General features: G+C 74.2%; 49 protein-coding genes, 3 tRNA genes, 1 other RNA gene and 1 riboswitch. Of the genes, 26 read left to right on the forward strand and 27 right to left on the reverse strand.

Annotation, left to right across the window (positions count from 1 at the left end; genetic code table 11):
* The first annotated feature begins 126 nt into the window (after positions 1-126).
* From MF406_RS02550 to MF406_RS02560, 3 genes are all read left to right on the forward strand, one after another.
* On the forward strand, positions 127-747 hold the full coding sequence (locus MF406_RS02550; RefSeq protein WP_242897659.1) for a TetR/AcrR family transcriptional regulator: 621 nt from the start codon (positions 127-129) through the stop codon (positions 745-747).
* A 164-nt stretch (positions 748-911) separates the two neighbouring features.
* On the forward strand, positions 912-3,563 hold the full coding sequence (locus MF406_RS02555) for an MMPL family transporter (RefSeq protein WP_242896459.1): 2,652 nt from the start codon (positions 912-914) through the stop codon (positions 3,561-3,563).
* 61 nt (positions 3,564-3,624) lie between these two features.
* On the forward strand, positions 3,625-4,263 hold the full coding sequence (locus tag MF406_RS02560) for a molybdenum cofactor biosynthesis protein B (protein WP_371744579.1): 639 nt from the start codon (positions 3,625-3,627) through the stop codon (positions 4,261-4,263).
* A gap of 147 nt (positions 4,264-4,410) precedes the next feature.
* On the opposite strand, the gene MF406_RS02565 is transcribed toward MF406_RS02560, so the two are convergent.
* A complete protein-coding gene (locus tag MF406_RS02565; RefSeq protein WP_242896460.1) occupies positions 4,411-5,232 on the reverse strand; it encodes an aminotransferase class IV family protein in 822 nt (273 codons plus the stop codon).
* Between the two features lie 25 nt (positions 5,233-5,257).
* On the opposite strand from MF406_RS02565, the gene MF406_RS02570 reads away from it, so the two are divergent.
* Positions 5,258-5,629, forward strand: a complete 372-nt coding sequence (locus tag MF406_RS02570) for a MerR family transcriptional regulator (RefSeq protein WP_242896461.1) — start codon at positions 5,258-5,260, stop codon at positions 5,627-5,629.
* A gap of 25 nt (positions 5,630-5,654) precedes the next feature.
* Here the strand turns inward: MF406_RS02570 and MF406_RS02575 are convergent, their stop codons facing one another.
* The 4 genes from MF406_RS02575 to MF406_RS02590 are packed head-to-tail and all read right to left on the reverse strand — an operon-like array spanning position 5,655 to position 9,640.
* On the reverse strand, positions 5,655-6,350 hold the full coding sequence (locus tag MF406_RS02575; RefSeq protein ID WP_242896462.1) for a molybdenum cofactor guanylyltransferase: 696 nt from the start codon (positions 6,348-6,350) through the stop codon (positions 5,655-5,657).
* A complete protein-coding gene (gene moaC / locus MF406_RS02580; protein ID WP_242897661.1) occupies positions 6,350-6,823 on the reverse strand; it encodes a cyclic pyranopterin monophosphate synthase MoaC in 474 nt (157 codons plus the stop codon). Before moaC ends, MF406_RS02575 begins: the two co-directional genes overlap by 1 nt.
* Positions 6,824-6,828: 5 nt before the next feature.
* Positions 6,829-8,160 (reverse strand): gephyrin-like molybdotransferase Glp, encoded by a 1,332-nt coding sequence (glp, locus tag MF406_RS02585; RefSeq protein ID WP_242896463.1) that lies wholly within the window; start codon positions 8,158-8,160, stop codon positions 6,829-6,831.
* A 49-nt stretch (positions 8,161-8,209) separates the two neighbouring features.
* Entirely contained in the window at positions 8,210-9,640 is a 1,431-nt protein-coding gene (locus tag MF406_RS02590) for a ThiF family adenylyltransferase (RefSeq protein WP_242896464.1), read from the reverse strand.
* Positions 9,641-9,778: 138 nt separating this feature from the next.
* Here MF406_RS02590 and MF406_RS02595 point away from each other — a divergent pair, with 138 nt between their 5' ends.
* From MF406_RS02595 to MF406_RS02605, 3 genes are all read left to right on the forward strand, one after another.
* Positions 9,779-10,480 (forward strand): MgtC/SapB family protein, encoded by a 702-nt coding sequence (locus tag MF406_RS02595; protein WP_242897662.1) that lies wholly within the window; start codon positions 9,779-9,781, stop codon positions 10,478-10,480.
* Between the two features lie 222 nt (positions 10,481-10,702).
* Positions 10,703-11,179: a MarR family winged helix-turn-helix transcriptional regulator gene (locus MF406_RS02600; protein WP_242896465.1), complete on the forward strand. Its 477-nt coding sequence runs from the start codon at positions 10,703-10,705 to the stop codon at positions 11,177-11,179.
* A complete protein-coding gene (locus tag MF406_RS02605) occupies positions 11,176-13,113 on the forward strand; it encodes an MDR family MFS transporter (protein WP_242896466.1) in 1,938 nt (645 codons plus the stop codon). The genes MF406_RS02600 and MF406_RS02605 overlap by 4 nt, the downstream gene beginning before the upstream one ends.
* Positions 13,114-13,164: 51 nt before the next feature.
* On the opposite strand, the gene MF406_RS02610 is transcribed toward MF406_RS02605, so the two are convergent.
* Positions 13,165-14,169 carry an alpha/beta hydrolase gene (locus MF406_RS02610; RefSeq protein WP_242896467.1) on the reverse strand — a complete coding sequence of 335 codons (1,005 nt, stop codon included), beginning with the start codon at positions 14,167-14,169 and terminating at the stop codon, positions 13,165-13,167.
* 276 nt (positions 14,170-14,445) lie between these two features.
* Here MF406_RS02610 and MF406_RS02615 point away from each other — a divergent pair, with 276 nt between their 5' ends.
* Positions 14,446-15,711, forward strand: a complete 1,266-nt coding sequence (locus MF406_RS02615; RefSeq protein ID WP_242896468.1) for an O-succinylhomoserine sulfhydrylase — start codon at positions 14,446-14,448, stop codon at positions 15,709-15,711.
* Here MF406_RS02615 and upp read toward each other — a convergent pair.
* Positions 15,693-16,331 (reverse strand): uracil phosphoribosyltransferase, encoded by a 639-nt coding sequence (gene upp / locus MF406_RS02620; RefSeq protein ID WP_242896469.1) that lies wholly within the window; start codon positions 16,329-16,331, stop codon positions 15,693-15,695. The two genes, MF406_RS02615 and upp, sit on opposite strands and share 19 nt — an antisense overlap.
* 226 nt (positions 16,332-16,557) lie before the next feature.
* On the opposite strand from upp, the gene tadA reads away from it, so the two are divergent.
* Together tadA and MF406_RS02630 are read left to right on the forward strand one after the other, a co-directional pair.
* On the forward strand, positions 16,558-16,995 hold the full coding sequence (gene tadA, locus MF406_RS02625; RefSeq protein ID WP_242897663.1) for a tRNA adenosine(34) deaminase TadA: 438 nt from the start codon (positions 16,558-16,560) through the stop codon (positions 16,993-16,995).
* Positions 16,992-17,258 carry an acylphosphatase gene (locus tag MF406_RS02630; protein WP_242896470.1) on the forward strand — a complete coding sequence of 89 codons (267 nt, stop codon included), beginning with the start codon at positions 16,992-16,994 and terminating at the stop codon, positions 17,256-17,258. Before tadA ends, MF406_RS02630 begins: the two co-directional genes overlap by 4 nt.
* Positions 17,259-17,323: 65 nt before the next feature.
* On the opposite strand, the gene MF406_RS02635 is transcribed toward MF406_RS02630, so the two are convergent.
* Positions 17,324-18,226: an NAD-dependent protein deacetylase gene (locus MF406_RS02635; RefSeq protein WP_242896471.1), complete on the reverse strand. Its 903-nt coding sequence runs from the start codon at positions 18,224-18,226 to the stop codon at positions 17,324-17,326.
* A 174-nt stretch (positions 18,227-18,400) separates the two neighbouring features.
* Between MF406_RS02635 and MF406_RS02640 the strand changes: the two genes are divergently transcribed.
* Positions 18,401-18,486 (forward strand) — tRNA-Ser (locus tag MF406_RS02640).
* A 155-nt stretch (positions 18,487-18,641) separates the two neighbouring features.
* Here the strand turns inward: MF406_RS02640 and MF406_RS02645 are convergent.
* Both MF406_RS02645 and MF406_RS02650 read right to left on the reverse strand, forming a co-directional pair.
* Positions 18,642-18,950, reverse strand: coding sequence for a DUF1778 domain-containing protein (locus MF406_RS02645; protein ID WP_242896472.1), 309 nt, complete (start codon positions 18,948-18,950; stop codon positions 18,642-18,644).
* Between the two features lie 80 nt (positions 18,951-19,030).
* Positions 19,031-19,543, reverse strand: a complete 513-nt coding sequence (locus MF406_RS02650; protein ID WP_242896473.1) for a GNAT family N-acetyltransferase — start codon at positions 19,541-19,543, stop codon at positions 19,031-19,033.
* Positions 19,544-19,626: 83 nt separating this feature from the next.
* On the opposite strand from MF406_RS02650, the gene MF406_RS02655 reads away from it, so the two are divergent.
* On the forward strand, positions 19,627-20,577 hold the full coding sequence (locus MF406_RS02655) for an ImmA/IrrE family metallo-endopeptidase (protein ID WP_242896474.1): 951 nt from the start codon (positions 19,627-19,629) through the stop codon (positions 20,575-20,577).
* Between the two features lie 1,613 nt (positions 20,578-22,190).
* Here MF406_RS02655 and MF406_RS02660 read toward each other — a convergent pair.
* Both MF406_RS02660 and MF406_RS02665 read right to left on the reverse strand, forming a co-directional pair.
* Positions 22,191-23,255, reverse strand: coding sequence for an ImmA/IrrE family metallo-endopeptidase (locus tag MF406_RS02660; RefSeq protein WP_256463926.1), 1,065 nt, complete (start codon positions 23,253-23,255; stop codon positions 22,191-22,193).
* Positions 23,252-23,881, reverse strand: a complete 630-nt coding sequence (locus tag MF406_RS02665) for a hypothetical protein (protein WP_242896476.1) — start codon at positions 23,879-23,881, stop codon at positions 23,252-23,254. The genes MF406_RS02660 and MF406_RS02665 overlap by 4 nt, the downstream gene beginning before the upstream one ends.
* A gap of 388 nt (positions 23,882-24,269) precedes the next feature.
* Between MF406_RS02665 and MF406_RS02670 the strand changes: the two genes are divergently transcribed.
* The gene (locus MF406_RS02670; RefSeq protein WP_242896477.1) at positions 24,270-24,731 is read left to right on the forward strand and encodes a VOC family protein; all 462 of its coding nucleotides are present in this window, start codon (positions 24,270-24,272) and stop codon (positions 24,729-24,731) included.
* Between the two features lie 36 nt (positions 24,732-24,767).
* On the opposite strand, the gene MF406_RS02675 is transcribed toward MF406_RS02670, so the two are convergent.
* Positions 24,768-25,595, reverse strand: coding sequence for an HAD family hydrolase (locus MF406_RS02675; protein WP_242896478.1), 828 nt, complete (start codon positions 25,593-25,595; stop codon positions 24,768-24,770).
* Positions 25,596-25,814: 219 nt separating this feature from the next.
* On the opposite strand from MF406_RS02675, the gene MF406_RS02680 reads away from it, so the two are divergent.
* The 3 genes from MF406_RS02680 to MF406_RS02690 all read left to right on the forward strand — a co-directional run bounded on the left by MF406_RS02680 (position 25,815) and on the right by MF406_RS02690 (position 28,555).
* Positions 25,815-26,828: a zinc-binding alcohol dehydrogenase gene (locus MF406_RS02680; protein ID WP_242896479.1), complete on the forward strand. Its 1,014-nt coding sequence runs from the start codon at positions 25,815-25,817 to the stop codon at positions 26,826-26,828.
* A 102-nt stretch (positions 26,829-26,930) separates the two neighbouring features.
* Positions 26,931-27,308, forward strand: a complete 378-nt coding sequence (locus MF406_RS02685; RefSeq protein WP_242896480.1) for a 6-carboxytetrahydropterin synthase — start codon at positions 26,931-26,933, stop codon at positions 27,306-27,308.
* Positions 27,305-28,555 carry a glycosyltransferase family 4 protein gene (locus MF406_RS02690; protein ID WP_242896481.1) on the forward strand — a complete coding sequence of 417 codons (1,251 nt, stop codon included), beginning with the start codon at positions 27,305-27,307 and terminating at the stop codon, positions 28,553-28,555. Before MF406_RS02685 ends, MF406_RS02690 begins: the two co-directional genes overlap by 4 nt.
* Here MF406_RS02690 and ribA read toward each other — a convergent pair.
* The 9 genes from ribA to MF406_RS02735 all read right to left on the reverse strand — a co-directional run bounded on the left by ribA (position 28,533) and on the right by MF406_RS02735 (position 37,656).
* Entirely contained in the window at positions 28,533-29,897 is a 1,365-nt protein-coding gene (gene ribA, locus MF406_RS02695) for a GTP cyclohydrolase II (protein ID WP_242896482.1), read from the reverse strand. The genes MF406_RS02690 and ribA overlap by 23 nt on opposite strands.
* Positions 29,898-30,001: 104 nt before the next feature.
* The gene (locus MF406_RS02700) at positions 30,002-31,003 is read right to left on the reverse strand and encodes a bile acid:sodium symporter family protein (RefSeq protein WP_242896483.1); all 1,002 of its coding nucleotides are present in this window, start codon (positions 31,001-31,003) and stop codon (positions 30,002-30,004) included.
* A 216-nt stretch (positions 31,004-31,219) separates the two neighbouring features.
* Positions 31,220-31,954: a glutamine amidotransferase gene (locus MF406_RS02705; protein ID WP_242896484.1), complete on the reverse strand. Its 735-nt coding sequence runs from the start codon at positions 31,952-31,954 to the stop codon at positions 31,220-31,222.
* A 58-nt stretch (positions 31,955-32,012) separates the two neighbouring features.
* Positions 32,013-32,621, reverse strand: coding sequence for a LytR C-terminal domain-containing protein (locus MF406_RS02710; protein ID WP_242896485.1), 609 nt, complete (start codon positions 32,619-32,621; stop codon positions 32,013-32,015).
* Positions 32,622-32,640: 19 nt separating this feature from the next.
* The gene (locus tag MF406_RS02715; RefSeq protein WP_242896486.1) at positions 32,641-32,964 is read right to left on the reverse strand and encodes a type II toxin-antitoxin system VapB family antitoxin; all 324 of its coding nucleotides are present in this window, start codon (positions 32,962-32,964) and stop codon (positions 32,641-32,643) included.
* A 272-nt stretch (positions 32,965-33,236) separates the two neighbouring features.
* Entirely contained in the window at positions 33,237-34,106 is an 870-nt protein-coding gene (locus MF406_RS02720; protein ID WP_242896487.1) for a C40 family peptidase, read from the reverse strand.
* Between the two features lie 56 nt (positions 34,107-34,162).
* A riboswitch (cyclic di-AMP (ydaO/yuaA leader) is annotated at positions 34,163-34,358 on the reverse strand.
* Between the two features lie 122 nt (positions 34,359-34,480).
* Complete coding sequence (locus tag MF406_RS02725; RefSeq protein ID WP_242896488.1) at positions 34,481-35,695, reverse strand: M23 family metallopeptidase; 1,215 nt, start codon at positions 35,693-35,695, stop codon at positions 34,481-34,483.
* Positions 35,696-37,126: 1,431 nt separating this feature from the next.
* Positions 37,127-37,360, reverse strand: coding sequence for a hypothetical protein (locus tag MF406_RS02730; protein WP_242896489.1), 234 nt, complete (start codon positions 37,358-37,360; stop codon positions 37,127-37,129).
* 211 nt (positions 37,361-37,571) lie between these two features.
* A tRNA-Ser gene (locus MF406_RS02735) sits at positions 37,572-37,656 on the reverse strand.
* A gap of 343 nt (positions 37,657-37,999) precedes the next feature.
* Between MF406_RS02735 and ffs the strand changes: the two genes are divergently transcribed.
* The 6 genes from ffs (at position 38,000) to MF406_RS02765 (ending at position 44,953) form a co-directional block, all read left to right on the forward strand.
* Positions 38,000-38,096: signal recognition particle sRNA small type (gene ffs / locus MF406_RS02740), an RNA gene on the forward strand.
* Positions 38,097-38,160: 64 nt separating this feature from the next.
* On the forward strand, positions 38,161-40,740 hold the full coding sequence (locus tag MF406_RS02745; protein ID WP_242896490.1) for a DNA polymerase III subunit gamma and tau: 2,580 nt from the start codon (positions 38,161-38,163) through the stop codon (positions 40,738-40,740).
* Between the two features lie 10 nt (positions 40,741-40,750).
* The gene (gene recR / locus MF406_RS02750) at positions 40,751-41,350 is read left to right on the forward strand and encodes a recombination mediator RecR (protein WP_242896491.1); all 600 of its coding nucleotides are present in this window, start codon (positions 40,751-40,753) and stop codon (positions 41,348-41,350) included.
* Between the two features lie 200 nt (positions 41,351-41,550).
* Positions 41,551-42,342 carry a TSUP family transporter gene (locus tag MF406_RS02755; protein WP_242896492.1) on the forward strand — a complete coding sequence of 264 codons (792 nt, stop codon included), beginning with the start codon at positions 41,551-41,553 and terminating at the stop codon, positions 42,340-42,342.
* Positions 42,343-42,527: 185 nt separating this feature from the next.
* The gene (locus MF406_RS02760; RefSeq protein WP_242896493.1) at positions 42,528-43,805 is read left to right on the forward strand and encodes an aspartate kinase; all 1,278 of its coding nucleotides are present in this window, start codon (positions 42,528-42,530) and stop codon (positions 43,803-43,805) included.
* Complete coding sequence (locus MF406_RS02765) at positions 43,802-44,953, forward strand: aspartate-semialdehyde dehydrogenase (protein WP_256463927.1); 1,152 nt, start codon at positions 43,802-43,804, stop codon at positions 44,951-44,953. The genes MF406_RS02760 and MF406_RS02765 overlap by 4 nt, the downstream gene beginning before the upstream one ends.
* Positions 44,954-45,040: 87 nt before the next feature.
* Here the strand turns inward: MF406_RS02765 and MF406_RS02770 are convergent, their stop codons facing one another.
* The 3 genes from MF406_RS02770 to MF406_RS02780 all read right to left on the reverse strand — a co-directional run bounded on the left by MF406_RS02770 (position 45,041) and on the right by MF406_RS02780 (position 48,485).
* The gene (locus tag MF406_RS02770) at positions 45,041-46,954 is read right to left on the reverse strand and encodes a S9 family peptidase (protein WP_242896494.1); all 1,914 of its coding nucleotides are present in this window, start codon (positions 46,952-46,954) and stop codon (positions 45,041-45,043) included.
* A gap of 180 nt (positions 46,955-47,134) precedes the next feature.
* Positions 47,135-47,851 carry an SOS response-associated peptidase gene (locus MF406_RS02775; RefSeq protein WP_242896495.1) on the reverse strand — a complete coding sequence of 239 codons (717 nt, stop codon included), beginning with the start codon at positions 47,849-47,851 and terminating at the stop codon, positions 47,135-47,137.
* A 148-nt stretch (positions 47,852-47,999) separates the two neighbouring features.
* Positions 48,000-48,485 (reverse strand): NUDIX domain-containing protein, encoded by a 486-nt coding sequence (locus tag MF406_RS02780; RefSeq protein WP_242896496.1) that lies wholly within the window; start codon positions 48,483-48,485, stop codon positions 48,000-48,002.
* Positions 48,486-48,582: 97 nt separating this feature from the next.
* Here MF406_RS02780 and MF406_RS02785 point away from each other — a divergent pair, with 97 nt between their 5' ends.
* Complete coding sequence (locus MF406_RS02785) at positions 48,583-49,986, forward strand: 3' terminal RNA ribose 2'-O-methyltransferase Hen1 (RefSeq protein WP_371744581.1); 1,404 nt, start codon at positions 48,583-48,585, stop codon at positions 49,984-49,986.
* Positions 49,983-52,484, forward strand: a complete 2,502-nt coding sequence (locus MF406_RS02790) for a polynucleotide kinase-phosphatase (RefSeq protein WP_242896498.1) — start codon at positions 49,983-49,985, stop codon at positions 52,482-52,484. The genes MF406_RS02785 and MF406_RS02790 overlap by 4 nt, the downstream gene beginning before the upstream one ends.
* A gap of 226 nt (positions 52,485-52,710) precedes the next feature.
* Here MF406_RS02790 and MF406_RS02795 read toward each other — a convergent pair whose 3' ends face one another.
* Positions 52,711-52,962 (reverse strand): addiction module protein, encoded by a 252-nt coding sequence (locus MF406_RS02795; protein ID WP_242896499.1) that lies wholly within the window; start codon positions 52,960-52,962, stop codon positions 52,711-52,713.
* A gap of 236 nt (positions 52,963-53,198) precedes the next feature.
* Between MF406_RS02795 and MF406_RS02800 the strand changes: the two genes are divergently transcribed.
* Positions 53,199-53,927, forward strand: coding sequence for an ABC transporter ATP-binding protein (locus MF406_RS02800; protein WP_242896500.1), 729 nt, complete (start codon positions 53,199-53,201; stop codon positions 53,925-53,927).
* Positions 53,924-55,711, forward strand: coding sequence for an FtsX-like permease family protein (locus MF406_RS02805; RefSeq protein WP_242896501.1), 1,788 nt, complete (start codon positions 53,924-53,926; stop codon positions 55,709-55,711). The genes MF406_RS02800 and MF406_RS02805 overlap by 4 nt, the downstream gene beginning before the upstream one ends.
* A gap of 277 nt (positions 55,712-55,988) precedes the next feature.
* Here the strand turns inward: MF406_RS02805 and MF406_RS02810 are convergent.
* A tRNA-Pro gene (locus MF406_RS02810) sits at positions 55,989-56,062 on the reverse strand.
* Between the last annotated feature and the right edge of the window lie 148 nt (positions 56,063-56,210).

Here is a 56,210-nt window from a genome sequence, read left to right on the forward strand (position 1 = left end):
GGCTCGCCGTGGGTGGTCCTGGTCCAGGCGATCGCGACCGGCCCGCCCAGGCCGGCACGTGCCGGACCTCACACTGGCCAAAACATGCACCGAGTGCAGGTTTGGTCCTACCGTCTTCGGGTGAGCATGACGACCGGCCGGCGGGAGCAGAACAAGGCCCGGACCCGCGCTGACCTCCTCGAGGCCCTCCGGGCGCAGGTGGCCGCGACGGGCCTGGCCGGCGTCACCGCCGAGGCGGTCGCCGAACGCGCCGGGGTCTCCCGGCGCACCTTCTTCAACTACTTCAGCAGCCTCGACGACGCCCTCGCCGGGGTCATCTCCCCGTCGCTGGACGAGATCGGTGCCGTGTTCCGGTCCCGGCCTGCCGCCGAGCAGCCGCTCGACGCGATCGTCGCCGCCCTGCGGCAGCGCCCGCTCGACCCCGACGCCCTGGCGTGGATTCACACCATCGGCTCGGCGGAGCGGGCCCGGCAGGGGGTGAGCCCGCTCGCCGACCGTGTGTGGGCGCACCACCAGGGCTGGCTGGCGGGGCTGCTCGCCGAGCGCCTCGGCGCCGACGACCCCCTGCGCACCGGCACGCTCGCCTCGACCGTGATGAGCATCTTCTCGGTGGTCCAGGACCAGTGGCTGGACGAGACGGGCGGGCCGGTGGACGAAGCCGCCGCTGCCCGGTTCAACCAGCTCCTGCTCACCGGCCTGGCCCACGCCAGGTCGGCCTGGACCGAGGCCAGGCCCAGCAGCGCCTGAGCCCGGCCGGGGCCGACGGCGCGCGCCGCACGAGCCCGCGCCCGCGAGGAACGCCAGCCGCGCGCACCCCGCCCCAGCACGGCGCACCATCACCTCGCACCGCCCCGCACCAGCTCCACGAAACCGACCCGACGGGCACCGTGCCCGTCACCGAGAGGACGACCATGGCTTCGTTCCTGTACCGGCTCGGGCGCTCGTGCGCCCGCCACCCCTGGCGCTCCGTCGTCGCCTGGCTCCTGGTCATCGCCGCCGTCACCGGCGCGGCGCTCAGCCTGTCGAAGCCGCTCACCAGCGAGTTCACCATCCCCGGCAGCAGGTTCGAGCAGGTCCTGGAGGACCTCAAGCAGGAGATCCCGGACGCGGCCGGGGCGACCGGCACCGTCGTCTTCTCCAGCGACGACGGCTTCACCGCCGAGGAGAAGGCCGCCGTCGCCGCCACCGAGGAAGAGTGGAAGCAGGTCGAGGGCGTCGCCGACGTCGTCGACCCGTTCGCCGCCCAGCAGCAGCTGGCCGACCAGGCCGCCCAGCTCGAGTCCGGCCGGGCCGAGCTGGAGTCCGGCCGGGCCCAGCTCGAGGAGGGCCGCAGCCAGCTCGAGGCCGGCCAGGCCGAGCTCGACGCCGCCCGCGAGCAGCTCCAGGCCCAGGCCGCCCAGCTCGAGGCGGGCCGGGCCGCGATGCCGCCGCAGGCGCTCGCCCAGGCCGAGCAGCAGCTCGCCGCCGGCCAGGCCCAGCTCGACGCCGGGCAGGCCGAGCTCGACGCGAACGCCGAGGACCTCGCGGCCGCCGAGACCGAGCTGGCCGACGGGCAGCGGCAGCTCGAGGTCGGCGGGCGGCTCGCCGAGCTCACCGAGGACACCCGGTTCGTCTCCGAGGACGGCACCGTCGCGCTCGCCCAGGTGCGGTTCGTCGGCGAGGCCGTCGACCTCGACCCCGCGGTGGGGGAGGAGCTGCAGGAGATCGGCGCCGACCTGCCCGACAGCGGCGTCGACGTCGACTACAGCCAGGAGATCGTCCGGGACATCTCCAGCATCATCGGCCCCGGTGAGGTTCTCGGCCTGGTCGTGGCCGCCGTCGTGCTGCTCGTCATGCTCGGCGGGCTGCTCGCCGCCGGGATGCCGATGGTGATGGCGCTGGTCGGGGTGGCCGTCGGCGTCGGCGGCGCGATGGCGCTCAGCGGCACCATCGAGATGAACAGCACGACGCCGGCACTCGCGCTGATGCTCGGCCTCGCCGTCGGCATCGACTACTCGCTCTTCCTGATCAACCGGCACCGGACCCAGCTGCGCGGCGGCATGGCGACGACCGACTCCATCGCGCTGGCGACCGGCACCTCCGGCAACGCCGTCACCTTCGCCGGGCTGACCGTGATCATCGCGCTCGCGGCGCTGGTGGTCACCGGCATCCCGTTCCTCGCCGTCATGGGGCTCGCGGCGGCGGCCACCGTCCTGATCGCCGTCCTCGTCGCGCTCACGCTCACCCCGGCCGTCCTCTCCCTGCTCGGGGAGCGGGTGCTCGGGCGGCGCGGCCGCCGCGCCGTGCGTGACCGTGCGAACGCCACGGAGGGCGCGCAGGCCCCCGCCGAGCACGCTCCCGATGGCGCGCACGCTCACGACGGCGCCCACGCCGCCGACGGCGCGCGCGTCGCCCGTCGCGGTGGCTGGGCCGGGCTCGCCCAGCGCCATCCGGTGCTCTCGATCCTGGGCGTCGTCGCCGTCGGGGCGGTCATGGCCTACCCGGCCACGGACCTGCGCCTCGGCCTGCCCGACGGCTCCTCCGAGCCGGCGGGCTCCACGGCCTACCGCACCTACGACCTCACCCGCGAGCACTTCGGCGCCGGGATGAACGGCCCGCTGATCGCCGTCGCCACCCTCGACGAGCCGATCGCCGAGGGCGAGACGGACCAGCTCGCCGCCCAGGCCGACCTCGCCGAGGCCCTCGCGGAGGTGCCCGGCGCGCTCACCGTGGTCCCGGCCGGGGTGAGCGAGGACCGCTCGACGCTCGCGTTCCAGATCGTCCCCGAGGACGGCCCCGCCGAGGAGTCCACCGTGGACCTCGTCCACGCGCTCGACGAGGCGGCGCCGCAGATCGGCGCCGAGCACGACGCCGAGCTCGGGTTCACCGGGCAGACGGTGGCGAACATCGACATCTCCGAGCGGCTCGGCGACGCCCTGCCGGTCTACCTGCTCGTCGTCGTCGGGCTCTCCCTCGTCCTGCTCCTCCTCGTCTTCCGGTCCCTGCTCGTGCCGCTGCTCGCCACCGCCGGGTTCCTGCTGTCGGTCGCGGCGGCGTTCGGGGCCGTCGTCGCGGTCTACCAGTGGGGCGAGCTCGGCTGGCTGTTCAGCGTCCACGAGCCGGGGCCGGTGCTCAGCTTCCTGCCGATCCTGCTCATCGGCGTGCTGTTCGGGCTGGCGATGGACTACCAGGTCTTCCTCGTCTCGGCGGTGCGGGAGGCGCACGTGCACGGCTCGCCCGCCCGGGCCGCCGTCCTGGAGGGCTTCAACCTCAACGCCCGGGTGGTCACGGCCGCGGCCATCATCATGGTCTCGGTCTTCGGCGGGTTCGTCTTCGCCGAGCTGACCATGATCCGGCCCATCGGGTTCGGCCTGGCGATCGGCGTGCTCATTGACGCGTTCCTCGTCCGGATGACCCTGACCCCGGCCGTGCTCAGCCTGCTCGGGGAGCGGGCCTGGTACCTGCCGCGGTGGCTCGACCGGGTGCTGCCCGCCGTCGACGTCGAGGGTTCGCGGCTGGGGCGGGACGGGGCGGCGGGCGGGCCGCTCGGCGCCGGCAACGAGCCGGCGCGCGCGTCCGGGTAATCGGCCGTCCGAGCCGCCGCGGCCGCTGCCGCCTCGCCCGGCCCGCGCTACCGTCAGCTCCGTGACGGACCAGGACTGGGGTGGCGGGGTGGGTGGCCCGTCGGGCGCCGGCGGTGGGCCCGGCCCGTCGTCCGGCGGGTCCGGCGCGATCGGCACGGAGACCGCCGGGCCCGGCGCGGTGTCCGGCGGCCCCGGCCCGGCGCCCGGCGGGCCCCGCCCCGTGCCCGGCGCCGTCATCACCGTCTCGGACCGGTGCGCCCGCGGGGAGGCGGTGGACCGGTCCGGTCCCCTCGCCGCCGCCCTGCTCGCCGACGCCGGGGTACGGGCCGACGTCGTGATCGTCCCCGACGGCGTAGCCAGCGTGCGACGGGCGGTGCGGGCGGCGCTCGACGGCGGCGCCCGGGTGGTGCTGACCACCGGCGGGACCGGCGTCGGGCCGCGCGACCGCACGCCCGAGGCCACCGCGCCGCTGCTGGTGCGGGAGCTGCCCGGGCTGGCCGAGGCGGTCCGGGCCCGGGGCGCCGCCGACCTCCCCGCGGCGGTCCTCTCCCGCGGCCTGGCCGGCATCGCCGAGGGGCGCGACGGCGAGGCGCTCGTGGTCAACGCCCCCGGCTCGCCGGGCGGGGTCCGGGACGCCGTCGCCGTGCTCGGCCCGCTCGTGCCGCACGTGCTCGACCAGCTCGCCGGCGGCGCGCACTGAGGGCTGCCGGGGGTTGCGCACCGAGCGAGGTGCTGCCGGAGCTGTGCACCCACCGAGGCTGCCTGGGTCGCGACGCACCGAGCGCGCCCCGGCGTCGCGACCGGGCCGGAGCGTGACGGTGTTCCCAGGGCAGCGCAGGGGCGTCGGTCAGCTCGTCGAGAGAGCCTGGACGCGCATGATCGGCTCGGTCTCGTAGGCCCGATGGAGGAGTCGGACGATCTCACTGCCGTCGCCCAACCGGTGCTCACCGATGCGAGCGACCGGGACGGCCGGAGTCCAGGAGTTCAGCACCACCGCGGCGAGCCGCTCGGTGAGGTCCTCGGGCCGGACCGGCCGGGTCCGCTGCGCGACCCCGAGGGCGTGCAGGCGCCGGCTGAGGATCTGCATGGTCACTCCGGGCAGCACCGCGGCCTTGGGCCAGATGACCGAGTTGCCGTCCCAGAAGGCCAGGTTCCAGATCGTTGCCTCGCTCAACCGACCGCTGCGGTCGACGAAGGCGGCGTCGTCGAACCCGCGGGCGTGGGCCCGGCGCAGGTAGAGCGTCTTCGACACCTCACCGACGTGCTTGACGGTCGGTAGGTGGCGCTCGTGCTCGACGAGGTCGAGCGACAGCGGACCGAGGGGAGGATCGGCCGGATCGGTGACCTTGACCAGGACGTCGAGCTCCGCTCCGCCGTCGGGGGCCACGAATTCCCCCGGGCGCGAGGTGATGAAGCAGGTGAGCGAGACGTCAGCCGGAGCCGCCGAGAGCGCGGCGAGGAGGTGCTCCCGGAGCCGTTCCTCGGGTAGGTGCGCTCCGAAGAGCTCGTGGCTGGCGCTGCGCAGCCGGGCCAGGTGCAGGTCGAGGCCGCGGACCGCCCGGTCCCGGACCTGCATCGCGGTGAAGTGGGCGAAGCCGGCGAACGCCAGCGGGGCGAGGTCCTCGGTGCTGGCGGGCCTACCGTTGAGGTGAGTGATCGAGACTGCCATGCCTGGAACGTAGGAGCTGACACCAGTGTCAAGAGCAAGCGGCACGGATCGGCTGCTGCGCGTCGGTGAGCTCGCCGCCCTGACCGGGGTGAGCGCGCGGCTCCTGCGCTACTACGACAACCAGGGCCTGCTCGCCGCCGAGCGTTCCCCCACCGGTCAGCGGCTCTTTCACCCCGCCGCCGCCGAGCAGGTCCGCTACATCCGCTCCCTCCTGGAGGCGGGGCTACCGACCCGCGTGATCGGCGAGCTCATCGACTGCATCTACGAGCCCGGCCGGATCGAGCCCTGTGCAGTGCCGACGCTCGTCGAGCACCTGAACGAGCACGACCAGCGGATCGCGGGCATGCTCAGCACCCGCGCCGCTCTCCAGGGCCTGATCGACTCCTCGAGCCGCTGACCGCCCCCGCCGATCGCGGAACCTGCTACCTCGATCCTTCGCCCGGGCCACCGGCCGGCCGACCGCCAGCCTCCCGGCCACCGGCAGGTGGGGCACCGGCCGGCGGACCGCTGGCTGAAAGATCGGCCAGCGCGGCCAGGTCTGACCAGGTGTCCACGTCGGTGGCCTCGGCCGCGACCGCCGGCACCCCGGCCAGCCGCAGCCCGGCGACCAGCGCCCGGACCGGGACCCCCCGCCCGCCCCGCGGCTGCCCGGCGAGCCGCCCCACCAGTGCCGTGCGCCGGTAGGCAGCGGTGAGCCACTGCGGCACGCCGGCCGGGTCAAGGAGGCACGCGCCGTCGACGTCGCGGTCGGCGTGGGCCGCCGCGAGCAGCCGGGGCACCGCCGTCGCCGCCCGCGGCACGTCGCAGGACAGCACGAGCACGAGCGGCGCGGGGGCGCCGTCGTTCAGGACCGCGAGCCCGGCGGCGACCCCGGCCACCGGCCCGCCGAGCGGGGGGTTCTCCAGGGTGCGGGCCACCCCGTCCGGCACGGCCACCTCGGCGGGGGCGACGACGACGACCCGGCGGGCGCCGGCGGTCCCGGCGAGGACGTGGTCGAGCAGGCGCCGGCCGGCCAGCCGCAGGTCCGGCTTGCTGGCGCCGTCGAGCCGGCGGCCGGTGCCGCCGGCCAGCACGACGGCGTCGAAACCAGCGGCGTCCGCGGGTCCTGGCCCGGCCATCAGGCGTCCGGCCGCCGCCAGTCCCCGGAGCGGCCGCCGGACTTGGCCACCACCTTCACCCCGGTGATCTCCGCGGACCGGTCCACCCCCTTGACCATGTCCACCACGGCCAGCGCCGCCACCGACACCGCGGTCAGCGCCTCCATCTCCACCCCGGTGCGGTCGGCGGTCCGGACGGTGGCGGTGATCAGCACGCGGTCGTCGGCGAGCTCGAGGTCCACCGCCGCGCCGTGGATCCCGATCGTGTGCGCCAGCGGCAAGAGCTCGGGGGTGCGCTTGGCGGCGGCGATGCCGGCGACCCGCGCGACGGCGAGCACGTCACCCTTGGGCACGGTGCCCGCGCGCAGGGCGGCCAGCACCTGCGGGGAGCAGCGCACCTCCCCGGTGGCCACGGCCTGCCGCACGGTGGGCTGCTTGGCGGTGACGTCGACCATCCGGGCGTGCCCGGCGTCGTCCAGGTGGGTCAGGCACAGCTCGTTCACGGGACCATCATGACCTGCACCGGCGCGCCGGCCGGCACCTGCTCCACCTCGGCCCCGACGACGGCGAGCGCGTCCGCCCGGGCCAGGGAGGCGACCAGGTGCGAGCCGGAGCCGCCGGCCGCGGCCGGGCGGACCAGCACCGCACCGTCGGCGGTGCGCCCGCCGAGGACGACGGGCAGGTACTGGCGCCGGCCGGGCGGGCAGCGCCAGCCGACCTCGGCGACGCCGGGCACCGTGGTCGCGGTGCCAGACGCATCTGGGCCGGCAGCGGTCGCCGGGCCGGCGGCGGTGGCCGGGCCGGTGGCGGTGGCCGGGCCGGCGGCGGCGTGCCCGGCGAGCACCCGCAGCGCCGGCGCGGCGAAGACCAGGAAGCTGACGAAGACGCTCACCGGGTTGCCGGGCAGGCAGAAGACCGGCACCGCACCGCCGTGGCCGCGGCGCAGCACGCCGAAGCCCTGCGGCTTGCCCGGCTGCATCGCGACGGCGGTGAAGGTGACCTCCCCGAGCGGGCCGAGGACCTCCTTGACGACGTCGTAGGCGCCGGCACTCACCCCGCCGGTGGTCACCACGGCGTCGACGGCGTCCAGGCCGGCGGCCAGGGCGACGCGCAGCGCGTCGGGCTCGTCCGCCACGGCGCCGAGCGGGACCGGCTCGGCGCCGGCCGCGGCGACCAGGCCCGTGACCAGGGTGGAGTTGGAGTCCGGGATCTGCCCGGGGCCGAGCGGCGCGCCGGGCGGGCGCAGCTCGGCGCCGGTGGCGAGCACCCCCACCCGGACCCGGGGGTGCACCGGCAGGTGGCCGTGGCCGGTGGCGGCGGCCGCGGAGAGGTCACGCGCCCGGAGCGCCGTGCCGGCGGCGAGGACCGGGTCGCCGGGGCGGACGTCCTCCCCGGCGCGGCGCAGGTGAGCGCCCGCCGCGACGGCCGCCCGGACCTGCACGACCGTCGGCAGCGTTGTCCCCGGTCCGGGCCCGGCCGGCTGGTCGGTCTGCTCGACCGGCACGACGGCGTCCGCCCCCGCCGGCACCGGCGCACCGGTCATGATCCGGATCGCCGTCCCGGGGGCCACCGGGTCGCGGGCGGCGGCGCCGGCCGGCAGGTCGCCCACCACCCGCAGGTGCACCGGCGCGTCGGGGGTGGCACCGGCGACGTCGCCCGCCCGGACGGCGTACCCGTCCATCGCCGAGTTGTCGAACGGCGGCACGGCCAGGGCGGCGGGGACGTCCTCGGCGAGGACGGTGCCGAGGGCCTCGGCCAGCGGCACCGGCCGCGGCGGGAGCGGGGCGACGGCGGCCAGCACCCGCGCCAGGTGCTCCTCGACGGTGATCATCCGGCTCCGCTCATGGCTGATCCTCGGGCTCCGCTCGTGCTCGGGCCGGTCAGTAGGTGGGCAGGGTGGGGTCGACGTCGGCCGCCCAGGCGAGGACGCCGCCGGTGACGTTCACGGCATGGGCGCCGGCGCCGGCGAGCGCCCGGACCGCCTGGGCCGAGCGCTGCCCGCTCCGGCAGTGCACGAGGAGGTCGCGGGGGCCACCGGCGGGGCGGTCGAGCCCGAGCCGGTGGACGGCGGCCTCGGGGTCGGCGAGCACCTCGCCGAGGGGGATGGTGACCGACCCGGGGATGGCGACGATGGTCCGCTCGGCCGGCTCGCGGACGTCGAGCAGGACGAAGTCGTCGGTGCCGGCCGTCCGGGCGGTGAGCCGCCGGGCGAGGGTGCTGGCGGTGACGGCGGGCAGGGCGTCGTCGGTACCGGCGGCGCCCGCGGCGGCCGCGGCGGCCGGGCCCGCTGTCCGCATGCCGACGGGCTCGGCGGCCCCCGCATCACCGGAGCCTCCGGCCGGCCCGGCCCCCGCGCCGGTCGAGGGGCCGACGGGCACCGCGCACCGCGCCGCGACGCTGCCGGGCGGGCTGCCGGTGGGGTCGTACCCGAGCTCGGCGGGGGTCCGGGGCGGCCGGGCACCGGCGCGCGGCCGCAGCGGCAGCTCGCGCGAGCGGGCGGCGAGGACGTCCAGGACGAGGACGCGGCCCAGGAGCGGGTCCCCGGTGCCGGTGATGAACTTGACCGCCTCGGCGGCCATGACCGCGCCGACCTGCCCGCACATCGCCCCGAGCACCCCGGCCTGCCCGCACGAGGGCGTGCTGCCGGGCGGCGGCGGGGTGGGGAAGAGGTCGCGCAGGGTCACGGCGGCAGGGACGGCGTCGGGCTCGCGGTCGCCGTTCCTGCCGCGGTCGCCCTCGTCGTCCCCGTCGCCGTCGCCGTCGCCGTCGTCGGCGGCCCGGGGCCGGGACCAGAACACCGCGACCTGGGCGTCGAACCGCAGGATCGAGGCCCACACCAGCGGGATGCCGAGCTCGGCGCACACGTCGCTGACCAGGTAGCGGGTGGGGAAGTTGTCGGTGCCGTCCAGGACGACGTCGTAGCCGGCGAGAAGCTCGTGGGCGTTGGCCGCGTCCAGCCGCAGCCGGTGGCGGGTCACCGCCACGTCCGGGTTGAGGGCCGCGACGCGCTCGGCGGCGGAGTCCACCTTGGGCCGGCCGACGTCGGCCATGGTGTGGATGACCTGCCGCTGCAGGTTGGAGGGGTCCACCACGTCGTCGTCGACGATGCCCAGGTGCCCGACGCCGGCCGCGGCGAGGTAGAGCAGGGCGGGGGAGCCGAGGCCGCCGGCGCCCAGGACGAGGACGCGGGCGGCGAGCAGGCGGCGCTGCCCCTCCCGGCCGAGCTGGTCCAGGAGGAGGTGGCGCGAGTACCGGTGCACCTGCTCGGCGGTGAGCTCGGGCCCGGGCGCGACGACGGGGGCGAGGGCCATGGGCACACTGTAGGCGGCGCCGGCCCGGCGGATCCGCGACCACGGCGCCGGCCGGGCAGGCACCCCCTGCAACGGGCCGGTCCCGCCGCCCGCGGGCCGCGTAGGGTCTGTCCGGTGCCACCGTTCGTCACCGACACGATGCTGACCGAGCTGTCCCTGCTCCTGGTCGCGTTCGTGCTGTCCGCCCTCATCGGGATCGAGCGGCAGGTGCGCCAGAAGGCGGCGGGCTTCCGCACGCACGTGCTGGTGGGCACCGGGTCCGCCGCGTTCACGCTGGTCTCCGCCTTCGGCTTCACCGCCGTGCTCGGCGAGGACGTGGTGCTGGACCCGTCGCGGATCGCGGCGCAGATCGTCACCGGGATCGGCTTCCTCGGCGCCGGGGTGATCTTCACCCGCCGTGACGTCGTCCGCGGCCTGACGACGGCGGCGACCATCTGGGTCTCGGCCGCCGTCGGCATGGCCGCCGGTTCCGGCATGGTGGCCCTCGCCGTGGCGCTGACCGCCCTGCACCTGTTCACCCTCGTCGCGCTCGCGCCGCTCGTGCGCCGCATCCCCACCGCGGACCGCAACCGGGTGCTGCGCGTCGCCTACCCCGACGGGCACGGCATCCTGCGGCAGGTGCTCGAGACGGCCACCGCGATGGGTTTCACCGCCTCGGTCATCGGGACCAGCCGGGAGCCGGCCGGGGAGGGCGCCATGGTGGTGATGGACATCCGGTTCCGCGGCCGGCCGCCGCTGCGCGACCTGGTGCCGGCCATCGGGGAGGTCGACGGCGTCCGCTCCGTCCGGATCCGGGCGAGCGACGGCGACGACGGTCGGGACGACGACGACCAGGACTGAGACCCGGGCCGGGGTCGAGTGACATCGGTGTGCGGCCGGGCCCGACGACGTGGTGCCCGGCCCGACCCGACGACGTGGTGCCCGGCCCGGCCCGACGACATGGTGCCCGGCCGCTGCCCGGCCCGCCGCCGTCGTCGTCGGGACCTTCGTCCCTGGCGCCGTGACCGAGAAGACAGCCGCCGAAGATTACATGCGTGCTGCACGTAACCTACGATTGCCCGTATGCCAGAACTGTCCGCCGAGCACATGCGTGCCTCCGCACGGGTGGTCGAGCAGGTGTCCCTCATCGGCCGCCGCAGCCGGATCATCTCCGCCGAGGTCGCCCACCAGGTCGGGCTCCAGCCGGCCCAGGTCGGCGTCCTCCTGAAGACCGCCCGGGTGGGGGAGATGCGGGTGGCCGACCTCGCCGAGCAGATGCTCGTCGACCCCTCCGTGATCAGCCGTCAGATCAGCTATCTGGAGAACGCCGGGCTGCTGGTGCGGCGCCCGGACCCGGAGGACCGCCGCGCCAGCCTCGTCTCGGTCAGCGACGCCGGCCGGGCGCTCGCCGAGCGGGTCCACGGCTTGCACGGGGAGGCGATCTCGGCGACGCTCAGTGACTGGACCGTCGAGGAGATCGACGAGGTCGGCGCCGCGCTCGAACGGCTCAACACCGCGACCGAGCAGGCGCACCGGCGCCCGGCGGAGGTGACCGCGTGAAGCGCGAGCGCGACCTGACCAGCAAGCGCGTCTACGCCGGCATGAGCCCGGAGCAGGCGCGGGCGGCCGACGCCGAGCACCAGCAGATCCTCAAGGTCCTCACCGGGCTGCTGCTCACGCTCTTCGTCGCGATGGTCGCCAACACCATCGTCGGCAACGCCCTGCCGGTGATCGTCGCCGAGATCGGCGGCACCCAGCAGCAGTACACCTGGATCATCACCGCCGCCATCCTCGCCTCGACGGCCGTGACGCCGATCGCCGGGAAGCTCGCCGACCTGACCGACAAGAAGAAGCTCCTCCTCTTCGCGATGGGCCTCTTCACCCTCGGCAGCCTGCTGTCCGGGGCGGCGACGTCGGCCGCGATGCTCATCGGCGTCCGGGTCCTGCAGGGACTGGGCATGGGCGCGCTCCAGGTCCTCGTGCAGATCATCATCGCCACGATCATCCCGCCGCGGCAGCGCGGCCGGTACAACGGCTACATGGGCGCGGTCATCGCCGTCGCCACCGTGTCCGGCCCGCTCCTCGGCGGCATCATCGTCGACGTCCCGTGGCTGGGCTGGCGCTGGTGCTACTGGAGCGCCGTCCCGTTCATGGTCTTCGCCATGTACGTCACCTGGCGCAACCTGAAGGTCCCCGCCGGCGGGCGCCCGGGCGCGAAGGTCGACTGGCTCGGCGCGGCGCTCATCTCGATCGCGGCGACCGTCCTGCTGGTGTGGGTCTCCTTCGCCGACCACGAGTTCCCGTGGGGCTCGTGGCAGACCGCCGTCATGCTCGGCGTCGTCGTCCTCGCGGCGGTGCTGTTCGTCCTCGTCGAGCGGCGGGCCGAGGAGCCGGTCGTGCCGATCAGCATCATCACCGAGCGCACCACCGTCCTCGCGATCATCGCGAGCCTCGCCGTCGGCACCGTGATGTTCGGCGCCAACGTCTTCCTCGGCCAGTACTTCCAGATCGGCCGCGGGTACAGCCCGACGGTCTCCGGCTGGCTGGGCCTGCCCCTCATGCTCGGCCTGCTGATCTCCTCCACCCTCGCCGGCCGCCTCGTCACCGCGACCGGGCGGTGGAAGCCGTACGTCGTCGGCGGCTCCGCCCTGCTCGCCGTCGGCATCGGGCTAATGGCCACGGTGGGGGCGACGACGTCCCTGGTCCTCATCGGTGTCTACCTCTTCGTCGCCGGCATCGGCCTCGGCGCCTCGATGCAGAACCTCGTCCTCGCGGTGCAGAACACCGTGCCGGTCAGCGACGTCGGCGCGGCGACGTCGACCGTGACGTTCTTCCGCACCCTCGGCGGCGCGACCGGCATCCAGGTGCTCGGCGCCCTGTACGCCCTGCGGGTTACCGACCTCGCCCGGGACCGGCTCGCCGCGCAGGGCCTGGACACCTCGGCGATTGACGCCTCGACCTCCTCCCTCGACCTCAGCCAGGTGCCCGAGCCGGTGGCCGGCATCATCACGACGGCGTACGGGGACGGTATCGGCATCGTCTTCACCATCGCTGCCGCGGCGGCGGTGCTCGGGCTCGTGGCCGTGAGCTTCATGCGCGGCACGGAGCTGCGCAACACCTGGGACGTGCCCGCCGACAGCCGCAGGGTCATCGAGTCCGACGCCGGCCCGGGCACGGTCGCGGCGCCCGGCGACGTCACCCCGGCGACCACCGCCGCCGTCGACCAGGACGGCGGCCGGCCCGCCGACGAGGCCGCCGGGCGTGGCGGCGGAGCGGGCGCTACCGCCGTCACCGCCAGCGGATCCGGCTCGGTCGATGGCGTCCGGGACGCTGACGGCGCCGCCGACAGCAGCACCACTCGGCCTGCCCGCGGGCCCGACGAGGGTCGGGCCGACCCCGGCACTACCCGGCCCGCCCCCGAGCGCGACGGCGACCGGGCCGACGGCACGGGAGCGGCACCGGAGGGCTGGCCGTCCACGCGGCGCGAGGGCTGACCGGGCGGCGAACCACGCGGATCACCAACGGGCGAGCGGGCGGGGCGAGGTCTAGCGAGCCCGCTCCTGAGCGTCCGGCTCCCGGCTCGGCAGCGGCGTCCGCTCCAGCGCCCACCCGATCACCGACCGCGTGTAGTGCTCCCGGGCCGGGCCGGGGGACAGCGCGAGGTCGTGGATCCCGCCGGGGACCTGCAGGACCGTGACGTCCTCGCCGAGCTGCCCGGCCCGGGCGAGCATCTGGCCGGGGTCGAGGACGACGTCGGTGCTGGTCACCTCCGCCGGTCCGGGGTGGCGCTTGTCCCCGCGCCGGGCCGCGCAGGCGAGCAGGACCGGCGCGGTGACGCCGAGGCCGCGGGCGACCTCGGCGTGGGCGCGGCGCACGGTGCGCACGAACCCGGCGCGCCCCGGGAAGCCCGCGTGCGGCTTGAGGGTCAGGTCGTAGTCCCACTCCCCGCCCGTGCCGGCGTGCAGGTGGCGCCCGTACGCCGTGCCGATCGCGCCCACCGGCAGGCTCGGCAGCCACCGCCCGACCCGGTCCACGGCGGCGGTGAGCGGCACCCGTCGGAACCAGTTCTCGTTGAGGTCCAGCCACGGGGAGTTCAGGACGACGGCGTCCACGGTGCCGGGGTGGTCGGCCGCCCACAGCAACGCCTGGAGCCCGCCGGTGGAGTGGCCGAGGAGGACGACCGGCCGCGGCCCGCGCTCGCGGATCAGGTCCAGCGCCTTGCCCATCTCCTCCGCCCGCACGCGCAGGTCCCGCACGTCGTCGGGGCGCGGGTGCCCATTGATGGACCGGCCCGACCGGCGCATGTCGAGGGCGTAGAAGTCGAAACCGGCGTCGATCCACGCCTGCGCGTGGTCCGCCTGGAAGAAGTAGTCGACGAACCCGGGCAGGTACAGCACCGCCCGGGGGGCGGACCCCGCGTCCTCCTGGTGGACGAGCGTGGCGACGTCAGGCGCGGACGGCTCCTCGCCGCCGTCGCGCCGGTCCCCGAGGGGGATCGTGCGGGCCATCCAGGGCGGGCCGAGCAGGTCCGGGACGGCGTCGGCGGTCATGGCCCGATGATGGCAGGCGCCGGGCCGAGGCGTGCCCGGGCGTGCTCGGGCTGGTCCCGCCCGCGTGCCGGGCGACGTTGGGGGGCCGGGCTGGTGCGGGCCGTTGCGGGCAGACCCGCCGGCCCCCTCAGCGCCCGCGCCGTCCCAGGCGACGGACGCACAGCGGGTACGGTCTCACGATCCGGGCCGGGCGCCGTCGGCGTCGCCAGCACGACCGGTGGCCGGGCCACGATCGACGGACCGGAGGGGCGCCGCGCCCCCGGAGAGGAGGAAGCCGTGACCGACCCCAGCTGTTGTCCCGACGGCTACGGCCCCGCCACGCTCGCCGTTCATGGCGGGCACCACCGCACCGCCTTCCAGGAGACGGCCGAGGGCCTGTTCCTCACCTCCGGGTTCGTCTACGACCGGGCGGCCCAGGCCGAGGCGGCATTCGCGGAGGAGATCGACCGGTACACCTACTCGCGCTACACCAACCCGACCGTGACGACCTTCGAGGAGCGGCTCGCGCTCGTCGAGGGCGCCGAGGACTGCTACGCCACGGCCAGCGGCATGGCCGCCGTCTTCGCCGCCGTCGCGTCCCTGGTCCGCGCCGGGTGCCGCGTCGTCGCCGCGCGCGAGCTCTTCGGCTCCAGCCTGGTCCTCCTCAGCGAGACCCTCGCCGGGTGGGGCGTGCGCACCGACTTCGTCGACGGCACCGACCTCGGCCAGTGGGCCGCGGCGCTGGCGACGCCGGCCGACGTCGTCTTCCTCGAGACCCCGTCCAACCCGGCGCTGGACGTCCTCGACCTGCGCGCGATCGCCGGCCTCGCCCACGCCGCGGGCGCTCGGGTCGTCGTCGACAACGTCTTCGCCACGCCGGTCCTGCAGCGCCCCCTCGCGCTCGGCGCCGACGTGGTCGTGTACTCGGCGACGAAGCACATCGACGGGCAGGGCCGGGTGATGGGCGGCGCGGTGCTGGGCCGGCGCGCCTTCGTCCGCGGGCCGCTGCAGGACTTCCTGCGGACGACCGGGCCCACCCTCGCCCCGTTCAACGCCTGGGTGCTGGCCAAGGGCCTGGAGACGATGGCGCTGCGGGTCCGCGCCCAGTCCGCGGCGGCCCTCGAGCTCGCCGCCTGGCTGGAGCAGCAGCCGGGGGTGGCGGCGGTGCGCTACCCGTTCCTGCCCTCCCACCCTCAGCACGACCTCGCCCGGGCGCAGATGTCCGCCGGCGGCACGATCGTCACCCTGACCCTCGCCAGTGCGGCCGGTCCCGACGACGACCCGGCCGACGACGTCGCCCGCACCTTCGCGTTCATCGACGCCCTACGGCTGGTGGCCATCGCGAACAACCTGGGCGACACCAAGTCGATGGTCACCCACCCGGCCACGACCACCCACCGGCGGGTGCCGCCGGACCTGCGGTGGCGCCAGGGCATCCGGCCGACGACCGTGCGGCTGTCCGTCGGGCTGGAGGACGTGGTGGACCTGCGCGCGGACCTCGACGCCGCGCTCGGGGCGTTCCGCGGCGCGCCGGCCGGCAGCCGTCAGCCGGCGACGCCGTAGAGCCGGTCCCCGGCGTCGCCCAGCCCGGGCACGATGTAGGCCCGCTCGTCCAGGCGCTCGTCGACGGCGGCGGTGACGATGGTGACGTCCCCGCGCTCGCCGATCGCCTGGTCCAGCGTCCGCAGCCCCTCGGGGGCGGCGAGCAGGCAGATCGCCGTGACGTCCTGGGCGCCGCGGGCGAGCAGGTAGTTGATCGCCGCCTCCAGCGTGTGGCCGGTGGCGAGCATGGGGTCGAGCACGTAGCACTGGCGGGCGGTGAGGTCGTCCGGCAGGCGGTTGGCGTAGGTGATCGCCTCCAGGGTGCGCTCGTCGCGCTGCATCCCCAGGAACCCGACCTCGGCGGTGGGCAGCAGCCGCGTCATCCCCTCGAGCATGCCCAGCCCGGCCCGCAGGATCGGCACGACCACCGGCCGCGGGGCGGCCAGGTGCACCCCGACCGCCGGCGCGACCGGCGTGGTGACCTCCACCCGCTCCACCCGGACGTCCCGGGTGGCCTCGTACGCCAGCAGCGTCACGAGCTCGTCGACCAGGAGCCGGAACGTCGGGGACTCGGTGCGCTCGTCCCGCAGGACGGTGAGCTTGTGGGCAATGAGCGGATGGTCCGCGACGTGCAGGCGCATGGGGCCAAACGTACCGTCCGGGCATGATGGCCCCATGGGACCGCACCCCGCTGCCGGGCCGCCGACGGCGGCCGCCGGGCTGCCGCCGTCGACTGCTGCTGGGCAGCCCTCTCCCGCTGCCGGGCTGACCCCGCCGGCCGCCGGGCTGACCCCGCCGGCCGCCGGGCTGACCCCGCCCGCCGCCGGGTCGCCGTCGCCCGCTGTGGACACGAAGATCGACGTGGCGATGGCGGAGGCGCTCGACCTGGCCCGCCAGGCGCCAGGCACCGGTGACGTCCCGGTCGGTGCGGTCGTCGTCGGCCCGGACGGCTCCGTGCTGGGCCGGGGGCGCAACCGGCGGGAGGCCGACGGCGACCCGACGGCGCACGCCGAGATCCTCGCCCTGCGCCAGGCCGCGGCCGCCGCCGGGACGTGGCGGCTGGCCGGCTGCACGCTGGTGGTCACCCTGGAGCCGTGCACGATGTGTGCCGGCGCGGTCGTGCTCGCCCGGCTCGACCGAGTCGTTCTCGGGGCGTGGGACCCCAAGGCCGGCGCCGCCGGCTCGGTGCGCGACGTCCTCCGCGACGCCCGGCTCAACCACCGGGTGGCCGTCGTCGGCGGGGTCCGGGCGGCCGAGAGCGCCGCGCTCCTGCAGGACTTCTTCAGCACGAGGAGGCAGCCATGATCCGTCGTCGGCTCCGGGTCCACGGCTTCGTCCAGGGGGTCGGCTACCGGTACTCCTGCCAGGCGGAGGCCCAGCGCCTCGGCCTGGCCGGGTGGGCGGAGAACCGCCCGGACGGGACGGTAGAGGTGGTGGTCGAGGGCGGCGAGGAGGACGTCGCGGCGCTGGTGGACTGGGCGCGGCGCGGCCCGCGCCACGCCGAGGTCAGCCAGGTGGACGTCGCGGCGGAGGAGCCGGCCGGGCTGTCCGGCTTCGAGACCCGCTAGTCCGGGCCGGCCCTCCGAGACCCGAGCAGCCACCCGGTGCCGCCCGGGGCCCCGGTCGGCCCGGGTCAGCGTTGGTCCGCGACCGGGTCACCTGCCTGCTGCCGGTACAGCCCGTCACCGCCCGCCGGAGCCAGCCGGTCGGCCAGCGCGACCAGGACCGGCGTGGTGCCGGCGTCGATCTTGACCGTGGCGAGATCGTCCCCCCGGGTGGTGCCGCGGTTGACGATGACGATCGGCCGGCCGGTGCGGGCGGCGTGCCGGACGAAGCGGAGCCCGCTGAGCACGGTGAGGGAGGAGCCGGCGACCAGGAGGGCGTCCGCCTCGTCGACCAGCTCGAGGGCCGCCGCCACCCGCGGGCGGGGCACGTTCTCCCCGAAGAAGACGATGTTGGGCTTGAGCATCCCGCCGCAGACCGGGCAGGGCGCCACCCGGAAGTCCTCGGTCTCCTCCACCACCGCGTCGGCGTCCGGGGCGATCTCGACGTCGGCCACGACGCGGTCGACGAAGCCCGGGTTCAGCGCGTCAAGCCGCTCGTGCAGCACGGACCGGGGCTCCACGTGGCCGCAGTTCAGGCAGACGACCTCGTTGTAGTGCCCGTGCAGGTCGATGACCCGGCGGGACCCGGCCGCCTGGTGGAGCAGGTCGACGTTCTGGGTGATCACCCCGACGACGACCCCGGCCTGCTCCAGCCGGGCCAGCGCCCGGTGGCCGGCGTTGGGGGCCGTCTCGCGCATGTGGTGCCAGCCGACGTGGTTGCGGGCCCAGTAGTGCCGGCGGAACCGCTCGTCGCCGACGAACTGCTGGAAGGTGATCGGCCGCCGCGGCGGGGAGTCCGGGCCGCGGTAGTCCGGGAGGCCGGAGTCGGTGGAGATGCCAGCGCCGGTGAGCACCGCGACGCGGCGCCCGGCGAGCACCTCGACGGCGCGGTCGAGGAGCGCCGCCGGTGCCTCCGGGCCTGAGCTGGTCATCCCAGCAGGCTACGGCGGGGCGACCCCGCCGGCATGGGGCGTAGGTGCGACTCTGGGGCAGCGGGCACGGGTCGGGGTCACCGGTCCCGCCGCGCGGCGGCGCGTGGATGGGGTGGTCCGCTGCCGGAGGGCGTTTGGGAGCCCTCCGCCCTGGCGGGTAGCATCGTCCGCCGGGGTAGCGTGTCCGAGCGGCCTAAGGAGCACGCCTCGAAAGCGTGTGAGGTTCATAGCCTCCGTGGGTTCAAATCCCACCGCTACCGCCGAACGAAGGGGCCCCCATCCTCAGAATCCTGCCGGATGTGGGGCCCTTCGTCGTACCGGACCCTGCACCCCACCCGTCCGTCGGCCGGGACGGCGACGGAGCGCGGCCCGGATCAGCTCCGGACCGCCCTGTCGTACCGCTCGAGGGGCACGCTCAGCGCGTCGCAAATTCCTTCCTGCCGTGCTTCTGCGTGTCACGCCGTACCGCCGCGATGAGCGCCGCGAGCTCGGGCACGACCTGCGGCTCCTCGGCGAGGGCGGTCTCGACCTGGTCGAGCTCGCGAGGGGTGAGGCGGATGACGCGGTCGCGGAGCAGGACCTCGCGGGCGCGCTCCATGGCGGCGCCGAGCACGAAGGCGGACACGTCCTGCTGCTGAGCGGCTGCGGCTTCGCGGATCGTAGCGAGCGCTTCGGGGGACAGGCGCATGTTCAGGCGCTCTGACCGCACGTCTGCGGTGGGCATACTGACACCTCTCGTGTCACGCGTTGGATGACTCTGCTGTCTCTGGGCGTACAGCCACTGTACGCACCTGGTGCGTACGGTCAACTGGGATTCGCCGGGGCGAACGTCACGCGGAGGTCCTTCGTCGTCAGGAACAGGCTGAGGTCGTGGTCCAGGAACCGGCGGAACCCGCACTTGAGGTAGAAGCACGCCGCGTCCTCGTGCAGGGCGTGCACGACCACGAGCTCGAACCCGACGCTGTCCGCCGCACCCAGGAGCTTCTGCAGCGCGTCGAAGAGCAGCAGCCGGCCCACGCCCTTGCCCTGGTAGTCGGTGTCGACGGCGAGCTTCGCGATGAGCACTGCCGGCACCGGGTAGCCTCGGCTGCGTCCCACAGCGGACTCGGCGTCGGCTGCCTGCAGCTCGAACGTGCGCATCGAGTAGTAGCCGGCGACGCGCCCGGCCCGCTCGTCGAGGAGCAGCGTCGTGCGGGTGTTGTTCTTCCGCTCGTTCTGCCCCGCGTACTGGACGAGCCACTCGTCGAGCTCCTGCTCACCGCAGCTGAACGGGTGGAGCTTGAGCGCCTCAGGGGTGAACGGCCGCGCGATGAGCATCCTGATCAGTGCCCTTCCGTACCCGAGATCGAGAGCCGTGGACACTCTACGGTGAGGCGGCGACACGGGAACGAGCCGAAGCGGTGCCCGTCCCCGTGCTGCCTCCGTCCCAGGTCCGTGCGGACGTCCACTGGCTCACCGGCCAGGCCGACCCTCGTCGACTGCGACTTGCGGCCCGACACACCTTCGACCACTCGACAGGCGCGCGGGAGGTACCAGATCTGCAGGCCGACCGACGAGTGCTGGGGGACATCGAGCTCGCCTACCGCCAGGCCGGCGACCTCGGGGAGTCCGTGGAGGTTCCCGCCACCCCCGCAGCGGCACGGGAGGCCCTGGGTGAGGACTTCGTGTTCCCGTTCCTCGAGCGGCTCGAGGAACGCCTCGGGATCCACGTCGTCCGCGTGCCCGAACTGTCCACCGCCTACTGCTTCTCCATCGGCGGGCGGCACGTCATCGCCATAAAGGTGACAGGCAAATGGTTCTACGAGAACTTCTCCCTGGCGCACGAGCTGGCACACCTCGCAGACGGCTCCCGGTCCACGGATGCTGTCGACGATGAAGCAGAGGCTGCCGCAAACGCCTTCGCCGCCGAGCTGCTCATGCCCGCTCGCACGATGCGCGCAGCGGGCTTCGAGAGCATCACCGCCGAGGGGCTGGCACGGTGGGTGTGGGATCACGGGGTTTCTACGGACGCCACCGCCCGCCGCGTCGCCGCCTGCGGGATCGCCGCTGCCGGTGCTGTGCACCAGTGGGCCGAACAGCCGACGCAGCGCCTCCTGCGTCGGCACTGGCGCTCTTTCGAGCCTGGCGTCGACGCAATCAGCGAGCGGATGGCCGCTGCCGCCCGTCGGCACTTTCCGCAACAACTGCTCCACACCCATCTCGAGCGGGTAGAAGACGGCCTGATCGGGCCGGAGACGCTCGCGTGGATGCTCGACGTGGACGTTGTGGACCTCGACCTCAAGGCGCCAGAGCTTCCGGCAGGAGATGTCGACGCGTTGGCCGCCGAGCTTGGCTTGAGCGCCGCCCCGTGACGACAATCCTGTTCCCGGACAACACGGTTCTGGTGAACTTTGCGGCACATAAATCGCGTCGACCTGCTGCACCACATCAGGGTCGGCAGACGCCGCTTAGACTTGATGAGCCGTTCGATCTCACTCGGGCCTATCGCCGCTCGCCCTAGTTTTCCGGACGGCACCGTCGACCCTACCTTTTTCCAACACCACCCTTGATCCTGCGTTTAGCATTGAGGAACGTCGGCGCAGTTCTCGTACGCGGGAGCGAGCGAAGGGGCTCACCATTGATGCGTTCCCAGCGATTCCCGTTCGCATCCTGGAACTGAAGGATCACTTTCATTAGACCGAAAACTCGTCCTGGATGAAAGTAGTTTGTAAAGATCTTCTCCTCATGCGGAGCAATCTCACTAAACCCTAGGGTGAAGTCAACTTGGCGCCCGTCTTCCAGGAGGAGTGACGCACGTATGTCAGAGAAGGTTTCGGCGCTCGTTGAAATAATGCGCACCTTGACCATGTACGCTTCGGAAGTCACAACTACCCGCCGGTCGGGCCCTATTCCAATTAGATCCTGCGACCCATTGCTCTCGGGCTCCACCGGTGCACCCGGAAGTACTTGAACTGGCACAGCGCCTCCTACCGGAGCGAGGAGTCGCGCCTGTGCTTTCTTGCGATCCTCGAGGCTCCCGGTATAGAGGAAGACTGCCCAGAAGACCGCCCCTACAGTACCGATTGCGCCAATCCACGTTGGCACGTCTCCCCAGGTAATTGCCCAACTACACATATCGGTCTAGCCCGCCGTAAATATTCAGTGACCCTGCCGGGAGGTGCATGATCTCTTCTTCCCACCAGACATTAATCCGCTACGGAATTCCGCGCCGTGAAGCATGACGTAGCCCTTGCTCTCGACGCACACTCTACCGTGCGCGCGGGCCGGGGTAGGAATCCTGTCGGTGTTCACCGTCATGCCTCTCGAGATGAAGGATCGGGTCGACGCCGGCGCCGGTGGATCTCGCCACGCTCGGGTGTAGACGACGTGTTGGCATCGCTCCAGCAGATGATTCACAGGCAGCGAGGTGACTCCCGGGCGTGATCGGTAACACCAACCTCCCTGGCCGGGAGGCCAGGACGTACCGTCGAAGCATGGACCCGAAGTCGGAGATCCGCAAGTCCATGCCAGGCGCCGGGCGCGGACCACCTCGGCCTCGGTGATAGAGCTCGAGCTCTCGGTGCTGCGAGCACACGCCCACGCAATCCTCAGCACCAAGACGAGCAGCGGCCACCACCACACCGAAGCCGAGACGGCGGACCGCCCTGGTGAACACACAATCCGCCGCCCGTCGCCCCCGCCGCTGCCGGCGAACGCGAGCGCGCTGACGAGCGCGGAGCGCTCGGCTCCGCATCGGGGTGATCGAACGAGACAAAGGCCTGTTCGTGGCCGCATCGGCGCGGCCGGGGCAGCCGACCCCCTGGCCAGCTGCGGCCCGCACAGCGGGGCGCGCAGTCGGGTCATGCCCAGCTCAGGGGCACAGAACGTCACCCGAGGGCAGGCCCCCGAGCGCCGTCGACCAGGTTGGAACGCCACCCCGAAGCCCCCGTCACCCTGGTCAGGGTGGCGGGGCTTCGTCCTTGAGCTACACCGACGTGAGGTGTCGCCACGGGCTGTCAGGCCGGCGCGGCACGAACAACTGGTTTTCCTCGGGCGATGAGAAGCCCGCGAGGCGGGCAATCTCGTCGTCGTCCAGACCCTTGGCCGCCAGCTGGTCGGCGACGTGCTGGACCAGGCGCGGTGCCTCGATCGGCACCTCGTCGCTGGCCGGCTCGTGAATCCGCCACCGCCGGTTGTTCATCTGCTTGTATAGGGAGGCCCGCTCGGCGGAACTGAGAACACCGAGCTGGTACGCCCGCTCGATGAGGGCTGCGATGGAGGTTCCCCAGTACCGCTTGAGCTCCACGAACCGAGCCAGGGTTAGCCGGCTGCGGAGCATCGGCTTGATCTCCTCGGCCGGCATCAGCAGCTCGGCAGCGAAGGCGTTGGCGTGACCCTCGAGGTCACCGTCGGTGTACTGCGAGTGCAGCACGAGGTGCCCCAGCTCGTGCGCCAGCGTCAGCCGCTTACGGTCTGGAGGAGCGGCTGAGTTGAGCATCACTACCGCATAGTCGTCGCTCCACTGCGACAGCCCGTCGACGCGGGCTGCTGAGCCAAAATCTTCCTCGAAGATCAGGATCCCGGCGGCCTCCATCCACGCGGCGAGGGAATGGACGGGGCCGACCGGCATGTGCCACTGAAGCCGCACCATGCGTGCAGCGTCCTGTGGCTCGTCGATGGCCGGGTCGAAGGCTGGGACCTGCAGCTCGGCGCGGAGGCCGACCTCGCTGCGCAGCGCCTTGGTGTGCAGGCGCAGCATGTTCAGCCTGGCCTCCAGACTGCGCCAGACGCTCACCTTGGCGGTGGCGCGCCGCCGCATGTGGGCGGTCACAGCGATCCCCCCGCGCATCCGGTCGCCGTGCTGGAGCAGCTCCGGGGTGACGCCCAGAGCCCGCGCGAGCTGCTCGAGCACGTCGGGTTCCGGGGCGCGCAGGTCGTGCTCATACCGCGAGAGCGCTGCCTGGGTGACCTGGGCGGCCTCCGCAAGCTCCTCTTGCGTCATTCCTCGAGCTCGGCGAGCCGCCTCGAGGACCTCGCCGATTCCGGTCACTGTCCCTCGGCCCCCCTCTCGTCGTTCGCCGCCTCGCGCGAAGCGTCCAGCAGATCCACGGTAGGCAGGTTCGGCAGGATCGGCTCGTAGACGAACGGCTCGGCGCCCGCGCCGCCCCCGTCGATGGAGTAGGCCCACACCACGTTGTTCTTGCCCTCGCGGTAGGAGATGACGGCACTGCCGATCTCACGGGTGTCGCGCTTCCAGCGGTACCCGACGGCGAGCGGCACCCGCTCGAAGCCCTCGAACGTCACCGATGCACCGCTCCAGAACACCAGGTCGCTCGGGGTTGAGTACGAGCGGATCCGGTCCGACTCGTTGTGTCGCTTCACCCGGGCCACGTAGCCGCGGCCACCCGCGGTCTGGATGCCGATCTCACGGTACGGCTCGCTTGCGGTCAGCTTGATGCCGTCGACGCCCTCGAGCTCGTCCTCGAGGTGTGCCCACAGGCGGGGGTGGATGAGGTTGGCCAGGTCCCGCTCGAACATCCGCAGCACCCAGGACGGGAACGCCGCGCGGAAGGCGGCGTAGTCATCGCGCGCGTTGTCCGTCGCTCGCAGCAGGGCCAACGGGAACTTGTCGCCGATGTCGTCCAGCACGGACTGCGAATCGCGAGGTGTAAACATACCGGAAAATATACCACCTGCGTGGACGGGCGCCGCAGCACGCGCGGCCGACGCGCTGGCGTCCTCCGAGCACCCGAGGGCGCGACGCAACTACTGGACTGCTGGCAGTCTCCCGCACGATCGCCCGTCGTCGTGCCGGCAAGGTACCGCGCGTGCGCACACCATGACCGGCTAGACCTCGCCCTACGCCGTCGTGCGCCCCGGCCCGTGGCTCGGGATCGCCGCCGAGCACCGGCCCGACTTTGCGGTGGTTCGGGTGACGGAAGTGAGCCAGCACCCCCGGGCCGCGGGCCGGCAGCCCGTATTGCTGCTGACACGCGCGCCGGTGCCCTGCCAGCATGGGCTTGCCCGCCGCCCGGCGGGCAAGCACGGTCAAGGGAGACACGTCATGGCGACCGCAATCTTCGTCAACCTGCCCACCACCGACTTGGACCGGTCGAAGGCGTTCTTCACCGGCATCGGCTGGCGGCTGGACCCGAACTTCACCGACGACAACGCGGCCTGCGTCGTCATCGACGAGAACATCTACCTGATGGTGCTCACCCGCGAGTTCTTCGCCACCTTCACCGACAAGCCGATCGTCGACCCCCGCACCTCCATCCAGGTGGAGACCGCACTGAGCTGCGACAGCCGGGCGGACGTCGACGCGTTCATCGACCGGGTCGTCGCGGCCGGCGGCACCGAGCACCGCACGGCGCAGGACTACGGCCCCATGTACTCCCGTGACTTCGAGGACCCGGACGGCAACCTCTTCAGCATGATCTGGATGGACCCGGTCGCCGCCGAGCAGGGCTGGGACTCGGCCGAGGCCCAGCAGCCGGCGGCGGACTCCCAGGGGGCGGACGGCTAGGTAACGCGGCGGGCGCGGCCGGACGGACGGCCACGCTCACCCGGCCCGACGGCTCCGCGCGGCGACCAGCGCCTCGATGAGCTCGGCGACGGCGTCCGCGCCGTGGTCGCCGATCTCCAGCCGGGCCAGCGCCTTGACGGCCGGTCGGGCGTTGGCGACGGCGACCGGCGTGCCGACCTCGGCCAGCCAGACCAGGTCGTTGTCGCCGTCGCCCACGCCGGCCGCCCGGACCGGCGGCACCCCGAGCCGGTCCAGCACCGCGGCGAGCGCCGCCCACTTGTCCGCGCCGGCCGCGCTCATCTCCCAGGACCAGTCCATCGACCTGGTCATCCGCGGGAAGCGCGCGGCGACGACGGGCCCGAGGGCGTCGACGTCGGCCGCCTGCCCGAACAGCATCGCCTTGGTGATGCCCGTCGTCGGCAGGTCCGCCGCGGGCACCTGCACCGGCTCGGCCCCGGCGGTGACCGCCGCCAGGTACGGGTAGGCCGGACTGCCCTCGACCAGCACCATCTCCTCGGCGGTGAAGAGGATGGGCTCCACGCCCCGCGCCAGGGCCAGGTCCACCAGCCCCCGCACCTCGGCCGGGTCCATCGTCGCCACCCGCAGCCGCTCCCCGGTGCGGGTGTCCACGGTGACCGCGCCGCCGGAGGCGATGGCGAAGCCCTCGACGCCGGCGTCGTGCAGGATCTGCGCCGCGTCGGCCGCGATGCGCCCGGTGATCACCACCGGCTCGACACCGGCGGCGTCGAGCGCGGCCAGCGCCCGCAGCGTGCGGTCGCTGACGAGGTGGTCCGCCCCGGCCAGCGTGCCGTCGACGTCGAAGGCCATCACCTCGGCGTCGAGCAGGTCGGGGGGCAGCTCCACGGGCACTGGCCTCCGTCGGTGGTGGGGACGCGTTTGGGTCCACGGTAGCCCCGGCCCGGCAGGCCGCCGACGGCGGGGTCGCCGACGGCGGGACGCACCGGCCCGGCAGGGTTGCCACGGTGGCGGGCACCGACGGCGGGGCGCACCGGACGGGGAGCCCTCGGCCGCCGTCGGCGCTGCCTGGCGTGCGTGACCCGCCGCGCCCGGCAGAATCGAGCGGTGACCTCGTGGACCGCGTACTGGACGACGGCGCCCGGTCAGGGCGAGCTGCGCGGCGAACCGGCCCGCCGCCCGGGTCCGGGCGAGGCGCTGGTCCGCACGCGCCGGTCCGGGATCTCCCGCGGCACCGAGACCCTCGTGCACCGCGGCGAGGTCCCGGCCGCCGTCGCCGACCGGATGCGCGCCCCCTTCCAGGAGGGGGACCTCCCCGGGCCGGTGAAGTACGGCTACCTCTCGGTCGGCGTCGTCGAGGACGGCCCGCCCGAGCTCCGCGGCCGGCGGATGTTCTGCCTCTACCCGCACCAGGACGCCTACGTCGTGCCGGTCACCGCCCTGACCCCGGTGCCCGACGACGTCCCGGACGACCGCGCCGTCCTGGCCGGCACGGTGGAGACCGCCGTCAACGCGGTCTGGGAGGCCGCGCCCCGGCTCGGGGACCGGGTCGCCGTCGTCGGCGCCGGGATGGTGGGTGGCGCGGTCGCGGCCCTGCTGCGCCGCTTCCCGCTGGACCGCCTGCAGCTCCTCGACGTCAACCCGGCCCGGGCCGGCCTGGCCCGGGCCCTGGGCGTGGACCTCGTCGAGCCGGCGGACGCGGCCGGGGACTGCGACGTCGTCGTGCACTGCTCGGCCAGCGAGGACGGCCTGGCCCGCGGGCTGGACCTGCTCGGGGAGGAGGGGGAGCTGGTGGAGGTGTCCTGGTACGGCACCCGCTCCCCGCGGGTGCCGCTGGGCGGTGCGTTCCACGCCCGGCGGCTGACCGTGCGGGCCAGCCAGGTCGGCGCCGTCGCCGCCGCCCGCCGGGCCCGCCGCACCACCGGGGACCGGCTGGCCCTGGCGCTGCGGTTGCTCGCCGACCCCGCCTTCGACTCCTTCCTCACCGGGCGCAGCCCGTTCACCGCCCTGCCGGCCGCCATGGCGCAGGTGACTGCCGACCCGGACGCGCTGTGCCATGTGGTGACCTACGACGCCGACGCGGCCGACGCGGCCGGCGCGGCCGGCGCGGGTGGCGCCTGACGCCCACTACGGCCGGGTTCATTGAGGCTCGGCCGAGGCCTGGCACCGCCCGTCAGCCCCGACCTTCCCCGCACCCGCCCAAAGACCGACCCGAGGAGACCGATGTACCGCCTGACCGTCCGCGACCACATGATGATCGCCCACTCCCTGCCGCACCCGGCCTTCGGCCCGGCCCAGCAGCTGCACGGGGCGACCTACGTCGTCGAGCTCACCATCCGCCGCCGCGAGCTGGACGAGGCGGGCATCGTGCTCGACATCGGGGTCGCCACCGGCCTGCTGCGCGAGGCGCTGGCCGACCTGGACTACACCAACCTCGACGACCACCCCGACCTGCGCGGCACCCTGACGACCACCGAGACGCTGGCGCGGGTGGTGGCCGAGCGCGTCGCCGGCCGCCTGCCGGCGGGGACCTTCGCCGGGCTCGACGTCGTCCTGCGCGAGCACCCCGACGCCTGGGCCGGGTACACCCTGGACCTGTGAGCGGCAGCGGCGGACCCGCTCCCGGCGGTGCGGGAGCCTCGGGCGGGGGTGCCGGACCGTCGAGCGGCGCCGGATCCTCTCGCGGGGGTGGTGCCGAACCCTCGCCCGGTCGGGCCGGACCGTCGAGCAGCGCCGCCGCGCTGGGCCTGATCACCTGGGACCGGACCGCGCCCAGCGGCGGGAACACCTACAACGCCGAGCTCGTGACCGCCCTGCGCGCGAGCGGCACCGACGTCGTCGTGCACGCCCTGCCGGGGCCCTGGCCGGACCCCGGCGCGGCCGACCTCGACGCTCTGGCCGCGGCGCTCGCCGCGCACCGGGCGAGCGTTGTCGACGGCATCGTCGGGTGCGCCGCCCCGGACCAGGTGGCCGCGGCGGTGCGGGCCGGGCGCTCGGTCGTCCTCCTCGTGCACATGCCGCTCGCCACGGAGCGCGGCCTCGACCCAGCCGCCCGCACGCGCCGGGACCGGGCCGAGCGCCGGGGGGTGCGGGCCGCGACCGCCGTCGTGGCCACTTCCGCGACGGCGGCGGCGGACCTGGCCCGGCGGCACGGGCTCGGCACCGTGCACGTGGCCCGGCCGGGTGTCCGGCCGGCCGCGCCGGCCGGCGGCACGGCGGGCACCGGCGGCCCGCCGCACCTCCTGGCGCTGGCGGCGCTGACCCCGACCAAGGATCAGCTGACCCTCGTCGCCGCCCTGGCCCGGGTGGCCGACCGGCCGTGGACGGCGGCCCTGGTCGGCCCGGACGACGCCGACCCGGGCTACGCCGCGGCGGTCCGGGCGGCGGTCGACGCCGGCGGGCTCACCGGCCGGGTGGCCGTGCCCGGCCCCGCTACCGGGCCCGCGCTGGCGGCGCAGTGGGCCCGGGCCGACCTGCTGGTCCTGCCCTCCCGGGCGGAGACGTTCGGGTTGGTGGTGCTCGAGGCCCTGGCCCGCGGCGTGCCGGCGCTCGTCGGGGCCGGCACTGGCGCGGTGGAGGCGCTCCGCCTGGGCGCCGGGGACCGGGGGCTGCCCGGCGCCGCGGTGCCGCCGGGGGACCCGGCAGCGCTCGCCGCCACCCTCCGGAACTGGCTGGACTCGGCGGACCTGCGGGGCCGGTGGCGGGCGGCGGCGCTGGCCGCCCGGGAGGGCCTGCCCACCTGGGCCGGGACGGCCGCGGCGGTGCGGGAGGTGCTGGACCCACCGGGGCCGGCGGACCCGCCGCCGCCCGCCGGGCCCCCGCCGGTCAGGGACGCCGGACGGCGGTGAGGTCGAACTCGGTGCACACGTCCGGGCCGAGCACGAACCGACGGGTCGGTGCGGTCAGCGCGTCGGCCATCCGGTCCGAGCCGGTGAACCGGATGCCCGGGACGCCGTCGCCGATGAGCACCGGCGCGATGGTGAGGAAGAGCCGGTCCAGCAGCCGGGCAGCGAGGAACTGGGAGACCGTCCGCCCGCCGCCCTCGACCAGCACCCGGCCGAGCCCGCGCGCGTGCAGCTCGCCGAGCACGTCGGCCGGGTCGAACCGGCCGGCGGTCAGCGGCAGCCGGACGACCTGCACGTGGGCCGCCGTCGCCGGCACGCCGGCGGCCGGGCCCAGGCACCAGAGGGTGGGGGCGGCGCCGTCGGTCAGCACCCGCGCGTCGGCCGGCACCCGGGCGGCTGGGTCGAGCACCACCCGGACCGGGTCGGCGCCGGGCACCGCCCGCACGGTCAGCCGCGGGTCGTCGGCGACGACCGTGCCCGCGCCCACGACGACGGCGTCCACCAGGGCGCGCAGCCGGTGCAGGTGCTCGCGGTCGGCCGGGCCGGTGACGAACTCCGCGTCGCCGGTGCGGGCCGCGATGAACCCGTCGCTGCTCTGCCCCAGCTGGGCGATGGTGGCGGGCCGGCCGAGCGCGACGAGCGGGCCGTAGCGGTCCAGCAGCGCGGCGTCGTCGGGGGTGGGGGCGACGTCGGGCACCCGCCCGGCGACCAGCTCGCCCCACACCGGCGGGGCGGCGGCGTCGTGGCCCATCCGGTGCCGCTTGGTGGTCAGGTAGAACGAGTTCTCCGGCCGGTCCACCACCGGCAGGCGGTGCCGGGCGACCACCTCGATCCCCAGCTCGGCGAGCTTGGCCGCCTTGTCCGGGTTGGCCGACATCAGCCGGACCCGGCGCACGCCGAGGTCGTGCAGGATCTCGGCGGCCTCGTCGTAGGTGCGCGCGTCCGCCGGGTAGCCCAGCCGCAGGTTCGCGTCGACGGTGTCCACCCCGGCGTCCTGCAGGGCGTAGGCCTCGAGCTTGGCCAGCAGGCCGATCCCGCGGCCCTCGTGGCCGCGGAGATAGACCAGCGCGCCCCGCCCGGCGAGGCTGATCTCGTGCAGCGCGGCGTCGAGCTGCTCCCCGCAGTCGCAGCGGTAGGACCCGAGCGCGTCCCCGGTCAGGCACTCCGAGTGCACCCGGACCAGCGGGGCGAGGTCCTCCTCGGCGGCGACGTCGCCCATCACCAGCGCGACGTTGCCGAGCCCGCCGCCGCCGGCGTAGCCGTGCATGACGAAGGTGCCGTGCTCGGTGGGCAGCGTGGTGGTGACGAGGCGGCGGGCGCCGGTCCGGGGTGGGGTCGCAGACATGCCGCACACGATGGCACAGCGCCTGGGGGCCGGCACAGCGCCCGGTGGCCGGTGCAGCGGTCGACGGCGGCCGGCCGTGCGCCGTCGTCGGCCCAGGTCCGCCGTCAGCCCCGGCCGGTGCCCCCGGTCGCCGGTGCCGGCGCCCGGTCCTGCGGGAGCGGGCGGCGCCGCAGCAGGGCGGCGAGCAGGGCCCCGGAGACGTTGTGCCAGACCGAGAACACCGCGCCGGGCAGCGCGGCCAGCGGGCTGAAGTACTGGGCGGCGAGGCCGGCCGCGAGCCCGGAGTTCTGCATCCCGACCTCGACGGCGACCGTGCGTCGCACCCGCTCGGGCTGGCGGGTCAGCGCGGCGAGGCCGTAGCCGAGCAGGTAGCCCAGGCAGTTGTGCAGCACGACGGCGGCGAGCACGAGCAGGCCCGCCTCGAGGACCTTGTCGGCGCTGCCGGCGACGACGGCGACCACCACGAGCGCGATGGCGACCACGGAGACCCACGGCAGCACCGGCAGCGCCCGGGTGACCAGGCGGGGCAGGGCGAGCCGGACCACCAGGCCCGCCGCGACCGGCAGCAGCACGATGGTGGCGATGGTCCGGGCCATGCCGGCCCCGTCCACCGGCAGGTAGGTCCCGGCGAGCCACAGCGTCAGCAGCGGGGTGACCAGCGGGGCCAGCAGGGTGGACACCGACGTCATCGTCACCGACAGCGCGGTGTCTCCCTTGGCCAGGTAGGTCACGACGTTGGAGGCGGTCCCGCCGGGGGCGCAGCCGACCAGGATCACGCCGGCAGCCAGGTCCGGCGGCAGCCGCAGCGCCCACGCCAGGGCCAGGCCGAGCAGCGGCATGACCGAGAACTGCGCGACGACGCCGATGAGCACGGGCAGCGGCCGGGTGACGACGAGCCGGAAGTCCGGCAGGGTCAGGGTCAGGCCCATCCCGAACATGATGACGCCGAGCAGCGGGTTGACCCACGCCGACAGCCCGGTGAACGTCCCGGGGGTGAGGAAGGCGACGGCGGCCGCGGCCAGGATGAGCAGGGGGAAGACGGTCACCGCCACGTGGGCGCTGCGGTCCTCGGCGGAGCGGTCGGTCGGCGTCGTCGTCGTGCCCATGGCCGGCCATGGTGCACCCGCGCCCGGCTTCCGGACGAGCCAGATCAGCAGGTGGACCGAGCGGTCGGGCCGGGGCCGGTCCGACCGCCGTCGGGCAGGCCGCTGGCGGGTCCGACCGCTGTCGGGCAGGCCGCTGGCTGGTCCAGCCGCCGTCGGGCACGCCGCTGGCCGGTCCGGACGGGCCCGTCCCGGTCGGGCCCCCCGGCCCGCCCGCAGTCAGTCCCGGGCGTACCGCTCGACGAAGCTGCGCACCACCCGGTGGACGTCCCCGACGACGACGGCGCTCATCTCCCGCTCGACCTCCTCCTGCTGGGCCGGGTCGTAGTAGCCGGCGTCGCGGTAGATCCGTACCCGCTCCAGCAGGCCCGGGACGTCCAGCTCGGGGTGGAACTGGGTGCCGTAGAGGTTGGTCTTGACCCGGAACATCTGGACCGGGCAGGTGGCGGAGCGGGCCAGCAGGACGGCGTGCCCCGGCAGCCGGCTGCACGCCTCCTTGTGGCCGACGAAGGCGCGGAAGGTCGCCGGCATGCCGGCGAGCAGGGGGTCGCTGACGCCCGCCTCGGTCAGCTCGATGACCGGGGCGGAGATCGGCTCGGCGTAGGTGCCGTCGATGGAGGCGCCCTGGTGCCGGCCCAGGGTCCCGATGCCGTAGCAGGCGCCGAGGAAGGGGAAGTCGACGTCGACCACCTGGTCCAGCAGCCCGCCGAGCTCGGTCTCGACCCGCAGCTGGGTGTCGCTCTTGTGCTCGTGGGGGATGGAGCCGGTGAACGGGCTGCCGCCGACGATGATCCCGGAGTACCGGCTCAGGTCGACGTCGGGCAGCGGCTGGGAGTCCAGCCGGACCCGGACCAGGTCGCGCTCGTCGAGGCCGCCGCAGCGCAGGAACGCCTCGTACTCGCTGTCGGCGGCGGCGTCCTCGGGCCGGGAGGCCAGCAGGAGGAACGGTTTCACCCTTTGAGGGTAACCGGGCTTCGACGGTAACCGGGCGCGAGCCCGCGTTGGCTCAGGCTCAGGCGGCGTCGTCCACCGGCTGGCAGCCCTCGGGCGCGACCAGCGGCGCCGCCGGGTCGAGCTGGTCGACCTGCTCCTGGCTGAGCATGCCCTGGTGACCGGCGCCGAGGACGACGTCGACGGACTCGTCCTCGCGGGCGCTGTCGAGGGTGACGACGGCGTCCGGGAAGACCCGTGCCACCGAGTAGGCGGCGGTCACCCCCGCCGGTCCGGTGACAATCTGGACCGTGCCCGGGTAGCTCCCATCGGGCCAGTTGGCGGTCTGGTTGACGACCACGCCGAGGGCGGTCAGGGCGTTGCCGGTGTCGCCCGCGAGCCCGGGCCGGTCGGTGCCGTTGTAGACGTTAGCGGTGACCGAGGCCAGCTCGACCGGCACGGCGTCCGGCGGCGGGCAGGGCTGGACGGCCGCCGTCGTCTCCTCCTCCTCCGCCGAGAACTCCCGGCTGAACGGCGCCGGCAGCAGGCCCGTCCACATGGCGAGGGCGACCAGCCCGACCACGAGAAGCACGGTGACCAGCCCGCCGAGGATCACCGTCTGCCGCTGCTGGAGCCGACGGCGCCGGGCCGCCCGGCGCTGGGCGGCGTCGTCGGTGGAGGTCGCGCTCACAGGCGAACGGTAACGGACGTCAGCCCGGCAGCCGGGGCTTGCCGTCGTCATCCAGCTCCAGGATTCGGGCGTGCAGGACGAGGCGCTGCTGCAGCGCGGCGCGCAGGGCGCGGTGCAGCCCGTCCTCCAGGTAGAGCGTCCCGCGCCAGGCGACCACGTGCGCGAAGAGGTCGCCGTAGAAGGTGGAGTCGGCGGAGAGCAGCGAGCGCAGGTCCAACTCGGACTTGGTCGTGACGAGCTGGTCCAGCCGAACCTGCCGCGGCGGCACTGCCGACCAGTCCTTCGGCGTGGTGAGCCCGTGGTCGGGGTAGGGGCGACCGTCGCCCACGGCTCGGAACATCATGGTCCGATCGTAGGGCGGGCCGGTCGGCCCGGTCGGGACCCGGTGCGGTGGTTCGGCCGGTGGGCCGAGACCGCCGGGACCGACGATGGCGGGACCGCCGGCCGCCGGGACCACCGACGGCAGGACCGCCGACCGACGGCCCGTCCTGGGGGGAGAGGACGGGCCGCCGGGAGGGCGCCCGGCACGGGGTCGTGCCGGGCGGCATGGGGGGCGCCAGGGGCGCCCGGTCGGGCCCGCCGGGACCTGCCCGGCGAGCACGCTGAGCCGGCGGGTCAGCCGGTGACCCGGATGAAGGTCGGGTTGGACATGTAGATGGGGCTCTCGTACAGCGGCGTGCTGGGGTTGCGGGCGGCGATGTGCTGGCCGTTGCCGGTGTAGATGCCCACGTGCCCGGGCGCCCAGATCAGGTCCCCGGGGCGGGCCTCGGCGGCGGAGACGACAACACCGGCGCCGCGCTGGGCGGAGGAGGTGCGCGGCAGGGAGATGCCGACCTGGGCGAAGACGTACTGGGTGAAGCCGGAGCAGTCGAACCCGCCCGGGCTGGACCCGCCGAGGACGTAGGGGGTGCCGATGTACTGCCGGGCGATGTTCACGATGGCCGAGGCGGACGCCGACGCCGCCGGTGCGGGCGCCGGCGCCGGGGCCGCTGCCGGGGCGACGGCGGGGGCCCCGGCGGCGCTGACCTCGGTCGCGGCGGTCGCCCCGCCGGAGCCGGCAGCGGTGGCCGCGGTCTGGGCCGGCAGCGCTGCGCGCGCCTCGGTGCGGGACGCCCGCTGGGTGCTGCGCTCGACCACCGCGGTGCCGCGCTCGACCACTTGCGTGCTGCGCTCGACCGCCGGGGTGCTGCGCTCGACGACGGGCTCGGGCGTCTCGACGACGACCGGGCGGGGGGCCCGGGCCTGGACCTCGTCGGCGACGGAGTCGGCCGACCACTGCGCGCCGGTCGGGGCGCTGACGGTCGGGGTCGTGGCCAGCGCGGTCAGCGCCTCGGCGGTGGCGGTCGAGACGTCGACGTCGGGCAGGGCGGCGTGCTCGCCGGACGGTGCGGCGGCGGCCGACGTCGCCGCCGCCAGCACCAGGCCGGAGGAGGCCACCGCGGCGAACGTCCGGCGCGGACGCATGTTCTGGATGGCCAGCGACACCGGCGTCGACGGTCGGCCCGTCGCGCGGTGGCGGCCGCAGGTTGTGCTCGTCACGATGTGCCTCTCTGGACCGCCGACGAGGTGAGCTGTCGGGTTCGGGCGAGACACCGCCCGGCACGGCCACCGAGGCGGCCGTGCTTAACCCCTAGGGCCCCACTGCGGTGGGACCCGGAAGACCGTGGGTCCCCCGTCCCTGCCGTTCACCCGCTCGCACCTACCCCGGGCAGCGGCAGGGTTTGGCGTCTGCCCGGAGTGCTCCACGGGAGGGTCGGGGAGCGAGCACGACAGTAGCGGACGGGAGGAACCCGTGTCACGGTTTGGTAACGAAGTTGTGCACGGCGTGTCCTCGCCGGCCGGGCTGTGGATTCCCGGGCTCAGGCCTCGGCGCCGTGCGCGCCCAGCCAGGCGAGCGGCTCGGTGGTGTTGAGCTCCTCGTCCAGGTGGACCTCGAAGTGCAGGTGCGGGCCGGTGGACCGTCCGTTGTCGCCGACCTCGGCGATGACGTCGCCGGCCCTGACCTCCTGGCCGACCTCCGCCTTCAGGCCGTCGCTGTACATGTGGTTGTACCAGGTCCAGACCTTCTGGCCGTCGACCTCGTGCTCGATGGTGATGAGCATCGAGGAGCGGCCGTCCTTGCCGGGACCCACGTAGGTCACCACGCCGTCGGCCGCCGCCCGCACCGGGGTGCCGAGCGGCGCCGCGAAGTCGGTGCCGGTGTGCATCCCGGCGATGGGGTAGCTGCGCTCGCCGTAGCCCGAGGTCTTCCGGTAGGTGCCCGCGGGCAGCGGCGTCACGACGGCGGGCCGCTCCGGCTCGGGCTCGACGGCGCCCGCGGCGGTCCCGCTGGCCCCGGTCAGCGCCTCGGGGGGCAGGGCCTGGCGGGCGTTCGCCCGGGACGCCTGCTGCAGCTGGGCCCGACCGTCCGCGCCCGGGTCGGCGAGCAGGCTGGTCGGCGCCGACGTCTTGAGCGCGGCGGCGCCGATGCCGGCGTCGAGCGTGGCGAGGACGCTGGGCTGCACCTCGACGACGGGTGCCGCGGCCGCTGCCTGTGCATCCTCGTGCTGGAGGCCGCCGGTGATGGGCCCGCCGATGGTGAGCAGGCCGAGCGCCCCGAGGGTCACCGCGCGGGCGGCGTGCAACCGGTGCGGCCTGCGGACGGGCCGCGCCGGGCGCGGGTCGCGCAGGTCCCGGCGGCGCACGCCGACGGGCAGGACCTCGGTGGGCGTGGCGTCGGCGGGCGCGGTCTCGCCCAGCTGCTCGCCTGCTTCCGCGTCGGTCACCGACTCCGCGGTGGCCGGTGTCGCGGGTGTCGCGCCGGCCGCCTTCTCCGCGTCGGCGGTGACCGGTTCCGCGCCGGCAGTCCCCGCCGCGCTCCCGTGATCGGGCCGGGCTGCGAGGGAGACAGCTGTGCCGGGCTCGGCCAGCAGATGCGAGGACTGCTGCGGGGCCGTAGCGTCCTCCCGGTCGGCTGGGAAGTCCTGTACCGCCGGGGGGTGCACCGACCACGTCACCGTCCGGCGGGCGCGCTCGGCCTCACGGATCTGGCGACGGGTCAGTGGTGCGCCCGCGGGCACAGCACTGCCTGGCATCAAGCAACCTCCTCGGATGGCCCCGCGGGGCCGACGGTCGGCACGACCGTCACGATCATCGGGTTCCGCGTGGTGGCCGTCCGCCACGCTGAATCATCACGGAACGATAACGACGGCGCCCGTCCCGGGTCCAGCCTGCTCCAGTGTGGCCCGCCTCACCTGCTGCTGCCCGACCCTGTGGATGGATGGCCGATGCTGGACGCACCTGTGCACGGCCGATGCTGGACGCCGCTCGGCGGCCACCTCAGCTGTACCCAACCCAACCGCGGCTGAACTACCTGCACGTATCCCAACTGCGCACGCACGCCGTTGGGCTGACGGGGAACTTCGCAACTTCGGTTGGCAGGTCGCTACCGATCACAGCAGACGACGGGCTACAGCTGGCATGTGGACGTCGAGCGCTTCAGGCGGAGCCCGATCGGTCGGCGTCCAGGCCTCGCCGCCGGCGCTGCACAAGTCTGCGACCTGGCGCACTCCGCGCGCCGTGCTCCTGCCACTGCGACCCGACCATCCCCGAACTGGCTCGGCTGGCACCGTCCGGCGAGCGGCCTCCAGGACTACGACCGTTCGTCTCCGCCGCGGTCATCGGAATTGCTACGCCAATGCTGGATCGCAGCCCTTGCCGAGTACCCGGCCAGGAGGACAAGCACGAGAGCCCATAGCCGAGGAAACGCGAAGGCCCGCACCAGCAGCTCGGCGATCAGAAGGAGGACTGCGGTGAAGGCGAGCTCGGCTGGGAGCTGTCGCATGGATGAGCGGTTCATCTAGACCCGCAGCACGCTCGGAAGGAGCTGCACGGTCGCCGAGCCGTGGACTTCGGCATCACGAGCTCTCTTCTGCCAAACCGTGCCACTGTTGTGCCCTTGTCGTCATTGGTCCGTCCGGACGGTATCTAAGTGGCCGCATCGGGTCAACATGGTTGGGGCTGTTATGGGTATAAAAGAGGACCTGCTGGTGGCGTCCTTGCCTCCTTTGACCGGCCCCCGCGCCCGAGCAAGGGCGCCGACGCGAGCAACGGCCGCCTAGGCGCCGAGGCGCGCGAACTCCTCCGCGGACGTCGACCGCAACCTGGAGCGGAGGCGCGACAGCGCCGACCCCTCCAGTCGGTCGGTCTCTCCGTTCTCCACCAGGTCGATGGCTGCCCACGCGGTCCGCGCCGTCCACACCCGACCCCGTCCGGCGTTCGCCACGCCACGCAGGGCCGAGTCATCCACGAGCAGCACCGGACCCCGTCGCCCGACAACCTGGAGACGGCCCGATCTCGCCAGTCGCTGCGCCTGACGCGGTGTGACCCCAAGCGCTCAGCGGCCTCGCACAGGGTGACCTCCATGACGCATATGGTCGCGGTCGCGACCATATGCGTCTATGACTGTCGCATCCGGTTACGCGAGTCGTGATCGTCCGCTCCTCTACGTACGCGGTGCATGCGCCTCAATGCCGCTCACGGCCGAGGAGGTAGTCGAGCTCCTCGAGCTCGTCGTACAGCGCCAGCTCGCGGGCGTCGAGCGCGAAGTCCGCGGCACGAGCGCGGAAGGCCCTCTCGTCACCGCCGGCGGCCTCGATGATTTCGGCCCGCCGGGCGACGGCTTGGGGCTCCGTAAGTCGCTCGACCACCACTCTGCCCATCGGCCCCTCTTCCCAGGGCAGCCGCAGCCGGGCGGGCATCGCGCTCGTCCTGCCGAGCCGATCGGAGCGCCACGGTAGGTGTCGCCACCAGCACAGCGGGGACGTCCTGCGCCATGGAACGACGGCGGGACGCGGGCGGCCGCTACATCGAACTGCCGCCACGGCTGCTACCCCCGACGGTCCTGCGGTGCTGCGGCATGACGAAGGGCCCGTGTCCTGCGCAGTTGCAGGACACGGACCCTTCGACCGGCGGAGGATGGGGGATTCGAACCCCCGAGGGCTTGCACCCAACACGCTTTCCAAGCGTGCGCCATAGGCCACTAGGCGAATCCTCCGGGAAGCAGCCTCAGAGAGGCGCGGCCAGCCTACCGGAGACCGGGTTGCCCAGCCGAACCGGTGCAGGCTGGACGGCAGGTGCGGTTGCTCACGGCGCTCGCCCTGGCTAGCCACTCGTCCCCGGTGGTTAGCTGGTCCCAGGTGCCCAGATCCTCCCACGTGGCCGGCCGTCGTCGTCCGGCACGCCCGCCGTCCGGCCGCCGTCCGCCCGCCGTCCGGCCGCCGTTCGCCCAGTCGTCGTCGCCCGGCCGGCCGACGTCGCGGCCGCCTCCACCTCCGACGTGACCGGTCGCCGTCGTCCCTGCGCCGGCCGGACCGGACGAGTGGTCCGCTAGACTGCCGGCCGACCCCTCGTGCGGCGTCACCTTGCCGAACTCCCCCAGGGCCGGAAGGCAGCAAGGGTAGGTGAGCTCTGGCGGGTGCACGGGGGGTCCTTGCGTCCCCGTCCACCGCCGGGCCGGGGCCCGGGGCAGCGTGTGGGTGCGCGCGGCTACCCTCGATCCGTGACCACCGCCCTGTACCGCCGCTACCGGCCGGAGACCTTCCAGGAGGTCATCGGCCAGGAGCACGTGACCGAGCCGCTGATGGCGGCGCTGCGGGGCGACCGGGTCACCCACGCCTACCTGTTCTCCGGGCCGCGCGGGTGCGGCAAGACCACGTCGGCGCGCATCCTGGCCCGCTGCCTCAACTGCGCCGAGGGGCCCACGGACACCCCGTGCGGGCGCTGTCCCTCCTGCCTGGAGCTGGCCCGCTCCGGGCCCGGCTCGCTCGACGTCGTCGAGCTCGACGCCGCCTCCCACGGCGGCGTGGACGACGCCCGGGACCTGCGCGAGCGGGCGAGCTTCGCGCCGGCCCGGGACCGGTACAAGGTCTTCATCGTCGACGAGGCGCACATGGTCTCCTCGGCCGGCTTCAACGCCCTGCTGAAGATCGTCGAGGAGCCGCCCCCGCACGTGAAGTTCATCTTCGCGACGACCGAGCCGGACAAGGTCATCGGCACCATCCGGTCCCGCACCCACCACTACCCCTTCCGCCTGGTCCCGCCCCAGCAGCTGCTCGCCTACCTGGAGCAGCTGTGCGCCCAGGAGGGCGTGCGCGTCGGGGCCGGGGTGCTGCCCATGGTGGTGCGCGCCGGCGGCGGGTCCGTGCGGGACACCCTGTCGGTGCTCGACCAGCTCATCGCCGGCGCCCAGCACGAGGAGCTGGACTACGCCCGCGCGGTGGCGCTGCTCGGCTACACCGACGCCGCCCTGCTGGACGACGTGGTGGACTCCATCGCTGCCCGGGACGGCGCCACCCTCTTCCGGGTCGTGGACCGGGTGGTGGAGTCCGGGCACGACCCGCGCCGGTTCGTCGAGGACCTGCTGCAGCGGCTGCGGGACCTGGTGGTCCTGGCCCTGGCCGGGGAGCAGGCCACGGCCGCCCTGCCGGGCGTGCCGGCCGACCAGCTCGACCGCATGCGGACCCAGGCGCACCACCTGGGCCCGGCCCAGCTCTCCCGCGCCGCGGACCTGGTCAACGCCGCCCTGACCGAGATGGTCGGGGCGACCTCCCCCCGGCTCCAGCTCGAGCTGCTCTGCGCCCGGATCCTCCTGCCCGCGGCCGACCCGGGGGACGCCGGGTACGGCGCCCGGCTGGACCGGCTCGAGCACCAGGTGGCCGGCGCGCCCGGCCCGTCTCGTCCCGCCGGCGGCGGCGCCGGCCAGCCCGGCCGGGACGCCGGGCCGGCGGCCACCGGGGCCGGGGCGGAGGCGGCTGCGGGTGCCCCGGCTCCGGTTGTTGTCGCCTCGCCCGCCGACGGCGCCCGGTCGGGTGCCGCGGGCGGTCCGGTGCGCGGGACCACCGGCCGGGCCGGCACCGCGCAGGCCGGGAGCACCGATCAGCCCGGCAGGGCGGACGCCGGGACCGCCGACCGGCCCGGCACGCCGGACGCCGGGGCCACCGACCCGGCCGACAGGGCGGACGCGGCCGGCCCGGGCGGGACCGCGCCCGCCGGGACCGGCGCAGCCGAGGCAGGCGGCGGCCGCCCGGCACCCCGGGCCCACGCGGTGTCCGACCAGGCGCCCGACCCGGCCACGGCTCCCGCCGCAGCCGCCGCAGCAGCGCGCCGCCCCGCCCCCACCACCGGGACCGCGCCGCCGGCCGAGGCGGCACCGGCCACCGCCGACCCCGCCGGGGACGACGCCGAGCTGATCAGGCGTCGCTGGCCGGAGGTCGTGGCCACGCTGGCCCGCCTCAAGCGGACCTCGTGGATCCTCGTCTCCCAGAACGCCCAGGCCGGTGAGGTCGTCGGCGGCGCGCTGCAGCTGATCTTCAGCACCCCCGGCCTGGCCACCGCCTTCCGCGGCGGCCAGCACGCCGAGCACGTCCAGCGGGCCCTGAACGAGTCCCTCGGGGTCCGGCTCCGAGTCGAGGCGGTGGTCCGGGACGCCCCCGGCCCGGCCCAGACGGCTGGCGCCGGCCCCGCCGGTGCCCCCGACGGCGGCGGCAGCGTCCGCGACGCCGCCCGGAGCAGCTGGGGCGGCCCGGCCCAGCCCGCGGCGACCGCCCCCCGCGGTCGCACGGCGTGGCCCGAGCCGGCCGGGCGCCCGGCCTCCAGCGCGTCGGCGCCCAGCCCGGCCGCGCCCACACCGGCCGCTTCCACCCCTTCGGCCTCCAGCCCGTCGGCCCCCACCCCGGGGTCGTCCTCGGCACGGCCGGCCCCCCGGTCGGCCAGGACCCCGCCAGCCGCCGGCCCGTCCGGGCAGCCCACGGCCGCCGACCCCGACGACCCCTACCCGCTGCCGCCCGAGCCGCCCGAGGACCCCGGCGAGTCCCGGACCGCCGACGCCCCCGGCGAGGCCCGTCCCGCCGACGTCCCCGACGGTGCCTGGCGCCGCCCCGAGCCACCGTCCGGTCGACCCACCCCGGCCACCCGGCCGGCCCCGCGGCGGGTCGTCGCCCCGGCCGACGACGTCGCCTCCCTCGACGACCCGGACGCCGAGGGGTCCGGGCTGGTCGGCGTCCCGCTGCTGGCGCAGATGCTCGGCGGCACCGTGATCGAGGAGATCACCATGGACGACGGCACCCCGGGGGCTCCGTAGCGTGGCCGGCGTGTACGACGGCGCCGTCCAGGACCTGATCGACGAGCTGGGCCGGCTGCCCGGGGTGGGCCCCAAGAGCGCCCAGCGGATCGCGTTCCACGTGCTGTCCGCGGACGCCGCCGACGTCGAGCGGCTCGCCCACGCGCTGACCGAGGTCAAGGCCAAGGTCCGGTTCTGCGAGGTGTGCGGGAACATCGCCGAGGACTCGACCTGCCGGATCTGCCAGGACCAGCGCCGCAACCCCACCGTCATCTGCGTGGTGGAGGAGCCCAAGGACGTGGTGGCCATCGAGCGCACCCGGGAGTTCCGCGGCCGCTACCACGTCCTCGGCGGGGCGATCAACCCGATCGACGGCGTCGGCCCGGACGACCTGCGCATCCGCGAGCTCATGACCCGCCTCGCCGACGGCACCGTGACCGAGGTGATCCTGGCGACCGACCCCAACATCGAGGGCGAGGCCACCGCCACCTACCTGGCCCGGATGCTGCGCGGCATGGGCATCCCCGTCTCCCGGCTCGCCTCCGGGCTGCCCGTGGGCGGGGACCTGGAGTACGCCGACGAGGTGACCCTGGGCCGCGCCTTCGAGGGCCGACGGCGGCTGGAGGCCTGACCCGCGGCGTGACCCGGGGGCCTGAGCCGGAGGCGTGGCCCGGGGACGGCGCCGAGGACGCGCCCGACGGCGCCCGGCGGCGACCCGACGGGACGCCGCCGGCCCGGCTGGCCCCGGCCAGCCGGCCCGGGCGGACCCACGGACGCCGCCCGGGCGGCCCTACGGACGTCGCCCGGGCGGGCGCGGCGGGCCGTGGTGGGATGTCCCCCGTGCCCGAGATCGACGTCCTCACCCTGGTGCTGCTCGCCCTGGCCGGGCTGACGGCCGGGTGGGTGGACGCCGTCGTCGGCGGCGGGGGCCTGGTCCAGCTCCCCGCCCTGCTCCTGGTCCCGGGCCTGTCCCCGGTCCAGGCGCTGGCCACGAACAAGGTCGGCTCGATCATGGGCACCTCGGTCAGCTCGCTGACCTACTACCGCCGGGTCGGCCCCGACCTGCGCACCGCCGCCCCGATGGCGCTGGCGGCCTTCGCCGCCGCGGTCGGCGGGGCCGCCGTCGCCAGCCTCATCCCGGCCGAGCTGTTCACCCCGATCATCCTCGCCGCGTGCGTGGCGGTGGCGGCCTGGACGCTCGCCCGGCCCAAGGTGGGCCGCACCACCGCGCTGCGCTGGGAGGGCAACCGGCACCTGGGCGCCGCGCTCGGGATCGGCGCGGTCATCGGCGCCTACGACGGGGTGCTCGGCCCGGGCACCGGCAGCTTCCTGGTCATCGCCCTGGTCGGCGTCCTCGGCTACGCCTTCCTGCCGGCGACGGCGATCGCCAAGATCGTCAACCTCGCCACCAACGCCGGCGCCCTGGCGTTCTTCGTGCCGCACGGCGCCGTCGTCTGGCAGCTCGGGCTGACGGTGGGCGCGGCGAACCTCGTCGGGGGGTACCTCGGCGCCCGGATGGCGGTGGCCCGGGGCAGCGGCTTCGTCCGGGTGATCTTCATCGTGGTCGTCGGTGCCCTGGTGGTCCGCCTCGGCTGGCAGACCGTGGACCAGTACTGGGGCTGACCGCGGGACGACGGCGCCCGGCCCCGCCCGCCCGGCCGTGTCCAGCACCACGCGCCAGCATCCGGGCCGGGCGCCGCCGCGGCCCCGGCGGCGCCCTACACTGGGTCGGTCCGTCCGGCGGCGCGCGGCCGGCTCGCCCGGCGGCGGGCGGCCGTCCACCCCCCTCCCGTCCCGGAGCTCCTCCCGTGGCCCTTGTCGTGCAGAAGTTCGGCGGCTCCTCCGTCGCGGACGCCACGAGCATCAAGCGCGTCGCCCGCCGGGTGGTGGAGACCAAGCGCGCCGGCAACGACGTCGTCGTCGTCGTCTCCGCCATGGGCGACACCACCGACGAGCTGCTCGACCTCGCCGGCCAGGTGGCCGACGCCCCGCCCGCGCGCGAGCTGGACATCCTGCTCACCGCCGGCGAGCGGATCTCGATGTCCCTGCTGGCCATGGCGATCAACGAGTTGGGCGTCCCGGCCCGCTCCTACACCGGCCAGCAGGCGGGGCTGCGCACCGACGCCCGGTACGGCAAGGCCTCCATCGTCGGCATCGTGCCCGAGCGGATCGCCCGGTCCGTGAAGGAGGGCGACGTCGCGATCGTCGCCGGCTTCCAGGGCGTGAACGAGGCGAACGACGTCACGACCCTGGGCCGCGGCGGCTCGGACACCACCGCCGTCGCCCTGGCCGCCGCCCTGCGGGCCGACGTGTGCGAGATCTACAGCGACGTCGACGGGCTGTTCACCGCCGACCCCCGGATCGTGCCCACCGCCCGCCGGGTGCGGCGCATCACCTACGAGGAGACCCTCGAGCTCGCCGCCCACGGCGCGAAGATCCTGCACCTGCGCGCGGTCGAGCTCGCCCGCCGCTACGGCGTCCCGCTGCACGTGCGCTCGTCGTTCTCGACCAAGGAAGGCACCTGGGTGACCGACACCCCCGCGGGGGACCCCGAGGAGGAAGCCATGGAAGACCCGATCATCTCCGGCGTCGCCCACGACCGCAGCCAGGGCAAGATCACCGTCGTCGGCGTCCCCGACGTGCCCGGGATCGCCGCCCGGCTGTTCCAGGTGGTGGCCGCCGCCGAGGCGAACATCGACATGATCGTCCAGAACGTCTCCACCCAGCGCACCGGGCGGACGGACATCTCCTTCACCCTGCCCGAGGCGGACGGGCCGGCCACGCTGCGCGCCATCGAGGCCGCCGCCGACGTGCTGAAGTACGCCGAGGCCCGCTACGACGACCAGATCGGCAAGCTCTCCCTGGTCGGCGCCGGGATGCGGTCCCACCCCGGGGTCTCCGCCCGGCTCTTCGGCGCGCTGTCCGCGGCCGGGATCAACATCGAGATGATCTCCACCTCCGAGATCCGGATCTCGGTGGTCACCCGCATCGAGGACCTGGACGCCGCCGTCCGTGCGGTGCACGGCGCCTTCGACCTGGACTCCGCGGAGTCCGAGGCCGTCGTCTACGGCGGGACCGGCCGATGAGCGCGGCGCAGAGCGGCGTGCAGGCGAGTGTGCAGGCCGGCGCGGAGCAGACCGGCGCGGCCCAGACCGGTGCGCAGCCGGGTACGGCGCAGGCCGCCCCGCGCGGGCTCACGGTCGCCGTCGTCGGCGCCACCGGGCAGGTCGGCCGGGTCATGCGGACCCTGCTCGCCGAGCGCAGCTTCCCGGCCACAGCCGTCCGGTTCTTCGCCTCGGCCCGCTCGGCCGGGACCACCCTGACCTTCCGCGGGCAGGACGTCCCCGTGGAGGACGTGGCGACGGCGGACCTCGCCGGGATCGACGTCGCCGTCTTCTCCGCCGGTGCGGCCGCCTCCCGGGAGCACGCGCCCCGGTTCGCGGCGGCCGGCGCCGTCGTGGTGGACAACTCCTCCGCGTGGCGCGCCGACCCCGACGTCCCGCTGGTGGTCTCCGAGGTGAACCCGCACGCCCTGGCCCACCGGCCCAAGGGCATCGTGGCCAACCCCAACTGCACCACGATGGCGGCGATGCCCGTGCTGAAGGTGCTCGACCGCGAGGCCGGCCTGCGGCGGCTGGTCGTCTCCACCTACCAGGCCGTCTCCGGCTCCGGGGTGGCCGGGGTGCGCGAGCTCGAGGCCCAGGTCCGGGCCGCCGTCGCCCAGGACGTGGCGGCGCTCGCGCTGGACGGCTCGGCCGTGACGATGCCGGCGCCGGAGAAGTACGTCGCACCGATCGCGTTCGACGTCGTCGCCCTGGCCGGCTCCCTCGCCGCGGACGGGTCGGGGGAGACCGACGAGGAGCAGAAGCTCCGCAACGAGTCCCGCAAGATCCTCGAGCTGCCCGACCTCGCCGTCGCCGGCACCTGCGTGCGGGTGCCGGTCTTCACCGGGCACGCGCTGTCCATCAACGCCGAGTTCGCCCGCCCGATCGGCCCGGACCGGGCCCGCGCGCTCCTCGCCGACGCCCCCGGCGTGGAGCTGACCGACGTGCCCACCCCGCTGCAGGCCGCCGGGGCCGACCCGAGCTTCGTCGGCCGCATCCGGGCCGACCGGTCGGTGCCGGACGGGCGGGGCCTGGCGATGTTCGTCACCGGGGACAACCTGCGCAAGGGCGCGGCGCTGAACACCGTTCAGATCGCCGAGCTGATCGCAGCCGAGCTGCTCGCCGCCTGACCGCTGCCGGCGGCGGTCGGGCGCCTGACCGGCGGGTGCCTGACCGCCGGGCGCTCGACCGTCCGGGCGCCGTCGGGACGCTGACCCTCAGGACGCGGCCGTCGGGCGTGCCGCGGCCGGCAGGTGCGCGGCGACGAACGCCAGCTGCCGGCGCAGCTGGGCCACCTCCTCGTCGACCACCACCGAGGCGTGCCCGGCGGCGTAGGTGTACAGCTCCACCGGGCCGGGGTAGTCCGGCCGGGCCCGCAGCGCCTGGACGTAGCTGTCGATCTGGCCGATCGGGCAGCGCGGGTCGTTCTCGCCGGCCATCAGCAGCACCGGCGCCCGGACCCGGTCCACGTAGGTGATCGGGCTGGCGGCCGCGTACCGCTCTGGCACCTCGGCCGGGGAGCCGCCGAAGAGGGAGCGGTCGAAGGCCTGCAGGTCGGGCATCTCCTCCCGGTAGGCCGCCAGGTAGTCCGCCACCGGCACGTCGGCCAGGCCCACCGCCCACCGCTCCGGCTGGGTGCCCAGCCCGAGCAGGGTCAGGAACCCGCCCCAGGAGGCACCGGCGAGCACGCACCGGGCCGGGTCGACCAGGCCGGCGGCGAGCAGGTGGTCGTGCGCGGCCGCCACGTCCGCCAGCTCGGTGCGACCCACCCGGCCCTCGAGCGCGTCCCGCCAGGCGGTGCCGTAGCCGGTGGAGCCGCGGTAGTTGACCGAGGCGACCACGAAGCCGTGGTCCACCCAGGCGGCCAGGTGCGGGGAGAAGGCGTCCGAGCGGTGCGCCGCCGGCCCGCCGTGCAGGTCCATCAGCAGCGGGAACGGGCCCGCGGCGGCGACGGCGGCGGCGAGGGAGTCGGCCAGCCGGTCGCGGCCGTCGTCGCCGGGCACCCGGAGCAGGACGTGGACCGGCCCGCCCGGCCCGGGCACCCACAGGTCCCGGGCCGGGACCGAGGGGGCGGCCCGCGGGCCGGTGGCCGGCAGCACCTCCCGGCCGGTCCGGGCGGAGAGCACGGTGCGCGGGGTGGCCGCCGAGGACCAGCGCAGCCACACGTCGCCGTCCGGCCGGGGCCCGGCCTCGGCCACCGTGCCCTCGACCGGCCCGACCGCGGCGGTGGTCCCGGTGCGCGGGTCGTGCCGGTACAGCCGGGTGCGGGCGGCGTGGTCCACCGCGACGAGCACGGCCCGCCCGCCGGGGTACCACCAGGCCTCGGTCACCTCCCCGGGCAGCAGGTCGCCGTCGTCGCCGGTCAGCTCCAGGTCCCGGACCGTCCCGGTGCCCAGGTCCCACACCGCCGCCCAGGGCAGGCCGCGCCGCTCGTGCCCGACCAGCACCCGCAGGTCGCCGTCGACCGGGGCGAAGTCGTAGGCGGTCAGGCCCCGGCCCGGGCCGTCGTCGAGGTCGGCGGCCACCGTCCCGGTGCCGGTGCGGACGACCCGCAGGGCCGGGTGGCGGTTGTCCCCGCGCTCGGAGTGCTCGATGACGACGAGGTCGCCGTCGTGGGACAGCGCCGCGGCCGTGGCGTCGTTGGGGTGGTGGTAGAGCAGGACGGGCGCGTCGCTGCCCGCCGCGGCGGCGCCGACGGCGACCTGGTGGATCCAGGTGCCGGTCGCGTCGGTGCGGCCGACGACGGCGGTCCCGTCCCGGGCGAGGAGCAGGCCGGCGTCGTAGGCGTCCGGCAGCCGGATCGGGTCGGCCACCCCGCGGCCGGGCGGGGACCCGAACGGCTGGCGCCGCCAGCGGCCGAACTCGTCGCCGTCGGTGTCGTCGAACCACCACAGCCAGGCGCCGTGCGGGTCGATGGTGGCGGTGGTGGTGCCCTGCGGGCGGTCGGTCGCGACGACCAGCCGGCCGGCGGCCCGGTCCCAGGAGTGGACCTGGAGCACGCCGTCGTGGGTGGCGACGACGCAGGCCCGGTCGGGGGCCTCCGGCGCCCAGTCCGGCAGCAGCACCTGGTGCGCCCGCAGCCGCAGCTCCCAGGTGGGCGGCGGCCAGGTCCCGAGGTCGGGGATGGTCATGGTCGAAGCGTAGGGCGGCGCGGGGCTGGGCCGGGCCGGGGCGCTCGGTCGGGCCGCCCCGGCAGCGCGGCGCGGCGGCCGGGCGCGGTTGCGAAAGGACGTAAGGCCGGCCGGCCCGGCGGAAGTTGACGTCGTGCCGGCCGGGCGGCCAGGGCCCGGCGGGCGTGACGGCCCTGGCGGTCAGGCTTCGGCGGGCGTGACCGGCTCGACCAGGCCGGGGCCGTCGTTGTTCACGTTGCCCACCGCCGCGCCGACCGGGCGCGGGGTGAGGACCGGCTCGGGCATGGCGGCCACCAGGGAGCGGATCTGCGCGGGGTCGGTCAGGCCGGGGTCGAGCCAGTCGTCCTGCAGGTCCGCCGGGACCAGCAGCGGGCTGCGGTCGTGGACGTGGCCGAGGGCGTCGGTGGCCCGGGTGGTCAGGACCGTGCAGGTCCACCGCCACCGGTGCGGGTCGTCGGGGTCCAGCGCGGGGTCGGGCCAGAGCTCGTAGAGCCCGGCCATCGTGAGCGGGGTGTCGTCGGCGTGGAGGAAGTAGGGCTGCTTGCGCCCGCCGGGGAGCTTCTGCCACTCGTAGTACCCGTCGGCGGGGACGAGGCAGCGGCGGCGGGCGGCGGCGGCCTTGAACGCGGGCTTCTCCGTCACGGTCTCCGAGCGGGCGTTGATCAGCCGGGCCGCGCCGGAGGGGTCCTTGGCCCAGGACGGCACCAGGCCCCACCGGGTGGTGCGCAGCTGACGGCGCGGCGGCGCCGTCTCCGAGCCGCGCTCCAGGACCACCCGGACGGCGTCGGTGGGGGCGACGTTCCACGACGGCGGCAGCTCCTCACCGACGACGTCCTCGACGGCGAAGGCGGAGACGAGGTCGGCGTCGCGCCGGCTGGCGGCGTAGCGGCCACACATGCCGCCATTGTCCCCGGCGCCCGACGGCGGCACCAACCTGGGCCCGGGTAGCGGGGTCCCCACTGCACGAGTGAGGTGCCGCCGGCCGCCACCAAACTGTGCGGCGCCGGCGTCCGGCGGCGTGGAGTCAACGGTCGCGGCGGCCAGGTCAGCGGGAGAAGCGGGTCCCGGCGCTCGGGTCGGCCCGGAAGGCGAGCGCGTGGTCGAGCCGCTCCCGGGAGGACGACGCCAGGCCGGCCGGCAGCGCCGACAGCGCGAACCAGCCCACGTCGGTGGACTCGTCGTCGGCCACCCGGGCGTCGCCGTCGACGTACCGGCACAGGAAGGTCAGGTCCAGGTACTGCGAGACGTCGCCGTTGGGGTAGGTCATCGGCTGCCCGGCGGTGACGGCGGCCAGCGCCACCGCCTCGGCGGTCACCCCCGTCTCCTCGGCGATCTCCCGGACCAGCCCGACCGCCGGCTGCTCGCCCGGCTCGAGGATGCCGGAGACCAGCGCCCAGCGGCCGTTGTCGGCGCGGCGGCCGAGGAGCACGCGGTCGGCGTCGTCGAGGACGACGCCGGTCACGCCGGGGAGCCAGAGGAGGTCGTGGCCGACGGCGGCACGCAGCTGGGCGACGAACTCCGGGACGGGCACCTCGGCAGGCTATCCCGGTCCGGCTGGGGGAGGGAAAGCAGCGGGCTGCTCGCCTCCCCGGTGGCTGACTCCGGTCGGGCAGACTGAGCGTGTGCTTATGACCCTGGCGACAACCCACGAGCCGGCGACCGACCTCGGCTTTCTCCTGCATAAGCACCCGGATCGCGTACAGGTCTTCCAGCAGTCGTTCGGCAACGTCACGGTGTTCTACCCCGAGGCCACCGAGGCACGGTGCACCGTCGCGCTCATGCTGGAGGTCGACCCCGTCCGGCTGGCCCGCTCCCGGGCCAAGAACACACCCGACTTCAGCCTGGCCCAGTACGTGAACGACCGCTCCTATGCCGCGTCGTCGCTGCTCGCGGTGGCGATGGCCGATGTGTTCAGCACGGCCCGGAGCGGCCGCTGCGATGCCAGGCAGGAGCTCGCGGACTCCGTGATCCCGCTCGAGATCGTATTGCCGGTGCTTCCGTGCCGCGGCGGGGCCGACATCGCCCACCGGCTCTTCGAACCCCTGGGCTGGGTGGTCGACGCCGAGCCCATCCCTCTCGACGATGCCTTCCCCGACTGGGGTCACTCGCGGTACGTCCGGCTGCGACTCTCGGGCCTGGTGCGTCTCGCCGACGCGCTCAACCAGCTCTACGTTCTGCTTCCCGTGCTCGACGAGTCCAAGCACTACTGGCAGGGCCCCGACGAGGTCGACAAGCTGATGCGGTCTGGACAGGGCTGGCTCGCGAGCCACCCAGACGTCAACCTGATCATGCAGCGCTACCTCGGTCGCCACGGCGAGCTCACCCGTGCCGCACTCGCGCGTCTGGCAGAGCTCGGCGACGACGTCGAGGAGGCGATCGAGCCCGCCGCGGACGAGGAGCTCCGCCAGCCGAAGCAGCAGCGGCTCTCCCTCAGCCAGGAGCGTCACGAGGCGGTCCACCGGGTGCTGCTGGACCTGCGAGCCCGGTCGGTCATCGACCTCGGCTGCGGCACCGGCCAGTTCCTCGACCGGCTGATCATGTCACCGCAGTTCACCCGGATCGCTGGGTCTGACGTCTCCACCCGCTCGCTGCGGAACGCGGCCCGGCGGCTGCACCTGGACCGCATGAGCGAGCGGCAGTCGGCGCGCGTCTCGTTGTTCCACGGGGCGCTCACGTACGAGGACGAGCGGTACGCGGGGTTCGACGCCGCGGTGCTCATGGAGGTCGTCGAGCACGTCGACCCGTCCCGCCTGGTGGCGCTCGAGCATGTGGTGTTCGGCGCGGCGCAGCCGGGCGCCGTCGTCGTCACCACGCCCAACCGTGAGTGCAACGCGCTCTACGACGGACTGGTGGGCATGCGGCATCCCGACCACCGCTTCGAGTGGACCCGTCAGGAGTTCGCGGACTGGTCGGACCGAGTCGCCGTGACATATGGGTACGTCGTCGAGAGGCGCGGCGTCGGCGACCTGGATGCCACGCTCGGCACCCCGACCCAGATGGCGATCTTCGAGCGCAAGGGAGGCGGCCGGTGATTGAGCTGAATATCCCCTCGATGGGGCTCGTCGTGCTCGTCGGCGTCTCCGGGAGCGGCAAGTCGACCTTCGCCCGAACGCATTTCAAGCCCACGGAGGTCGTCTCCAGCGACTTCTGCCGTGGCCTCGTCGCGGATGACGAGAACGACCAGTCCGCGACGCAGGATGCCTTCGACGTCCTGAACTATATCGTCGGCACCCGGCTTCGTCGGGGACTGCTCACGGTGGTCGATGCCACCAACGTCCAACCGTCCGCGCGGGCCTCGCTGGTCAAGCTCGCCAAGAGCCACGACGTCCTCGTTGACGCGATCGTCATCGACGTGCCGGTCTCGGTCGCCGTCGAGCGCAACGAGCAGCGGCCGGACCGTGCCTTCGGTAGCGGAGTCGTCTCGCGTCAGCACCGTGATCTCCGACGGTCGCTCCCCAGGCTTCGGAAGGAGGGTTTCCGCCGGGTCCACGTCGTGCAGGGAGCCGAGGAGCTCGACGCGGTCCGGATCACGCGCGAGAAGCCGTGGAACGACCGCACCGAGCTGCGCGGCCCGTTCGACATCATCGGTGACGTCCACGGCTGCGCCTCCGAGCTCCGCACCTTGCTGACCGAGCTCGGTTGGACCATCCGGTACGACGGCGGCCGCGCTGTCGGTGCCACGCATCCCGAGGGCCGGCAGGCGGTGTTCGTCGGTGATCTGGTAGACCGCGGACCTGACACCCCTGGTGTGCTCCGGCTCGTCATGGGCATGGTGGAGGCTGGCACGGCGCTGTGTGTCTCGGGTAACCACGAGGCCAAGCTCGTCCGGGCGCTTTCGGGCTCCAAGGTCACCGTCTCGCACGGCCTCGCGGAGTCGCTGGCCCAGCTCGGCTCCGAGTCGGAGGACTTCCGCCGGCGGGCGCTCTCCTTCATGGACGCTCTTATCAGCCACTACGTCCTCGATGACGGCAAGCTGGTGGTCGCTCACGCAGGGCTGAAGGAGTCGTACCACGGGCGTTCGTCTGGGCGGGTGCGCTCGTTCGCGCTCTACGGCGACACCACCGGCGAGACGGATGAGTACGGCCTGCCGGTCCGCTACCCCTGGGCGCAGGAGTACCGAGGCCGAGCGATGGTCGTCCACGGTCACACGCCGGTGCCGCAGGCCGAGTGGGTCAACAACACCCTCTGCCTCGACACCGGGGCCGTCTTCGGCGGTTCCCTCACGGCGCTGCGCTACCCCGAGCGTGACATCGTCTCTGTCCCGGCGGAGCGGGAGTGGTACGAACCGGTGCGCCCGCCGGCGCCCAGGGCCGTAGATCGCGAGCCGTCGGTGCTGAACATCGGCGACGTGGCGGGCACCCGCTGGTTGGAGACCGCCCATGCGGGCAAGGTCAAGATCCCTGAGGAGAATGCCGCCGCCGCGCTCGAGGTCATGAGCCGGTTCGCCGTCGACCCGCGCTGGCTGATCTACCTGCCGCCGACCATGTCCCCCGTGGCCACCTCGAGGCTCGACGGATACCTGGAGCACCCCGAGCAGGCCTTCGAGGAGTTCGCCGGCTGGGGTGTCACGCGCGTGGTGTGCGAGGAGAAGCACATGGGCTCGCGGGCTATCGCCGTCCTCGCCAGGGACACGGACGTGGCCGAGCGCCGTTTCGGGATCGGGGACGGGACGAGCGGCGCCGTCTTCACGCGCACCGGCCGCCCGTTCTTCGCGGACACGACCGAGCTGGTCGATCGGCTGCGGGTAACCGTGAAGCCGTTGTTCGACTCGCTCGACACCGACTGGCTGGCGCTCGACTGCGAGCTGCTGCCCTGGTCCGCGAAGGCCCTGGACCTCATCAAGGAGCAGTACGCCTCCGTGGGTGCGGCCGCTCGCCGCGCCCTGCCGGAGGCGCTCGACGTCCTCGAGCGGGCCGGCCGGCGAGGCCTCGACGTCGGTGGGCTCACCGACAAGGTGAGGGCGCGCCTCGTCAACGCGGAGCTGTTCCGGGACGCGTACGCGGCGTACATCCGGCCCACGGACGGGCTGGCGGGGGTGACGCTCGCGCCTTTCCAGATCCTGGCCGCGGAGGGGCGGGCGCTCGCCCTGACCGAGCCGCACGAGTGGCACCTCGCCGAGCTCTCCAAGCTCGACGGCGAGCTGATCACGCCGACCCGCCACCGGTTCGTCGACCTCTCCGCTGCCGAGGAGCGAGAGGCTGCCACGCGGTGGTGGCTGGAGCTCACCGCCGCCGGGGGAGAGGGCATGGTCGTCAAGCCGGCGCACCTCAGTGACCGGCGGGTGCAGCCTGGCATCAAGGTCCGCGGGCGCGAGTATCTGCGCATCATCTACGGCCCGGACTACACCGACTCGCTCGACGTCCTGCGCGATCGCAACCTAGGCAAGAAGCGTCAGCTCGCGCTGCGCGAGCACGGGTTGGGGCTGGAGGCCCTCACCGCGTTCGTGGGTCACGAGCCGCTCTGGAAGGTGCACCAGTCGGTGTTCGCCGTCCTTGCCCTGGAGTCGGAGCCGGTCGACCCGCGTCTGTGAGTGCTGGGGGAATGCAAGAGAGTGCATCCGGGAACCTCCATTTACCTCCGCGTTGAGCCGCCAGAGCCCGTGAGCGATCGGCACAGTCGGGGTTGCCAGCGAGGAGGTTTTCTGACCAACAAAGCTGGGGGAGGGAAAGCAGCAGAGCCTGTGGCTCGCATCTCCGCAGGCCAACCTCCCTCGCGGCGAGCCTCTTGGGGCTCGGGGTGCTGGTTCCGGTCGGACCTCACCGATGCAGCGCGTCGAGTCGTGCGTGGATCCACGCGAACGACTCCTGGCCGCTGACGGGCTGCACTGCGCCGCTAAAGACTTCCTCGGCGCGACGATCGACGACGGCGTCCCACTCGGCGTCGATGTCAGCCGGTCCGGTCTCGGCATCGCGGTCGACGCTGAGGCGGAGCATCCGAGCAGCCACGAGGCGCTCGCCAGGCGTCAGCCTGTAGCCCGCCTCGATGTAGGCCGCCAGCTCCGGGTTCATGCATCGAGCCTACGAGGGCGCGGCGACGTCGACCAGGGGCGGGCTGCTCGTCGGCAGGCTGGAAGCGTCTCGTTCTGGCCCTGGCGGATGTTGCGGCGGGTGCCACAGCTCGTCTCCGGCGTAGGAGGTTGGCTCGCTCGGCTGTGGCTTCTTTGATGGGCTCGTGCTTTGGTGCATGTGTGGGCCTCCCGACGGCGCGGAGGAAACGATGGGGCGAGCGAACGGAGAGACTCGAGGTGAGTGTTCTCGTAGCGGACGGCGTGGTCAAGGAGTTCCGGAACGGGCGTGCAAGGGTGCGCCTCGGCCCGGCATCGTTCGAGGTCGCGGACGGGTCGTTCACAGCACTTGTCGGGCGCTCGGGTTCGGGCAAGAGCACGATCCTGAACTGCGTTGCGGGCCTGGCCCGGGTGACGGGCGGTCGGGTCGATCTTGGCGGGGTCGACCTGACGCGGCTGCCGGAGCACAAGGTTGCGCGCCTGCGTCGGGAGGCGTTCGGCTTCGTCTACCAGGACTACACCCTGATCGACAGCCTGACGGGTGCGGAGAACATCAGCCTGCCGGCGCGGATGTCGCACAGAAAGCTGGATGAGGGCCGGCTCGATCGACTCGCCGCGGAGCTGGGGCTCGCTGATCGTGTCGGTATGCTGACGAGCCGGCTCTCCGGCGGTCAACGCCAGCGGGTCGCGATCGCTCGGGCCATCGCGAACGACGCCCAGGTGATCTTCGCCGACGAGCCGACTGGTGCTCTTGATCCCATCACCAGCGAGGAAGTCATAGGCGTCCTGCTGCGGTCCCTGGACGCCTCGGTCAAGGCGGTGGTGATGGCGACCCACGACCCAGAGCTTGCGGCGCGCGCGGATACTGTCCTGGTCATCTCTCGCGGTTGCGTCGAGCAGACGCTGCGCCAACCCACCCCGTCGCAAGTCCTGGCAGCGTTGCGCGATACACCCGAGCGGGCAGCATGACGCGCGATCTCCTCAAGGTCGCCTGGGCCGAGCGTGCCACCTACGCGGCACTGCTGGCTGCGCTCACGACAGCCGCGTTGGTGATCGGCGTCCTTGCCGCACTCGCCACGTCGTTATCGGCATCGTCCCAGGGGGATCCCGCCTCCCTTGCCGTGATCGCCACCGTTGCGCTGATCTCCACCGCGATCATCATCGACGCGATCACCCGCCACAGCATCGCCGAGCGCTGGCCGACGTTGCGGCGACTGCGGATGGTGGGCCTCGGCGGCTGGGCACTGCGGGGCTATCTTGCGCTGGAGAGCGTCGTTGTCGGCTTCGTCGCCTCAGTTCTGGGGTTCGCGGCCGCCCTCGCCATCGCTCCCGCGTTGGTTCCGTACTTGGCATCGCTCGCCGTCGTTCCCGCCGAGGTCGAGGTTCGGGGCAGTCTGCTCGCCTATGGCCTGGTGCTCGCGGGCATCGTCGTCGTGGCGCTCGTAGGTACCGCCGGGGCCGCGCGAGCCTCCGCCAAGCGCGAGCCCATCGAGCCGCTCGTCGCCGACGCGGGTCAACGCAGGAGCACCGTCCGTGTGGTGGGAACCGTGGTCATCTCCGTCTCGGCGCTCGCGGCGCTCGCTGGAGCGGGTACCGCCACGACGCCGGAGAGCGGCTTCTTGCTGGGTCTCCTGGCGACGGCGGCCGCTATGGCTGCTCTGGGTGCATCGTGGCGCTACCTCTCGGCTGCGGCCGTACGGATGGCCATCGCGCTACGAGGGTCGCGCATGTCGGCCCCGGCCTTGGTCAGTTCCCGCTGGACGGCAAGTGCCGCAAGGACGACGACATCGTCCGCCGCCATGCTCGCTCTGGGGCTCACGGTGTTCTTTGGCGGCTACCCGGTTATCACTGACGCCGCAGCACGTGACCGGCTCGACGTGGTGCTGTCTGGTGCGAAGATATGGACGAACGACGGCGACGCCACGCCTCCTCGCACGAACGGTACCGTCACGCTCACCCAGGTCGATGTCGAGCTCGCGGGTGCCGGCGCGGCCGAGCCGGCGCAGGTCCTCACTGTTGCCGATGCCAAGAACCTTCTTCGCAGAACGACCCTGTCGGGCTCCGTTACTCCTGGGCTCGTTATGACAGCGGAACGTGCAAGCACCCTCGATGCCTACGTCGGCGATCGGTTCCCGGTCGCCCTTCCCGCACAGAATGACATCGTCGAGCTGCGACTGGTCGTGATCACCGCGACGCCGGGAACCTGGGGCGACTTCTTCATCACCGACACTCGGGTGCGGACGCCGTCGGGGCCAGCGACCGTAGTCGCCTGGGAGGATGTCCAGCTCGGAGAGGGTTGGACTGGTCAGCCGGCGTCGCAGTGGATCCAGTCGCTCCCGGCCGGTGCGGCCGTCTCGGCCACCGGCGGGCAGGGCCAGGACGAAATCGGTCTCCTCATCGGTGCGCCGCTCGCGCTGTTCACGGCCTTGGCCGTCTCTTCGACCATCATTTCCACCCATGCGCGGCGTAACGAGATCAACAAGCTCGGACGGGTGGGAATGGCAAGGAGTGCGCTCCTGAACGCACTTACGCGTCAAGCACTTGCGACCACCCTACCCGCCCTGGCTATCGCATTCATTGCTAGTGTCGCTCTGGTGCTTGCCGCGACACGGCCCTATCTCCGCAGCCTCGACATCGGGTATTCGGGTGTCGGCCCCGTGTCTCAGTACGCTTGGGTCGCCGCCACGCTCATAGGAACCACGATCATCGCGACGCTCGGTTCGGCACGTCCTGCCGTCTTCCAGCGACGGTGAGGCCGGTTCTCACGAATGTGAGGCCGACAGGACTGATGCATGGACGGACGCTATGGCGGGCCGGGCGCCTCCACGGCGCGCACGCTGTGACCGAGGGGGAGCGCCGGCTGCGGGACGGCACTGTCACCTCGGGGAGCGAGAAGAGTTCGTGGCTGACGACGGCGCGCAGCTGGGCGACGTGGTTCGGGACGGGCACCGGGCAGGTCGCGCGTGCGGATGGGGGAGGGAAGCAGCAGGGCCGGTGGTCTGCGCTTCCGCAGGCCACCGGCCCTCTCGGTCGGGGTGGCGGGATTTGAACCCACGACCTCTTCGTCCCGAACGAAGCGCGCTACCAAGCTGCGCCACACCCCGAGCCGGACCAGGATAGCCGAGCGCCCGGGCGGTCGGGAAACCGGCGTGGCCGGTTGAGACGGACGCCACGCCCGCGGCCGGCCGCGGCGGCGCCATGGATGACCGCCGTCGGAGATCGGCCGCCGTCGTCGCGGACGCGCACACCAGG

The sequence above is a fragment of the Georgenia sp. TF02-10 genome, from assembly GCF_022759505.1.
Lineage (GTDB): Bacteria > Actinomycetota > Actinomycetes > Actinomycetales > Actinomycetaceae > TF02-10.

What these genes read in the sequence shown, in the direction of transcription:
- MF406_RS02730 (WP_242896489.1), bottom strand. Translation starts at nt 37,360, where the DNA reads ATGCCCGCCCGGCTGCGGCTGCCCTGGGAAGAGGGGCCGATGGGCAGA.
- MF406_RS02775 (WP_242896495.1), bottom strand. Translation starts at nt 47,851, where the DNA reads ATGTGTGGCCGCTACGCCGCCAGCCGGCGCGACGCCGACCTCGTCTCC.
- ribA (WP_242896482.1), bottom strand. Translation starts at nt 29,897, where the DNA reads ATGTCTGCGACCCCACCCCGGACCGGCGCCCGCCGCCTCGTCACCACC.
- MF406_RS02575 (WP_242896462.1), bottom strand. Translation starts at nt 6,350, where the DNA reads ATGGCCGGGCCAGGACCCGCGGACGCCGCTGGTTTCGACGCCGTCGTG.
- MF406_RS02565 (WP_242896460.1), bottom strand. Translation starts at nt 5,232, where the DNA reads ATGGCAGTCTCGATCACTCACCTCAACGGTAGGCCCGCCAGCACCGAG.
- MF406_RS02645 (WP_242896472.1), bottom strand. Translation starts at nt 18,950, where the DNA reads ATGCCCACCGCAGACGTGCGGTCAGAGCGCCTGAACATGCGCCTGTCC.
- MF406_RS02670 (WP_242896477.1), top strand. Translation starts at nt 24,270, where the DNA reads ATGGCGACCGCAATCTTCGTCAACCTGCCCACCACCGACTTGGACCGG.
- MF406_RS02685 (WP_242896480.1), top strand. Translation starts at nt 26,931, where the DNA reads ATGTACCGCCTGACCGTCCGCGACCACATGATGATCGCCCACTCCCTG.
- MF406_RS02635 (WP_242896471.1), bottom strand. Translation starts at nt 18,226, where the DNA reads ATGACCAGCTCAGGCCCGGAGGCACCGGCGGCGCTCCTCGACCGCGCC.
- MF406_RS02765 (WP_256463927.1), top strand. Translation starts at nt 43,802, where the DNA reads ATGAGCGCGGCGCAGAGCGGCGTGCAGGCGAGTGTGCAGGCCGGCGCG.
- MF406_RS02725 (WP_242896488.1), bottom strand. Translation starts at nt 35,695, where the DNA reads ATGCCAGGCAGTGCTGTGCCCGCGGGCGCACCACTGACCCGTCGCCAG.
- MF406_RS02610 (WP_242896467.1), bottom strand. Translation starts at nt 14,169, where the DNA reads ATGACCGCCGACGCCGTCCCGGACCTGCTCGGCCCGCCCTGGATGGCC.
- tadA (WP_242897663.1), top strand. Translation starts at nt 16,558, where the DNA reads ATGGCGGAGGCGCTCGACCTGGCCCGCCAGGCGCCAGGCACCGGTGAC.
- MF406_RS02555 (WP_242896459.1), top strand. Translation starts at nt 912, where the DNA reads ATGGCTTCGTTCCTGTACCGGCTCGGGCGCTCGTGCGCCCGCCACCCC.
- MF406_RS02590 (WP_242896464.1), bottom strand. Translation starts at nt 9,640, where the DNA reads ATGGCCCTCGCCCCCGTCGTCGCGCCCGGGCCCGAGCTCACCGCCGAG.
- MF406_RS02550 (WP_242897659.1), top strand. Translation starts at nt 127, where the DNA reads ATGACGACCGGCCGGCGGGAGCAGAACAAGGCCCGGACCCGCGCTGAC.
- MF406_RS02785 (WP_371744581.1), top strand. Translation starts at nt 48,583, where the DNA reads ATGACCCTGGCGACAACCCACGAGCCGGCGACCGACCTCGGCTTTCTC.
- MF406_RS02795 (WP_242896499.1), bottom strand. Translation starts at nt 52,962, where the DNA reads ATGAACCCGGAGCTGGCGGCCTACATCGAGGCGGGCTACAGGCTGACG.
- MF406_RS02805 (WP_242896501.1), top strand. Translation starts at nt 53,924, where the DNA reads ATGACGCGCGATCTCCTCAAGGTCGCCTGGGCCGAGCGTGCCACCTAC.
- MF406_RS02715 (WP_242896486.1), bottom strand. Translation starts at nt 32,964, where the DNA reads ATGATGTTCCGAGCCGTGGGCGACGGTCGCCCCTACCCCGACCACGGG.
- MF406_RS02650 (WP_242896473.1), bottom strand. Translation starts at nt 19,543, where the DNA reads ATGCTCATCGCGCGGCCGTTCACCCCTGAGGCGCTCAAGCTCCACCCG.
- MF406_RS02770 (WP_242896494.1), bottom strand. Translation starts at nt 46,954, where the DNA reads ATGACCATCCCCGACCTCGGGACCTGGCCGCCGCCCACCTGGGAGCTG.
- upp (WP_242896469.1), bottom strand. Translation starts at nt 16,331, where the DNA reads ATGCGCCTGCACGTCGCGGACCATCCGCTCATTGCCCACAAGCTCACC.
- MF406_RS02755 (WP_242896492.1), top strand. Translation starts at nt 41,551, where the DNA reads ATGTCCCCCGTGCCCGAGATCGACGTCCTCACCCTGGTGCTGCTCGCC.
- MF406_RS02595 (WP_242897662.1), top strand. Translation starts at nt 9,779, where the DNA reads ATGCTGACCGAGCTGTCCCTGCTCCTGGTCGCGTTCGTGCTGTCCGCC.
- MF406_RS02630 (WP_242896470.1), top strand. Translation starts at nt 16,992, where the DNA reads ATGATCCGTCGTCGGCTCCGGGTCCACGGCTTCGTCCAGGGGGTCGGC.
- glp (WP_242896463.1), bottom strand. Translation starts at nt 8,160, where the DNA reads ATGATCACCGTCGAGGAGCACCTGGCGCGGGTGCTGGCCGCCGTCGCC.
- MF406_RS02665 (WP_242896476.1), bottom strand. Translation starts at nt 23,881, where the DNA reads ATGTTTACACCTCGCGATTCGCAGTCCGTGCTGGACGACATCGGCGAC.
- MF406_RS02700 (WP_242896483.1), bottom strand. Translation starts at nt 31,003, where the DNA reads ATGGGCACGACGACGACGCCGACCGACCGCTCCGCCGAGGACCGCAGC.
- MF406_RS02600 (WP_242896465.1), top strand. Translation starts at nt 10,703, where the DNA reads ATGCCAGAACTGTCCGCCGAGCACATGCGTGCCTCCGCACGGGTGGTC.